This window comes from Wolbachia endosymbiont (group A) of Lasioglossum morio, assembly GCF_947250585.1.
GTDB lineage: Bacteria > Pseudomonadota > Alphaproteobacteria > Rickettsiales > Anaplasmataceae > Wolbachia > Wolbachia pipientis.
The window spans coordinates 1,211,100-1,268,770 of the sequence record NZ_OX366327.1; the positions used below are offsets into that span (position 1 = coordinate 1,211,100).

At 35.6% G+C, this 57,671-nt stretch carries 55 protein-coding genes, 5 tRNA genes and 2 pseudogenes (1 of these 62 only partly in view); 33 read left to right on the forward strand and 29 right to left on the reverse strand.

Going from position 1 to position 57,671, the window contains the following annotated elements:
* The first annotated feature begins 93 nt into the window (after positions 1-93).
* Positions 94-1,039: pseudogene (locus OOK89_RS06685) on the forward strand (IS110 family transposase).
* A gap of 213 nt (positions 1,040-1,252) precedes the next feature.
* Here the strand turns inward: OOK89_RS06685 and OOK89_RS05935 are convergent.
* A complete protein-coding gene (locus tag OOK89_RS05935; RefSeq protein ID WP_010082345.1) occupies positions 1,253-2,527 on the reverse strand; it encodes an APC family permease in 1,275 nt (424 codons plus the stop codon).
* Positions 2,528-2,662: 135 nt separating this feature from the next.
* Here OOK89_RS05935 and OOK89_RS05940 point away from each other — a divergent pair, with 135 nt between their 5' ends.
* The 6 genes from OOK89_RS05940 (at position 2,663) to OOK89_RS05960 (ending at position 6,807) form a co-directional block, all read left to right on the forward strand.
* The gene (locus OOK89_RS05940; RefSeq protein ID WP_264718964.1) at positions 2,663-3,988 is read left to right on the forward strand and encodes a hypothetical protein; all 1,326 of its coding nucleotides are present in this window, start codon (positions 2,663-2,665) and stop codon (positions 3,986-3,988) included.
* Between the two features lie 273 nt (positions 3,989-4,261).
* On the forward strand, positions 4,262-4,462 hold the full coding sequence (locus OOK89_RS06545) for a hypothetical protein (RefSeq protein WP_410529708.1): 201 nt from the start codon (positions 4,262-4,264) through the stop codon (positions 4,460-4,462).
* Positions 4,463-4,554: 92 nt separating this feature from the next.
* Complete coding sequence (locus OOK89_RS05950) at positions 4,555-5,721, forward strand: aspartate kinase (RefSeq protein WP_264707409.1); 1,167 nt, start codon at positions 4,555-4,557, stop codon at positions 5,719-5,721.
* Between the two features lie 91 nt (positions 5,722-5,812).
* Entirely contained in the window at positions 5,813-6,016 is a 204-nt protein-coding gene (locus tag OOK89_RS05955) for an IS5 family transposase (RefSeq protein WP_007549940.1), read from the forward strand.
* A gap of 179 nt (positions 6,017-6,195) precedes the next feature.
* A complete protein-coding gene (locus OOK89_RS06495; protein WP_238513961.1) occupies positions 6,196-6,432 on the forward strand; it encodes a hypothetical protein in 237 nt (78 codons plus the stop codon).
* 162 nt (positions 6,433-6,594) lie between these two features.
* Positions 6,595-6,807 carry a hypothetical protein gene (locus OOK89_RS05960; protein WP_065094389.1) on the forward strand — a complete coding sequence of 71 codons (213 nt, stop codon included), beginning with the start codon at positions 6,595-6,597 and terminating at the stop codon, positions 6,805-6,807.
* 154 nt (positions 6,808-6,961) lie between these two features.
* On the opposite strand, the gene OOK89_RS05965 is transcribed toward OOK89_RS05960, so the two are convergent.
* Positions 6,962-8,878, reverse strand: coding sequence for an ATP-dependent helicase (locus tag OOK89_RS05965; protein ID WP_264705275.1), 1,917 nt, complete (start codon positions 8,876-8,878; stop codon positions 6,962-6,964).
* A 392-nt stretch (positions 8,879-9,270) separates the two neighbouring features.
* On the opposite strand from OOK89_RS05965, the gene OOK89_RS05970 reads away from it, so the two are divergent.
* Genes OOK89_RS05970 through ccmE form a run of 8 tightly spaced genes read left to right on the forward strand, consistent with a single transcriptional unit; the run spans position 9,271 to position 16,073 of the window.
* Positions 9,271-9,858: an NADH-quinone oxidoreductase subunit J gene (locus OOK89_RS05970; protein WP_006279581.1), complete on the forward strand. Its 588-nt coding sequence runs from the start codon at positions 9,271-9,273 to the stop codon at positions 9,856-9,858.
* Positions 9,849-10,157, forward strand: a complete 309-nt coding sequence (nuoK, locus tag OOK89_RS05975) for an NADH-quinone oxidoreductase subunit NuoK (protein ID WP_006012916.1) — start codon at positions 9,849-9,851, stop codon at positions 10,155-10,157. The genes OOK89_RS05970 and nuoK overlap by 10 nt, the downstream gene beginning before the upstream one ends.
* Before the next feature lie 4 nt (positions 10,158-10,161).
* Positions 10,162-12,009 carry an NADH-quinone oxidoreductase subunit L gene (gene nuoL, locus OOK89_RS05980; protein WP_264718965.1) on the forward strand — a complete coding sequence of 616 codons (1,848 nt, stop codon included), beginning with the start codon at positions 10,162-10,164 and terminating at the stop codon, positions 12,007-12,009.
* 3 nt (positions 12,010-12,012) lie between these two features.
* On the forward strand, positions 12,013-13,455 hold the full coding sequence (locus OOK89_RS05985; protein ID WP_264718966.1) for a complex I subunit 4 family protein: 1,443 nt from the start codon (positions 12,013-12,015) through the stop codon (positions 13,453-13,455).
* Positions 13,452-14,828 (forward strand): NADH-quinone oxidoreductase subunit N, encoded by a 1,377-nt coding sequence (locus OOK89_RS05990; RefSeq protein ID WP_264718968.1) that lies wholly within the window; start codon positions 13,452-13,454, stop codon positions 14,826-14,828. The genes OOK89_RS05985 and OOK89_RS05990 overlap by 4 nt, the downstream gene beginning before the upstream one ends.
* A 12-nt stretch (positions 14,829-14,840) precedes the next feature.
* Positions 14,841-15,563, forward strand: coding sequence for a biotin--[acetyl-CoA-carboxylase] ligase (locus OOK89_RS05995; protein WP_264718969.1), 723 nt, complete (start codon positions 14,841-14,843; stop codon positions 15,561-15,563).
* Entirely contained in the window at positions 15,560-15,697 is a 138-nt protein-coding gene (locus OOK89_RS06000; RefSeq protein ID WP_182158513.1) for a CcmD-like small membrane protein, read from the forward strand. The genes OOK89_RS05995 and OOK89_RS06000 overlap by 4 nt, the downstream gene beginning before the upstream one ends.
* Entirely contained in the window at positions 15,681-16,073 is a 393-nt protein-coding gene (gene ccmE, locus OOK89_RS06005) for a cytochrome c maturation protein CcmE (protein ID WP_151807799.1), read from the forward strand. Before OOK89_RS06000 ends, ccmE begins: the two co-directional genes overlap by 17 nt.
* 77 nt (positions 16,074-16,150) lie before the next feature.
* Here the strand turns inward: ccmE and OOK89_RS06010 are convergent, their stop codons facing one another.
* The 4 genes from OOK89_RS06010 to OOK89_RS06025 all read right to left on the reverse strand — a co-directional run bounded on the left by OOK89_RS06010 (position 16,151) and on the right by OOK89_RS06025 (position 18,933).
* Complete coding sequence (locus OOK89_RS06010; RefSeq protein WP_264718970.1) at positions 16,151-16,582, reverse strand: hypothetical protein; 432 nt, start codon at positions 16,580-16,582, stop codon at positions 16,151-16,153.
* A gap of 100 nt (positions 16,583-16,682) precedes the next feature.
* A complete protein-coding gene (locus OOK89_RS06015; RefSeq protein WP_264718971.1) occupies positions 16,683-17,126 on the reverse strand; it encodes a hypothetical protein in 444 nt (147 codons plus the stop codon).
* 46 nt (positions 17,127-17,172) lie between these two features.
* Positions 17,173-18,645: a magnesium transporter MgtE N-terminal domain-containing protein gene (locus OOK89_RS06020; protein WP_264718972.1), complete on the reverse strand. Its 1,473-nt coding sequence runs from the start codon at positions 18,643-18,645 to the stop codon at positions 17,173-17,175.
* Between the two features lie 212 nt (positions 18,646-18,857).
* A tRNA-Ala gene (locus OOK89_RS06025) sits at positions 18,858-18,933 on the reverse strand.
* Between the two features lie 320 nt (positions 18,934-19,253).
* Between OOK89_RS06025 and OOK89_RS06030 the strand changes: the two genes are divergently transcribed.
* A tRNA-Lys gene (locus OOK89_RS06030) sits at positions 19,254-19,326 on the forward strand.
* Between the two features lie 19 nt (positions 19,327-19,345).
* Positions 19,346-20,599 carry an NADH-quinone oxidoreductase subunit NuoF gene (gene nuoF, locus OOK89_RS06035; RefSeq protein WP_264718973.1) on the forward strand — a complete coding sequence of 418 codons (1,254 nt, stop codon included), beginning with the start codon at positions 19,346-19,348 and terminating at the stop codon, positions 20,597-20,599.
* A gap of 28 nt (positions 20,600-20,627) precedes the next feature.
* On the opposite strand, the gene infC is transcribed toward nuoF, so the two are convergent.
* The 5 genes from infC to nuoI are packed head-to-tail and all read right to left on the reverse strand — an operon-like array spanning position 20,628 to position 23,870.
* Positions 20,628-21,146 carry a translation initiation factor IF-3 gene (gene infC, locus OOK89_RS06040; RefSeq protein WP_015589305.1) on the reverse strand — a complete coding sequence of 173 codons (519 nt, stop codon included), beginning with the start codon at positions 21,144-21,146 and terminating at the stop codon, positions 20,628-20,630.
* Between the two features lie 12 nt (positions 21,147-21,158).
* The gene (thrS, locus tag OOK89_RS06045; protein ID WP_264718974.1) at positions 21,159-23,060 is read right to left on the reverse strand and encodes a threonine--tRNA ligase; all 1,902 of its coding nucleotides are present in this window, start codon (positions 23,058-23,060) and stop codon (positions 21,159-21,161) included.
* Positions 23,057-23,272: a hypothetical protein gene (locus tag OOK89_RS06050; protein ID WP_264718975.1), complete on the reverse strand. Its 216-nt coding sequence runs from the start codon at positions 23,270-23,272 to the stop codon at positions 23,057-23,059. Before OOK89_RS06050 ends, thrS begins: the two co-directional genes overlap by 4 nt.
* The gene (locus OOK89_RS06055; protein WP_264718976.1) at positions 23,266-23,388 is read right to left on the reverse strand and encodes a hypothetical protein; all 123 of its coding nucleotides are present in this window, start codon (positions 23,386-23,388) and stop codon (positions 23,266-23,268) included. Before OOK89_RS06055 ends, OOK89_RS06050 begins: the two co-directional genes overlap by 7 nt.
* Positions 23,388-23,870 carry an NADH-quinone oxidoreductase subunit NuoI gene (gene nuoI / locus OOK89_RS06060; RefSeq protein WP_038199316.1) on the reverse strand — a complete coding sequence of 161 codons (483 nt, stop codon included), beginning with the start codon at positions 23,868-23,870 and terminating at the stop codon, positions 23,388-23,390. The genes OOK89_RS06055 and nuoI overlap by 1 nt, the downstream gene beginning before the upstream one ends.
* 222 nt (positions 23,871-24,092) lie before the next feature.
* On the opposite strand from nuoI, the gene mnmE reads away from it, so the two are divergent.
* The 4 genes from mnmE to OOK89_RS06080 all read left to right on the forward strand — a co-directional run bounded on the left by mnmE (position 24,093) and on the right by OOK89_RS06080 (position 27,476).
* Entirely contained in the window at positions 24,093-25,421 is a 1,329-nt protein-coding gene (gene mnmE / locus OOK89_RS06065) for a tRNA uridine-5-carboxymethylaminomethyl(34) synthesis GTPase MnmE (protein ID WP_264718977.1), read from the forward strand.
* 47 nt (positions 25,422-25,468) lie between these two features.
* A tRNA-Ser gene (locus OOK89_RS06070) sits at positions 25,469-25,556 on the forward strand.
* Between the two features lie 168 nt (positions 25,557-25,724).
* Complete coding sequence (locus OOK89_RS06075) at positions 25,725-26,741, forward strand: NAD(P)/FAD-dependent oxidoreductase (protein ID WP_264718978.1); 1,017 nt, start codon at positions 25,725-25,727, stop codon at positions 26,739-26,741.
* Positions 26,742-27,353: 612 nt separating this feature from the next.
* A complete protein-coding gene (locus OOK89_RS06080) occupies positions 27,354-27,476 on the forward strand; it encodes a hypothetical protein (RefSeq protein WP_255317430.1) in 123 nt (40 codons plus the stop codon).
* A 20-nt stretch (positions 27,477-27,496) separates the two neighbouring features.
* Here the strand turns inward: OOK89_RS06080 and OOK89_RS06085 are convergent, their stop codons facing one another.
* The 3 genes from OOK89_RS06085 to rpmF are packed head-to-tail and all read right to left on the reverse strand — an operon-like array spanning position 27,497 to position 29,676.
* Positions 27,497-28,453, reverse strand: a complete 957-nt coding sequence (locus tag OOK89_RS06085) for a beta-ketoacyl-ACP synthase III (protein WP_010962965.1) — start codon at positions 28,451-28,453, stop codon at positions 27,497-27,499.
* Positions 28,446-29,483: a phosphate acyltransferase PlsX gene (plsX, locus tag OOK89_RS06090; protein ID WP_151807807.1), complete on the reverse strand. Its 1,038-nt coding sequence runs from the start codon at positions 29,481-29,483 to the stop codon at positions 28,446-28,448. Before plsX ends, OOK89_RS06085 begins: the two co-directional genes overlap by 8 nt.
* Before the next feature lie 10 nt (positions 29,484-29,493).
* Complete coding sequence (gene rpmF / locus OOK89_RS06095) at positions 29,494-29,676, reverse strand: 50S ribosomal protein L32 (RefSeq protein ID WP_010962967.1); 183 nt, start codon at positions 29,674-29,676, stop codon at positions 29,494-29,496.
* Positions 29,677-30,015: 339 nt separating this feature from the next.
* Here rpmF and OOK89_RS06100 point away from each other — a divergent pair, with 339 nt between their 5' ends.
* From OOK89_RS06100 to OOK89_RS06120, 5 genes are all read left to right on the forward strand, one after another.
* Complete coding sequence (locus tag OOK89_RS06100; protein ID WP_015589313.1) at positions 30,016-30,798, forward strand: MlaE family ABC transporter permease; 783 nt, start codon at positions 30,016-30,018, stop codon at positions 30,796-30,798.
* Positions 30,791-31,492, forward strand: a complete 702-nt coding sequence (locus tag OOK89_RS06105) for an ABC transporter ATP-binding protein (RefSeq protein ID WP_006279859.1) — start codon at positions 30,791-30,793, stop codon at positions 31,490-31,492. The genes OOK89_RS06100 and OOK89_RS06105 overlap by 8 nt, the downstream gene beginning before the upstream one ends.
* Positions 31,493-31,812: 320 nt before the next feature.
* Positions 31,813-32,310 carry a hypothetical protein gene (locus OOK89_RS06110; RefSeq protein WP_264718979.1) on the forward strand — a complete coding sequence of 166 codons (498 nt, stop codon included), beginning with the start codon at positions 31,813-31,815 and terminating at the stop codon, positions 32,308-32,310.
* Between the two features lie 72 nt (positions 32,311-32,382).
* Positions 32,383-33,546, forward strand: a complete 1,164-nt coding sequence (gene dxr, locus OOK89_RS06115; RefSeq protein WP_264718980.1) for a 1-deoxy-D-xylulose-5-phosphate reductoisomerase — start codon at positions 32,383-32,385, stop codon at positions 33,544-33,546.
* A gap of 283 nt (positions 33,547-33,829) precedes the next feature.
* On the forward strand, positions 33,830-34,741 hold the full coding sequence (locus OOK89_RS06120; RefSeq protein ID WP_155969034.1) for an Rpn family recombination-promoting nuclease/putative transposase: 912 nt from the start codon (positions 33,830-33,832) through the stop codon (positions 34,739-34,741).
* 34 nt (positions 34,742-34,775) lie between these two features.
* Here OOK89_RS06120 and OOK89_RS06125 read toward each other — a convergent pair whose 3' ends face one another.
* The 3 genes from OOK89_RS06125 to tldD form a co-directional block, all read right to left on the reverse strand.
* Positions 34,776-36,023 (reverse strand): IscS subfamily cysteine desulfurase, encoded by a 1,248-nt coding sequence (locus tag OOK89_RS06125; RefSeq protein WP_006280131.1) that lies wholly within the window; start codon positions 36,021-36,023, stop codon positions 34,776-34,778.
* A 90-nt stretch (positions 36,024-36,113) separates the two neighbouring features.
* Positions 36,114-36,254, reverse strand: a complete 141-nt coding sequence (locus tag OOK89_RS06130) for a hypothetical protein (protein ID WP_153296798.1) — start codon at positions 36,252-36,254, stop codon at positions 36,114-36,116.
* Positions 36,255-36,309: 55 nt separating this feature from the next.
* Entirely contained in the window at positions 36,310-37,728 is a 1,419-nt protein-coding gene (tldD, locus tag OOK89_RS06135) for a metalloprotease TldD (protein WP_012673328.1), read from the reverse strand.
* 62 nt (positions 37,729-37,790) lie between these two features.
* On the opposite strand from tldD, the gene OOK89_RS06140 reads away from it, so the two are divergent.
* The 4 genes from OOK89_RS06140 to OOK89_RS06155 all read left to right on the forward strand — a co-directional run bounded on the left by OOK89_RS06140 (position 37,791) and on the right by OOK89_RS06155 (position 40,174).
* A tRNA-Leu gene (locus OOK89_RS06140) sits at positions 37,791-37,875 on the forward strand.
* Positions 37,876-37,945: 70 nt separating this feature from the next.
* The gene (locus OOK89_RS06145; RefSeq protein WP_012673329.1) at positions 37,946-38,443 is read left to right on the forward strand and encodes a hypothetical protein; all 498 of its coding nucleotides are present in this window, start codon (positions 37,946-37,948) and stop codon (positions 38,441-38,443) included.
* 244 nt (positions 38,444-38,687) lie between these two features.
* The gene (locus OOK89_RS06150; RefSeq protein ID WP_264718981.1) at positions 38,688-39,395 is read left to right on the forward strand and encodes a uroporphyrinogen-III synthase; all 708 of its coding nucleotides are present in this window, start codon (positions 38,688-38,690) and stop codon (positions 39,393-39,395) included.
* Positions 39,395-40,174, forward strand: a complete 780-nt coding sequence (locus OOK89_RS06155) for an exodeoxyribonuclease III (protein ID WP_264718982.1) — start codon at positions 39,395-39,397, stop codon at positions 40,172-40,174. Before OOK89_RS06150 ends, OOK89_RS06155 begins: the two co-directional genes overlap by 1 nt.
* 26 nt (positions 40,175-40,200) lie before the next feature.
* Here OOK89_RS06155 and OOK89_RS06160 read toward each other — a convergent pair whose 3' ends face one another.
* The 12 genes and pseudogenes from OOK89_RS06160 to OOK89_RS06230 all read right to left on the reverse strand — a co-directional run bounded on the left by OOK89_RS06160 (position 40,201) and on the right by OOK89_RS06230 (position 53,395).
* Positions 40,201-41,364 carry a hypothetical protein gene (locus OOK89_RS06160; protein WP_264718984.1) on the reverse strand — a complete coding sequence of 388 codons (1,164 nt, stop codon included), beginning with the start codon at positions 41,362-41,364 and terminating at the stop codon, positions 40,201-40,203.
* Between the two features lie 49 nt (positions 41,365-41,413).
* The gene (polA, locus tag OOK89_RS06165) at positions 41,414-43,987 is read right to left on the reverse strand and encodes a DNA polymerase I (RefSeq protein WP_264718985.1); all 2,574 of its coding nucleotides are present in this window, start codon (positions 43,985-43,987) and stop codon (positions 41,414-41,416) included.
* Positions 43,988-44,361: 374 nt separating this feature from the next.
* A protein-coding gene (locus OOK89_RS06170) for an IS5 family transposase (protein ID WP_264718686.1) occupies positions 44,362-45,194 on the reverse strand; the annotation gives its coding sequence in 2 pieces (ribosomal slippage) (positions 44,362-44,828 and positions 44,828-45,194; 834 coding nt in all).
* A gap of 58 nt (positions 45,195-45,252) precedes the next feature.
* Positions 45,253-46,296: pseudogene (locus tag OOK89_RS06690) on the reverse strand (IS3 family transposase).
* Between the two features lie 232 nt (positions 46,297-46,528).
* Complete coding sequence (locus OOK89_RS06195; RefSeq protein ID WP_006280462.1) at positions 46,529-47,335, reverse strand: SDR family oxidoreductase; 807 nt, start codon at positions 47,333-47,335, stop codon at positions 46,529-46,531.
* A 5-nt stretch (positions 47,336-47,340) separates the two neighbouring features.
* Positions 47,341-47,985: an alpha/beta hydrolase gene (locus tag OOK89_RS06200; RefSeq protein WP_319803651.1), complete on the reverse strand. Its 645-nt coding sequence runs from the start codon at positions 47,983-47,985 to the stop codon at positions 47,341-47,343.
* Between the two features lie 155 nt (positions 47,986-48,140).
* The gene (locus OOK89_RS06205; RefSeq protein WP_121692655.1) at positions 48,141-48,353 is read right to left on the reverse strand and encodes a hypothetical protein; all 213 of its coding nucleotides are present in this window, start codon (positions 48,351-48,353) and stop codon (positions 48,141-48,143) included.
* A 41-nt stretch (positions 48,354-48,394) separates the two neighbouring features.
* The gene (locus OOK89_RS06210; RefSeq protein ID WP_044471285.1) at positions 48,395-48,760 is read right to left on the reverse strand and encodes a hypothetical protein; all 366 of its coding nucleotides are present in this window, start codon (positions 48,758-48,760) and stop codon (positions 48,395-48,397) included.
* Positions 48,761-48,881: 121 nt separating this feature from the next.
* A complete protein-coding gene (locus tag OOK89_RS06215; protein WP_264718990.1) occupies positions 48,882-50,549 on the reverse strand; it encodes an aminopeptidase P family protein in 1,668 nt (555 codons plus the stop codon).
* Positions 50,550-50,557: 8 nt separating this feature from the next.
* A complete protein-coding gene (gene mnmG, locus OOK89_RS06220) occupies positions 50,558-52,480 on the reverse strand; it encodes a tRNA uridine-5-carboxymethylaminomethyl(34) synthesis enzyme MnmG (RefSeq protein WP_264718991.1) in 1,923 nt (640 codons plus the stop codon).
* A gap of 121 nt (positions 52,481-52,601) precedes the next feature.
* Entirely contained in the window at positions 52,602-53,066 is a 465-nt protein-coding gene (locus OOK89_RS06225; RefSeq protein WP_253303535.1) for a hypothetical protein, read from the reverse strand.
* 253 nt (positions 53,067-53,319) lie between these two features.
* Positions 53,320-53,395 (reverse strand) — tRNA-His (locus tag OOK89_RS06230).
* Positions 53,396-53,545: 150 nt separating this feature from the next.
* On the opposite strand from OOK89_RS06230, the gene murJ reads away from it, so the two are divergent.
* The 3 genes in view from murJ to OOK89_RS06245 are tightly spaced (each overlapping or abutting the next) and all read left to right on the forward strand, a layout consistent with a single transcriptional unit that may run on beyond the window.
* A complete protein-coding gene (murJ, locus tag OOK89_RS06235) occupies positions 53,546-55,042 on the forward strand; it encodes a murein biosynthesis integral membrane protein MurJ (RefSeq protein ID WP_264718992.1) in 1,497 nt (498 codons plus the stop codon).
* On the forward strand, positions 55,035-55,274 hold the full coding sequence (locus tag OOK89_RS06240; protein WP_264718993.1) for a hypothetical protein: 240 nt from the start codon (positions 55,035-55,037) through the stop codon (positions 55,272-55,274). Before murJ ends, OOK89_RS06240 begins: the two co-directional genes overlap by 8 nt.
* On the forward strand, positions 55,271-57,671 hold the 5' portion of the coding sequence (locus OOK89_RS06245) for an AsmA-like C-terminal region-containing protein (protein WP_264718995.1). The gene runs 143 nt beyond the window's last position; 2,401 of the gene's 2,544 nt are visible here — the first part of the coding sequence; it begins with the start codon at positions 55,271-55,273; the stop codon falls past the right edge of the window. The genes OOK89_RS06240 and OOK89_RS06245 overlap by 4 nt, the downstream gene beginning before the upstream one ends.

The following is a 57,671-nucleotide window of genomic DNA, read 5'->3' on the forward strand; positions in this document are numbered from 1 at the left end:
AGTTAAAGACTGAACAGTATCTTTTGGAATTATATCCCGTATTACAAGGTTAGTCTAAACTCTCAGTTTATTTATAGTCTTGGAGGCAATTTTATGCAAGTAAATGCTATTTTGGGTGTGGATATTTCAAAAAAGAAATTTGATGTTTGTTTGTTAGTGGACAGTAAAAAACGACACAAAGTCTTTCAAAATAATCAAGATGGTTTTGCAAAACTTGTAGTTTGGTGCAATGGCCATGGAGCAAATCTTACTCATTTATGTCTTGAAGCAACTAGTTGGTATGGAGAAGATTTGGCTACTTTCATGCACGATTTAGGACATAATGTCAGTATAGTAAACCCAGAAAGCTTTTGGCAAAAGTGAGCTGCTCAGAAATAAGACAGATAAATCAGATGCAGCTATAGATTTTGTATCGCTAACAAACCTGCTCTTTGGAAGCCCATTGCACCTGAATTTAGGCATTTGAGGGCGTTGCATGCAATCTCTAAAAGATGATAAGGCGCAACAGACGAATCGCTTGGAAAACAAAAATATGCATTCCAATTGCAAAGAAGCTATATCTAAAGTAATTTTGGCAATAGAGGAGCAAATTATTGTTCTCGAAAAAGAAATTAATGAGCATATAAATAACTATCCACATCTAAAAAATATGGTGGAAAACCTTAAGACTATAAAAGGTATAGGATATCTTACTGCTGTTGCTGTTGTCGCAGAAATGCCATCAGTTGATAACTTTGACAATGCTAAACAATTTACAGCTTTTGCTGGTCTAAATCCAGGACATTATCAATCGGTATCGTCAGTAAGTAAGAGAAGTTGCATATGCAAAATAGGATCTGAGCGTATTCGAAAAGCTCTTTATATGCCAGCTATAGTAGTCAAAAACCATAATAATCATTTTCAAAAGTTTTGTCAGCGTCTAGCAAGTAAAGGCAAATGTCCAAAAGTCATAGTTCTTGCGTTAATGCGAAAATTAATGCATGTCTTTTTTGGTATTCTTAAAAATAATCAACCATTTAATTGTAATTTTGTTGGATAATTTGTTTGACAGCAGAGACAGTATCTGGGATCCAGATTGGGCACTAAGTTGGTAAACACGAAAGCGATCAATCCTTTACAACGTTTTTGATGGAACTGCGCGAAAGAACTGGATGCCAGTGTCACGCACTGGCATGACACCCATTTCTTCCTATAGTTGTCTTTTCTCGTCTACCTTATTTTGCCACTCTGCTGAACAGATACATAACATTTGCTATACAGAAACTCTGCGATACCAAAATAAATAAAGAGGTACGCCACTTGCAGTGAATAAGCTTGCGATCAGCAAGGTATTCACAGAAGTTTCAAATATTACCCAGCAGCAAAAGGTTGTTGCTATACTGCCAATTAAAAATTTGTAACAACTCTTTTCTTGCACAATAACTTTGAGAAAAGCAAGACTGCATGCAAGGTAAACAAATAAAAATGAAACTACAGAAAAGTCGATAATTGATGTGATCTGCTTAGCAAAATTGTTGCTTGAAGTGAGGATTAGTAAAGTTGCAGTTCCAACTGAGCTAGTTGTTATGCCCCAGAAAGGAGAACCGTGCTTGTTTCTTTGAGCAAAAAACTGTGGCATCAGTTTATCTTTTGCAAGGCCAAGGGCCACTTGTCCACTAGCTAGTACCCAAGCGTTTAAAGTACCAACACAAAAAATGAACGCAGTTATAGAAATAATCAAGTGCCAATTGCCAGAGGCCATAATTTTTATTGCGTCAACATATGGTGCTCTTGAACTTGCTAAATCATTGCCATTTATTAATCCCATAATTGCAAGATTGTTGATAAAATACACAACAGCAACAGAGATTGTTCCAAGTACCACAGCTCTTGGTATTGTTCTAGCTGGATTATCAACTGACCCTGCAGGTGCTGTTGCCAATTCAACTCCAATAAAACCCCATAGAGTAATAAGTGTAGAACGGGCAAGAATCTGCGATGTTGTAAGATTTGATATTTCTTCACTTATGATGAAGTTATTTCTATCAAAAAAAAACAATGCTGCTATAGGTATTACAAGCAATACAGAAATTTTTATCACCGTCAATAAAAACTCAACACGTCCAGCAGTAGCTACTCCTCTAAAATTTATTAGTGTAATAATTGTAAGTAATAACATCTCTAAAAACAGATGTACGTTTTGAATATCTTCATGGAAAAATGGTGTAAGATAACCAACACCCACAACTATTACGGCTGTTGTGCTAACCCATGAGATCACCCAATACGTCCAACCAACAAAAAAAGCTGCAGCAGGGCCAAAAGCATGCTTTACATAGACGTGAGGGCCACCCGTTTCCGGAAATTTTGCGCAGAGTGAGGCAAAAACTAAAGCAAGAGATATAGCACCAAGCCCTGATATTATCCAGCTTATAAGGCTATACATGCCATATGGAGCAAGGCTAATTGGAAGCATAAAAATTCCAGAGCCAATTTGGCTGCTAATCACTAAGGCAAAAATAGCCCAAAAACCTATTTTATTTGACACAATAATTCTTATCTAAATAGATTAACAATATACCCTAAACTCAGAAATTTCAATTGATCTTTTAACATAAAAACTTGCATTTTTTTCAATTTATTCCTAAAATAGATTATATTAACAGATTATTAAGAGGGGGTTATGAATCCGAGATTAAAAGCATTTTTGGTTGTTTGTAGTATTATTGCATTTTTGATTGCACTTTTGTTTCTCGTGTATTATTTAAATCTTCTTGTTAACTATATCCTTGACCCGATTCTAGTTCGTCCCTTTGAAAGATTATACAAAAACTTAATTGTTGATGGTCTTTATGCCTATTTATCTACAAGCACTTCTAGCCCTGCACTAGCATTTTTGGCTACAGGTTTTATTGTTATTGCTGCGTTTATTTGCCTGAATAAAATGCTTCTTCCCTTGCAAGAGAAGATCATAAACAACTATACCTCCTTTAAAAACAACAATATTGATAGCAATAGCATGTTGTTTGAGGTTTATAAAGATCCAACAATAAAATTAAAGGACAAAATCTTATTCTTCAGTATACACTTGATATATTACCTACAGCTTCCATTTTTGTATATTGCATCAAAGGTATCAGCTCTACGTGGGTTTCTTATATTTAATTTTGGTTTATTATTGTTAAATTATGCACTGCTAATTCCAGTAGCACTTCTTGAGTTAATAAAATATCCATCAGTAAAACTCTTTTCACCTTTGGGTTTGAATGTAAAGCAGCTAAGCTTTTTGTTTAATGTAAGTGATGTGGGCACTAGTAGTCAGAGCGTTCACACGAGTAGTTTTCAGCAAAGCGTTATTGAATGTGCCAAAAAATTAAAGGAAGAACATGGTACGCCGTTAAATGAGTTGGATGAAGAGTTTAAAAGTTATATAAGCGGTTTAACAAGTCAGCAAAAACGAATGATAGAACCTTATCTAAGATTGGATGGTTATGAAACTGGGGAGTGGGTAAATTGGGTAGATTCACAAACCGGATTGACATTGACACAGGCTATAAATTTAGTTTTAATTGCGGCAAGAGAGCAAAATGCAGACGTAGAACTATTGAAATCTATATTACTGGTTCGCTTTGAAGAAAGTAACCGCCAATGTGGTCCTGGAATGCTTCTCCGTATTATTTATGCATTAAGTGGCCTTGAAGCAGAAAACAACTTTGCAGCTCAACTGGAGCCTCAGCTAATGGGGAAGTTGGCTGGTAATGCTACTAAAAGATTTCTTGAGAAATATGTGGATAAGCACTACCATAAAATAAAAGTTTTGAAAGAAAATTTTGATAATTTGTATTCACCAAGTTCTGGGGTGGATTTGAGCAACGTGAGTGATGAAGTAAAGGACGGCATTTCTTATACAAGAGATGCTATAAAAGAATTCGTGTTTAAGGAATTATATGTAAAGTTTTATAACGACTATGGGGAGCATATTCAGAGAGGGCAGATAAAACAAAGTTAAGGGAGTTAATAACGGATGAAGTCGTAGACGCGGCAATATATTCTAAAATAGATGAAATAGAAATCCCTGCAGAACCACCTACTTATCTTGAAAGAGTAAAAGCATTTTTTGGAGGTCATGCAAGGTCTTCTGCTGCTTAGTGGTTTAGTTCGTGCTATATAGCTAAACTAACTTAGATTTACTGACAATTTTAAAACAACAAATTCGTCATTCCGCTACTAGTTAGCGGAATCTATACCGCGAATGAATCCATAGCTGTACGAACATTGTGATTTGAGAGCAATTTCCACAGCAAATGGTGTCATTCCAGTGCTTGGCACTGGAATCCAGCCTTTATTATGCAGCCACTTGGTTGAAATTAAGTCTTCTGGATCCCAGTGTCTAGGCACTGGGATGACACCATTTGCTGTGCAATTTACCTTCAAAAATGAATGTTCGTACAGCTATGGAATGAATCGTGGTATGACGCGTTAGCTATAGCTTTGTCCTCCCTTTTCTAAATGGCTTGCAAGCTGCTATCTCTACAAAAACTATATTTTTCTTCAGAAGAGAGTTATATTGTAACTATGGACAAAATAATCATAAAAAAATTTGGTGGGACTTCGCTAACTGATTTAAACCGAGTTGCAAATTTGATAAAAAACGATATTGAGAAAGGTTGTAATGTAATCGTTGTTGTATCTGCTGTTGCAGGATTTACTGACCAAATGGTTTTTCAGGCTAGGCAAATCTCAAATTTAAGTTATAGACAAGAGTTATCAGAGTATGACGTTATGCTTTCAGCAGGAGAACAAATCTCTTGCGGTCTATTAGCTATCACTCTCCAATCGATCGGAGTTAATGCTAAATCGTGGCTTGCCTGGCAGTTACCAATTGTAACTGATGATTTTTATTCTGAGTCTAAAATAAAAACAATAAAGATTGAACGTGTGAAAAGATCTTTTGCTGAGGGTTATACTGCTGCGATCATTGCTGGTTTTCAGGGTATAAATGATGATAGAATCACTACTTTTGGAAGAGGAGGCTCTGATATATCAGCAGTTGCCTTCGCGGTAGCCTTTGGTGTTAGAACTTGCGAAATTTTTACTGATATTGATGGAATATATACAGCAGACCCGAGAATTGTTCCAAAGGCACGCAAGCTCAAATTTATCTCTTACGATGAAATGTTGGAAATGTCGTCATCTGGTGCTAAAATACTGCATAATCGTTCAGTACAACTTGCAATGAAACATAACATTAAAGTGCAAGTGCTATCCACTTTTAAGGAAGTAGAAGGCACCACAGTGCTACACAAAAGGGATGTACTAGAGAGATACTTAATTACTGGAATAACTTATAGCACTAATGAAGCTCTTGTAACTTTCACTAACCTTGCAAATAACTTGCGTACTTTAAGAGATATAGCAGGAGCAAACGTTAAAATTGATATGATACATGGGTCAAGTTTTGTTATCTCCAAATTTGATATTGATTTAATGGAAAAGTTACTGAATAAGAATGAAAATTATGCTATAAACGATAATGTAGCTAAAATTTCAATAATTGGTATTGGTGTTATGTCTAACACTGAAGTGATGCACCGCACACTCAAGGTTTTAAGCGAAAAAAAGATAGAAATACTTGCTATCACAACATCTGAAATCAAAATCAGTATAATTGTTCAAAAAGAATGCGCTGCAGCTTTAGTCAAAGATTTACATACTGAGTATGAGCTTGATATGCAGCACTAGGATAGGCTTGACGTCCAGTTGTCTAAGAGTATGTCTTGAAAAGGAATGAGGAAAAAAATATGATAGTGTAAGTAAAAAATAGGAGGGAAAATTGTATCCAAGTGATATAAGTGATAAGGAATGGGAAATTTTGGAGCCACATGTTGCACAAGGAAAGATAGGGAGGCCAAGAAAGCACAATATCAGAACAATTATTAATGCAATAAGGTATATAATGAGAGGTGGTTGTCAATGGAGAATGCTGCCGAAAGATTTTCCTCCATGGAAGACGGTGTATGACTATTTTCTCAGGTGACGTAGTAATGGCAAATTGGAAAAAATACATAATATGCTAGTAAAAGAGGTAAGAAAAATGTTTGGTAAAAATGAAACACCTTCAGTAGGAATAATTGACAGTCAATCAGTAAAAACCACTCAAAAAGGGGATCCAGAGGATATGATGCTGAAAAAAAAATAAAGGGTAGAAAACATCATATTGTTGTAGATACAGTGGGCTTAATTATTGCGGCTGATGTTCATAGTGCAAGTGTTCAAGATCGTGATGGTGCTCTAAATCTTTTCACTCAAGCTAAATACAAGGCTCCAACTTTACGTAAGTTTTTTGCTGATCAAGGATACATAGCAAAACCGCTGTTTATTGGAGACAGGATACGATTACCAAGAAAGCTGTTGATGTTACAGGATTTTTCGACAATCTGGACCACAATTTAGCACTGCAGGCTATCAAGAAGCACACAGACTGCAAATGGGTCATACTGTATGTTGAAAGGTGGATGAAATCCCCTATTCAGCAAGCAGATGGCAGTAAGGTAGTTAGGGAAAAAAGGAGTTCCGCAAGGAGGTTCAATAAGCCCAATCATTTCAAACATATTTATACACCATGCATTTGATATATGGATGAAACAAAATCACCCAACAGTACCATTTGAAAGATATGTGGATGATGCGATAGTGCACTGCAGAACTAAAAGACAGGCAGAATTTATGCGAGCAGCAATCGAAGAAAGATTGGCACAATGTAAGCTAAAATTGCAACCTGATACCAATGCCATTCCAAAACTCCATCATTATACTGCCTTAGTATAACCTTCTCACTTCTATTGTCTATTTGTTTGTTATGTAATAGAAATTGGTATGAGATTGAAGAATTAAGTGTGAACGGTTACAGAATTTTTGCCAGGAGAAACATATAGTTGAAGTAATTCAGATTTGTAAGATATGTTTATCTGCAATTATAGCTTCAACAGTAGGCAATGTTGCTTTTAATTACCTCAACATTTTCTCTTGGCAATTCTTTAATGAACCGAGAAGTGCGCATCGGTTGCCACTGGTTGTTAATTTCCCTCCTATCTGCACATGAAATGATTAACCTTTCCTTTGCCCTGGTTATGCCAACATATGCAAGTCTTCTTTCTTCTTCTAAAGCTTTACCACTTTTGTCATCAAAAGATCTTTGATGAGGAAATAATCCCTCTTCCCAACCAGGTAGAAACACGCACGGGAATTCAAGTCCTTTGGCTGCATGAAGAGTCATAACATATACGGTGTCATCGTTATTCATATTATCCACTTCCATCACCAGACTTATATGCTCCAAGAAAGTTGTGGCATTATCGAAATTTTTTAAAGATGAGATGAGCTCTTTAACATTTTCTATTCGTGCTAAGCCTGTTACCTCCTCATTTTCAAGCATTTCAATATATCCTGATTGGTTTGCTACGATTTTAACGAATTCATGCAGTGGTTTTACGCTTACTATTTCTTCCCAAGCTTTAATTTTATTTAAAAAATCGTTGAGTGAGAGTTTAATTCTTTCGGTTACCTGATTACTATTAACTAATATTTTTGCTGCCTCAAAAAAAGAAATTTTGTTATCCTGAGCAGTCGTGTATATTTTCTTTAGAGTTGTAGCTCCTATGCTTCTTTTTGGCCGATTTACTATCCTTTCGAAAGCTAAGTCATCGTTATTGTTTGTAACAAGTCTTAAATATGCAATTATATCCCTGACTTCCTGACGTTCGTAGAATTTTACGCCACTTATAATCTTGTAGGGAATTGAATATTTTATAAAATACTCTTCGAGAACTCTAGTTTGAAAAGTGGCCCTTACCAGCACTGCAATGTCACTAAATCTGTATTTATTGAGTTTCAATATCTGTTCGCTTATGAACCTTGCTTCAGCTTTCCCATCCCATAATTTTATTAGATTTACCTTTTCCCCTTCAATGTTTGTTGTCCACAATTTTTTTTCTAAGCGAGTCTTATTGTGATTGATAACATATGACGCAGTTGCAAGTATGTGGGATGTTGACCTGTAGTTACACTCTAGTTTAACGGTTTTTGCATTTTTAAAATCATCAGAAAACTTCAAAATATTTTCAACTTCTGCACCACGCCAACTATATATCGACTGGTCATCATCTCCTACACAGCAAATATTTGAGTGCTCTTTTGCAAGGTATTTTAGCCAAAGATATTGTATCGCATTTGTATCTTGATATTCATCTACCATGACATATTTAAACTTGTTTTGGTAGTAGGACAGAACTTCGGTCTTTTGATTAAAGAGCTGTATGTTATATAGCAATAAGTCACCAAAATCGACAGAATTAAGGAATTTCAACCTTTCCTGATACTGGTGATAGACCTTGAGTGCAGTTACATATACTGGCCTAAATGATTGAATATCTTCCACTTCAGATGGCAATAAGCACTTCTCTTTCCATTGCTGAATAATATTCATAATGGTCTTACATTTTTCTGATAGGTAATCAGGATTTATTTCATTGATAATATTTTTTATTACCTGTAATTGGTCATCCACACCAATGATTGTAAAATTGGGGTTTAAGCCCACAATTTCTGCGTGCATGCGCAAAATTTTTGCTGCAATTGCATGGAAAGTGCCAAGCCATGGTATGTTTGTGCCCGTTAGCTCAAGTACCCTTGATACCATCTCATTTGCTGCTTTATTTGTAAATGTAACTGCTAATATCTCATCAGAATAAGCGTGACCGTTTCTAATTATGTGTGCTATTCTTGAAGTAATCGTTCTTGTTTTTCCCGTCCCGGCTCCTGCCAGTATCAAAACTGGTCCATCTATGTTAGTTACAGCTGATTGTTGTTCTGGATTTAGCAGTGAGAGATAATCGTTCATCGTAGCCCTATAGATTATAACTTCGTAAAGTTAAACCTATGATTGAAATATTGTAAAGGTTTTATTGAATAGAACAGTTAAAGAATGCTTCACTCAAGTACTACATATTTAAACGTAGGTTTTACATCTATTTTGTTTTAGTAGTTTCAGGTGTATGTCGAGTAACAACAACTTGATTTGAGGTATTGGCACCAGAACTTCTGCTTGTTGGGTGGATAAGTGGAGTTTGGAATGGCTTATATGTACGCCTTCATTTCTATTTCTTCAGCTTTATAATAATTTAAAATGGAGCTGGAGCTTTGTAGTACAATGTTTTCAAACGTTTAATATAATATTGACTTTACCACGATAGTCACTTTAAATTAGTAACTATTGTTGCAGTTAAAGTATCGATGCCTTTTTTCTTTTATTTTTTTGCAATTCTCAGCATTTTATCTGCTGTATGCGTAATTAGTGTAAGAAATCCTGTGCATGCAGTATTATTTTTAATTTTCACCTTCGTTAACTCTGCAGTTCTTTTCATTCTCCTTGGAGCTGAGTTCATTGCTATGATGGTGATGATAGTATACATCGGTGCGGTTGCGGTGTTGTTCCTCTTTGTAGTTATGATGCTCGATATTGACTACATAAGGTTGCGCCAGGGTTTTGCAAAGCATTGCACTCTTGGTGCTATGTTGTGTGTTGTGTTTTTTCTAGTCATCAGCTTTGTAATCCGCAGCTCAGCACCGAATATAAGCAATGTTATAAACTATAATACCAATAATGTGAAAGCTATTGGTAATTTGCTGTATACCGACTACATGTACGCTTTTCATCTTTCTGGTATTCTGCTGCTTGTTGCAATTGTCGGTGCAATTGCTCTTACTTTGCAGGACAAGAAAAAAGGAGTTAAAAAACAGAATGTATTAAAGCAATTGACACAATCTTCATCTGTAAAATTGATTAAGGCTAAATTTGGAAAAGGAGTAGAATGGAAATAGGATTAAATCACTTTTTGATAGTTGCTGCTGTTTTGTTCACTATTGGAGTGTGCGGTATTTTCATCAACCGTAAGAGCATAATCAATATATTGTTATCAATAGAAATATTATTGCTGGCAATTAATATCAACTTAGTTGCTTTTTCTGCCTTTATGAATGATATAGTTGGGCAAATTTTTGTGATGTTTGTGTTGACTGTTGCGGCAGCAGAGTCAGGAGTTGGGCTTGCAATATTGGTTGTATATTATAGAAGCCGTGGCAATATAGATGTTGAACAAGCAAATTTAATGAAAGAATGAAAGTATGATGGATATACTGAAATTAATAGTATTTTTGCCACTTTTTGGTTCGCTATTTGCAGCACTTTTTAGAAAAAGTCAGTTAGTTACAACGGCAGGGATTGGAATATCTGCAGTTTTATCTTGGTATGTTTTTCTCACCTTCTCTGAAAATTATCACTTGAGTTTATTTCCTTTGTTTTCATTGAGCATCTTAAAAGTAAATTGGGCAATTAGTGTGGATGCTCTCTCATCCTTAATGCTTATTGTTATTACCACCGTTTCACTGGTAGTACATCTCTACTCTATCGGTTATATGGAGCATGATAAGGGGAAGTCGAGGTTTTTTTCTTACCTATCGCTATTTACGTTTTGCATGATTGTGCTGGTTGTAAGCGATAATTTCGTGCAGCTTTTTTTTGGCTGGGAAGGAGTTGGCCTGTGTTCTTATTTACTCATAGGATTTTGGTTCCAAAAATATTCTGCAAATAATGCAGCAATTAAAGCATTTGTTGTGAATAGGGTAGGAGACTTTGCACTATTGATTGGGATCTTTCTTATTTATTATACATTTCACTCTTTGAAATTTACTGAAGTTTTTGACACAGCTGATCTTCTTGGCACGCAGAACATTAGAGCATTCTGCTGTGAATTCAAAGTAACTCATATAATATGCATATTACTTTTTATTGGCTGTATGGGTAAATCTGCACAGCTTGGTTTACATGTTTGGTTGCCAGATGCAATGGAAGGGCCAACTCCTGTTTCTGCACTTATTCACGCAGCAACGATGGTAACAGCAGGTATATTTTTAGTAGCAAAGTGTTCTCCATTGTTTGAGTTATCAAATGTGGCACGAGAATTAATAGTTATCGTTGGAGCACTCACTGCTTTTTTTGCAGCCACCGTTGCAATTACTCAGAACGATATAAAGAAAATAATTGCTTATTCAACCTGCAGTCAACTTGGTTATATGTTCATGGCATGTGGGCTTTCTGCTTACAATGTTGCTATTTTTCATTTAATGACCCACGCTTTTTTTAAAGCTCTACTATTTCTTGGTGCTGGCAATGTAATTCATGCAATGCATCATGAGCAAAACATTCAGAAAATGGGAAATTGCTGGAAGAAAATCCCTTGCACTTACACTCTCATGTGGATTGGGTCTCTTGCGCTTTCTGGAATATTTCCATTTGCAGGTTTTTACTCAAAGGATTTGATAATTGAACATGCTTATAGCACGGATAGCTTTGCTTTTGTAATAAGCTTAGTTGTTGCATTCTTCACAGCGTTTTACTCTTGGAGGTTATTGCTTCTTGTGTTCCACAGCCAAAAACAAAGTAAAATTAATATACATGAGGCACCAAAGATTATGCTTATACCATTACTGATACTTGCTTTTGGTTCGGTATTTTCTGGAGTGTGGGGAGCAAATATTTTGAACATAACTAGTAATGCGTTTTGGAAATCAAGTTTAGTAGTTATTGATGAGCATGGAGTTCATAATTTCTTTATAAAACTACTGCCAACCTTAGCAAGCCTAAGTGGAATAGCACTTGCGTACCTAATTTACCAATATCAAGTAATTAGGCAAATTAAGAGTAAATTTTTACTTAAGTTTTTGCAGAATAAATGGTACTTTGATGAGGTGTATGAGTTTGTTATCATTGCACCGATAAGGTTTATATCTAGGCTTCTATGGAAGTTTGATGTTAAGGCTATTGATTCATTTGGGCCAAATGGTATTGTAAGGTTGGTTAATGAATGTTCAAAAAGTTCTATAAAGTTACAAACTGGTTATATATTTGATTATGCATTTATTATGTTTGTTACTTTAATAATCGGTGCTTTATATATTATTGGAATTAAATAGAAGGTGTTGTTACTTAGTATATTCTTGCTTCCACTGATAGGAGCGTTGATTTTATCCTTAATCAGGATTAATCATCAATCTATACACTTAAGATTCCTTGCTCTATTTTTTGCTGTACTTCCATTTTTGCTTAGCATTGTAGCTTGTATAGAATTTGATTATAACGATGCGGACTTTCAGTTTGTCAGCTACCCAATTAGAAATGTTGGAATAGGGATAGATGGTATATCGTTGCTTTTCCTTCTGCTTACAACTTTCTTGTTTGTAATTTGTATACTCTACAACTGCAAAATGAGTTATACAACCCTTAGGCCATATATGGCATTATTTCTACTGCTTGAGAGTTTTGTAGTCGGTTTTTTCGTTTCACTGAATGCTATAAGCTTTTATGTGTTTTTTGAAGCTGTTTTAATACCAATGTTCTTTATTATTGGCATTTGGGGAGGAAAACACAGGGTATATGCAACGTTTAAGTTGTTTCTTTATACATTAACTGGCTCATTATTATTTTTACTTGGATTGGTGTACATCTATAGCACTTTTGGGACGTTTAATATACAAAAATTAGCTACATTAGTGCCAAACCTTGATCTTGAAGTGCAGTCATTGCTGTGGATTGCATTTTTTATTTCTTTTGCAATAAAAGTACCGATGTTTCCATTTCACACTTGGCTTCCTGATGCGCATGTGCAATCACCAACTTCTGGATCTGTGATTTTAGCTGGCTTGCTTATTAAAATGGGGGGATATGGATTTTTAAGGTTTTCTATTCCAATGCTTCCTCAGGCAAGTTTGTATTTTTCAAATTTCATTGTTGTGCTGAGCATTATTGCGGTGATATATGCTTCTCTAGTTGCGTTTGCTCAAGATGATATAAAGAAGTTAATAGCTTATTCTTCAATAGCACATATGGGGATCGTTACTGCTGGCCTCTTTTCATTTTGTGAGGAAGGAGTACTGGGTAGCATATTTCAAATGATTAGTCATGGCCTTATTTCTGCTGCTTTATTTTTGTGTGTTGGAATGCTATATACTCGAACTGGAACTTTGGAGATTGCAAAATATTTTGGCATAGTAAACACAATGCCAAAATTTGGTTTTATGTTCATTTTATTTTCAATGGCTTCAATAGGGCTACCTGGAACATCTGGATTCATAGGTGAGTTTTTGGCTATGGTTGGAATGTTTAAGAGCATAGGGTTTTTTACAGGATTTATCGCACTTGGCACTATTTTAAGCGCAGTTTATATGCTGAATTTATGTAAGCAAATAATATGGGGGGTTAGCTATTCTAAATTATTAAATAACCGCTTGGATAGCATAGAATTTTCTGTCTTAATTCTGCTTGCAGTGTTTGTTATTTTGCTTGGATTCTACCCAACCCTTGCACTGAATTATTTGAAGCCATGTATGGCAAATTTGTTAGTCAAATATAATGCGCTATGAATTATATACAGATATTGCCGGAAACGTTCTCTATTATCTCCTCGTTAGTGTTGCTGCTGCTTGGGATTATATTTAACCGCCGCACTATCAATTTACTAGCACTTGGCTGCACAGTGGTAACTTTGATTATTTTAATTATTTCGGCAGAAAACAATGAAATTTTTCTCTTTAATTCGTTGTTAAAACTCAATTTATACATCAGGTCAGCCCAAGGGTTAATTCTCAGCACAGGAATTTTAATACTTTTGATGCTGAATTTATCAAAATATGACTATAAATATGAATTTTCAATACTGATTCTTTTTGCGCTATTTGGCATGATAACTTTAGTTTCAGCAAATAGTCTGATTTCTTTTTACTTAGCTTTTGAGTTGATGAGTATATCTTTATATGTTCTTGCGAGCTTTAATAAAGATTCAGCTTATTCATGCGAAGCAGGAGTGAAATATTTTACACTCAGTGCGTTATCTTCCTGCATTATGCTATATGGAATGTCGCTGCTTTATGGATATACAGGACAAGTCAATTTCTCTGAGCTCAGTTCATTCTTGCAAAACCACCAGATAACTTATGGAATAGTTTTTGGGTTAGTCTTTGTCCTAATTGGTTTGTGTTTCAAGCTTGCTATTGCTCCTTTTCATATGTGGGCTCCAGATGTTTATCAAGGTGCACCTACCATAGTAACTGCGTTTTTTTCTACAGCTCCAAAAGCTGCACTTGTAACATTTTTAATTCGATTGATGAATGAAGAGTTAGTAAATGTAAAAAGTTATGTTCAGCCTATTTTCTTATACGTTTCAGCATTGTCTGTGCTTATCTCAGCTTTTGGAGCCTTGCGTCAGCAAAACTTAAAAAGGCTGCTTGCTTACAGTTCAATTGGTCACATTGGTTTTATATTTGCTTCACTTTCTATTTTTACACAAGCAGGAACAGATAGTGCCTTAATGTATCTGGTGATATATATCATCACAAGCATAGGGCTATTCTCATATCTCGTACAAATTGACGATGACGATTGTGATATTGCAAATTTATCTGGTATAGGGAAGAAACGCCCAATTGTAGCATTTCATCTTTCTGTGCTGTTACTCTCGATGTCGGGAATACCTCCACTTGCAGGTTTTATCGCTAAATTTTTTATATTCAAAAGTTTAATAAATTCTGGCTTTATCAGCCTGTCCTTGATCCTTGTAATGGCAAGTGTTGTATCGTGTTACTATTATCTAAATATCATAAAAGCTATGTATTTTGATAAAGCTAGTGGTAATAAGGTTGCTTATTCTAAGGGTCTATTCATTATCACTTCAGTGGCTTCACTGATCAACCTCGTTCTTTTCTTGTATGTAGAAGTCTTTACTCACTTATTGAACTAAAGGGCTGACAATGTGATCCCTGAGGGTTTTCATATTCATCATTACAAAGAAGTTTCAAGCACTAATAAAGAAGCGTTGGATTTAATTGATAAAGGAATATCAAATGAAACTATTATTATTGCCGACAAACAAACAGAGGGTAGAGGGCGTACTGGAAAAAGTTGGGTTTCTCCAGAGGGTAATTTTTATGCGAGTTTGATAATTAACCAAGAAACGGATGTTAGCAAATTAACAGAATTGACTTTTGTTACTGCTCTTGCTGTTGGAAATACTATACTGTCATTTATAAATGGTCTAAATCTCCAGTATAAGTGGCCAAATGATGTCCTTATTGATGGCAAGAAAATAAGTGGAATATTGCTTGAAAAAAGATCCAATTCGAATTGGCTCATTATAGGAATTGGAATTAATGTCAATCATGCACCACTTCCAGGAACAACGTGCATTAGCAATTACGGTGAATCTGTGTCTAACATGGATCTGTTAAAGGAATTAATAATAAATTTTAATAAGCTAAGAAAGCAATGGCTATTTGATGGGTTTTATGCTATAAGAGAAATGTGGTTAAAAAAAGCATTCAAAATGAATGAGCAAATCAGTGTAAAGTTAGCTGACAAATTGTATGAAGGAATTTTTGCTGATATAGATAAAAGTGGTAAATTGGTGTTGCAGCAAAAGGATGGAAGCTTAATTTATTTTGATGCAGGTGAGTTATTTATTGATAATGCATTATGAATACATATGTAATTTTTGCTTACCTTATTAGTTTTACGTTGATTACCGGAGAACTGATTTTTACCATTTCTTGCTATACTAAAAGTAAAAAAATTCTAGAAAGCCTGAAAGATAATAATGAAGAAGAAACATAAGCGATTACTTATAACTTCAGGAATTTTCTGCTTTTTAAGCTGCATAGCCTTTTTTATTTTAACAACGCTCAAAGAAAATATCTCATTTTTCTATACAGTAAGTGAGGCAATAGTTTTACCAAATAGTCAAAAGCCAATCCGTGTTGGTGGAATGGTTGTTGAAGATAGTGTGATACGGAGCGAAAGTGAAGTAGTTTTTCAAATGACAGATTTTAACAAAAGCGTTGTGGTAAAATACCAGGGAATACTTCCACCGATGTTTTCAGAAAAAAGTGGTGTTGTTGTGCAAGGTAAAATGTCTGATAATAATACCTTTCTTGCAGATACGGTGTTTGCAAAACATGATGAGAACTATATGCCGAAAGTTTTAAAATAGATTCCTTAATCTGGCTATATTGAAATAGTATGTAGAGAGAGTAACAGCCTGCTAGCAAGCTGTTACTTTCTTAACTACTACAATATATCAGAGTGAGTTGGTGCTTCCCATTCATCTATGTTGTCATCACTAACCGTTCCTGTTTTTAATTTTTCAACTTCTTCTCTTAGATTATTAAAGTTTTTTTCCAAAATTTCATAATTCTGATTAGTACCCATAACTACCTTGTCCAAATCATATAAATCCTTACTCAATTTATTCTGAACATAGTTTGCATTAAGCCTCAATTGGTAATCCAAGTCAGAAACAAATGTGTCGTTTAAATCTGCGATTAGTTTGTCTAGAATTGTGTGGACATAACCAACCGACGCATTCTTTTCTTTATTGCTCTCAAAAGATTTAGGCTTAATTTTGACTTCTATGTCATCTATCATTCTATATTCGTCTTCGACTATTCTTTTTAGTGATTCATCGTCTTCTACGCTTTCTTTTACACTGTAATTACTCATATTAACTCCTATAAAAAATTAGAATTTAAAACTAACTAGTTACCTTGAAATGGTATGTGAAAGAAAGCAACAGCCTGATATCAGGCTATTACCTTTTTTATTAAAGCAATCCGTTCTCTTCACCAGTAATATGGAGTAATGGAGGAGCTTCTCCAATATCTGGAATCGAATTCCTAAGATCTGCAAGTTCACTGTCTATACTACTTGTCTTGCTGCCTATACTATCTATGGTTGATGATAATTGTGTTATTATACCACTTTGAATTGCACTATCCATATTTTTGTCATACTTATTAATGCTGTTTATCAAGCCATCATAAAAATTTTTAAGGTGCTTTATGGTCAATGTAATTTGTGGCATCTTATCAATCTCTTCTTGTGTCATATCTTTAGTTATATCAAATTCTTCCTTTGTTTTACCACTGACAATCTTCTTTATTACTGGCTTTTCAAAGCTTGGTTTATCAAACTTCGGCTTCTGAAGTTGCAATGCATTATTTGATTCAACTTCTTCACTAGAATATAATTTTATATTTTTATTCATAACAGTTACCTCCTATAAAAAAACTACTTATCTTTATAAATCACTACTATACAAATAACAGTGAATCATTATTAATGTCTACTATTGTGAAGTCTGGAGCCTGTCCAATGTCTGGCATATCGTCCTTGATTTGCTTGAGCATCTCAATCATTTCCTTGTTCTGTTTACTCTGCTCGTCAAGTTCCCCTTTTAATGCATCAATAATAGCTTTAGACTGATCCTTACTGCCGAGATCACCAATCACAGCTGTCACTTTCTCATAAGGCAGTTTGTGAATGATGTCTTTAAGCTCTTCTGCACCTACGTTATCCAAAAGTTCTTTAAACTGCTCATTAGACATATTGCGAGCAAAAGCTTGAAGTTTGTCTGGGTTGTCAACTAAAGACTTAATGATAATCTGAATCTTATTAGAATCAGTTAAATCCTGAGCAATTGCTTCGAGTTTCTCAGGATCAAGCTTATTAACTAAGTCTTTCAGTTGTTCTTCTTGCAGACTATTTACTAAAGCTTTCAACTGATCACCTTCTAATTCTTTGGAGAGTATTGTCAAGTGGTGCTCAGCCAAGTCTTTTGCAAGCACTGTAAATTGCTCGTCATTTAAAGTTTTAATAAGTGCTTTGAACTGATCCACTTTTAAGTGAGGTAAAATTTCTTTTACTTGCTCTGAATTTAATTTTCTCACTAGAGCTTCAAGCTGAGTATCATTTAAAATAGGAACAATTATTTGTAACTTTTCTGGATTTAGTTCCTGAGCGAGGGTTTTTAGCTGGTGATTGGTTAGATGATCCACTAAAGCTTGGAGTTGTTCATCTGTTAAGTTCTCTGCTAAGGCCTGCAACTGGCTTGAGCTCAGTTCAGGAATTATTTTTTGCAGTTGCTCGTTACTAAGAGTATTGGCAAGAGTTTTTAGTTGGCCGTCTGTTAGGCCCTGAATAAAAACTTTAGTAAACGCGTTTGATAGCAACAGTAGCACATCTCTTATATGTCTCTCACCGTAGTATAACATAATGTCTTGTAATACCTCATTGTCAGGTGAATCGATTATATTTCCTGCCTCGTCTGAAAAATAATATTTATTGTTGCCAGTATCTGAATCTTCCCATGTTACATATTTGTATTCCAATTTTTTTGATTTAATAGAACTGCTACACATAGTTTTGAAAGGCTGCACAAGCTCTCTTGTATATGATAACTTAGCCAACTCATTACCGTAATATACAAATGTATGGTTACTTTTTACATAATCTAAGTTAGAATCACTTTTATAATCTTTGGCTACCAGATTTCCTTCATTTTCTTCCTCCAGACATATGTAACTGTCTAGGCAAGAACTGCTGCAAAGTTTTATAGGCAATAAGCCTAGTACTACATCGTTTTTATCATCCAGCGATACAAGCTCAACTTTTTTAATAGGCATTGTAGGATCATTACCTTCAGGCCACTTTATCCTTGTAGTCGGGGTTTTTCTAAACACCTCTTTTCCAGGTATCATCTTAAAAACATGCTTTTTTCCACTCATAGGCGTTACCAATAAATTAATTGTTAGTATTCTAACATTTATTGATTAATTTATTGTTAAATTGGTATATATTACAATTGTAATAACCAACATTACTTGTGTAGAGAAAAGTTACGAAAAGAAATAGAGATTTTCAGGGAAGTAGTATAAAATCCTCATAGATTAAAATAAGCTGCTTTGACAGGTTTTGTGGCGGCTAGAGCTGTATAGACTGGTGGAGGCAAGCGGGATCGAACCGCTGACCTTCTGCGTGCAAAACAGATGCTCTACCAGCTGAGCTATACCCCCAGGTAATTCTTGCTTAAAGCATAAATCACTCAGGCTGAAATGCAAGAAATATTTATCTATTAGGCTATTGCTAAATAGTGTACAAATTCTGCAGGGTGTACACACTTCTCTATTTTTTTGTCTCCTTAGCGTTATACGTCACACCATCCAAATAAATCTGTGAACTGAAAATTAACAAGAAGTTTTCCTTTAAAAATTTTTTAACTAAATTATCACTAACGCAGTATATTATATAATTCATTTAACCACACATGAAAATTTTAGTTTGATTAAAACGGATAAAAACTGTATTGATGTTTAGTATAGCTGAAAAATGAAATGATCCCGTAGCTCAGCCGGTAGAGCAACTGACTTTTAATCAGTGGGTCACGCGTTCGAATCGCGTCGGGATCACTCACAAATTTTGAAAAACATGCTAAAAGAACAAGACAAAATATTCACCAACCTAAATGGTAAAGAAACTCCACTACTTGAGGGTGCAAAAAAACGTGGTAGCTGGCAAAAAACAAAGGAATTACTGGATTTAGGATCAGAAAAAATCATTGATGAAGTAAAGAAATCTGGTTTGAGAGGTCGAGGAGGTGCAGGATTTTCTACCGGCCTTAAGTGGAGCTTTATGCCCAAAAATCTCCCAAAAGCATATTTAGTAGTCAATGCAGATGAGTCAGAACCTGGTACATGTAAAGATAGAGATATATTGCGATACGAGCCACATAAGTTACTTGAAGGAATTCTCCTGGCCAGCAGAGCGATCAGCGCATCAGTTGCGTATATTTATATCAGGGGTGAATTTTATAATGAATATTTAGTTCTAAAAAAAGCACTTGAGGAAGCCTATAAAGAAGGTTTAATTGGAAAAAATGCCTGCAAATCAGGCTATGATCTTGATGTGTTTATCCATAGGGGCGCAGGAGCTTACATATGTGGGGAAGAAACAGCTCAACTTGAATCAATTGAAGGAAAAAAGGGCTTTCCTCGCATGAAACCTCCATTTCCTGCAGGTGTTGGACTTTTTGGCTGCCCAACTACAATAAACAACGTTGAAACTATAGCCATGGTTCCAGATATTCTGAATCGCGGAGGAGAATGGTTTGCATCTCTTGGTAAACCAAATAATACTGGTACCAAGGTCTTTTGTATTTCAGGGCACGTAAACAACCCGTGTAATGTTGAAGAAGAGCTCGGAATTCCATTACGTGAATTGATTGAAAAATACGCAGGTGGAGTGCGAGGGGGTTGGGATAATTTACTTGCTGTAATACCTGGTGGGTCTTCAGTGCCATTAATTCCAAAATCTATATGCGATACTATTGAAATGGATTTTGATTCATTAAGAACTGTACAATCAGGGCTTGGTACTGCTGCTGTAATAGTGATGGATAAATCAACTGATATAATAGCTGCAATAGAGAGGTTATCACACTTTTATATGCATGAGTCCTGTGGACAATGCACACCATGCCGTGAAGGTACTGGATGGATGTGGAGGATTATGAAGAGGATGGTGGCAGGAGATATTAAGCCTGATGAAATAGATAAGCTGCTTGACCTTACAACTCAAATAGAAGGACATACAATTTGCGCGCTTGGCGATGCTGCAGCTTGGCCGATTCAAGGATTAATAAGACATTTTCGCCATGTTATCAAAGAGAGAGCGATAATTTAACTCTACTTATACTTCTTAAGCCGTCTTGCTACTTAGCAACCAGAGCTAAAAAATATTGATTCCCTTCCCTTTTAGGTGCCAATTCTACCTTTGCAATATCTTCAGTGTCTCTAATTAGCCGTTCTAATTTTTCCAGTCCGACTTCAGTGTTTATAAGCTCTCTGCCTTTAAATCTCATTGTAACTTTGATTTTATGCCCGTGAGCAAGTAAGTCTCTTGCTTGACGCAATTTTGTTCCGTAATCGTGATCACCAATATTGGGACCCAGTTTAATTTCTTTTATAGTTAATGTTTTTTGTTTCTTTTTTGCTTCACTTGCTTTCTTTTTTATATCATACTTTTGTTTGCTATAATCCAGAATTTTACATACTGGAGGGGTTGAATCAGGTGCAATTTCTACCAAGTCTAAACCAACACCTTGTGCAAGTTCCAAAGCTCGTTCTATTAGCACGATTCCGACCATTTCACCACTGTGATCAACTAAGCGTACCTCCTTAGCTGTGATGAATCCATTAATTCTGTTTTTATTATTCTTTTTAACTTGCAAACTTTAACTCCCTTAATTCAAATTAATACTTTTTAACAGCGATTCTTTAGCCTTTTCCAAAGAAAAAGACTCCTGTCTTTCCGATCCTAAATTTCTTACTGACACAGTTTTACTTGTAACTTCATTTTTGCCTACAATCCACAATATAGGAACCTTGTTTGAACTATGCAAACGTATCTTATAACTAATTTTTTCATTGGTCAAATCAGTCTTGACTCTCACACCTTGTTCTTTTAAAATATTGCTAATTTCTGTGGCGTAACCGTCAGCTTCATTTGTAATGGTCAGAATAGCAAGTTGCGTTGGAGCAAGCCAAACTGGAAATTTTCCTGCATAATTTTCTATCAAAATTCCGATAAAACGCTCAAAAGTCCCAAGAATTGCCCTATGTAACATGACAGGGTGATGCTTGTGCCCATCTGCCCCTATATAAAAAGCTCCCAGACGTTCTGGTAAAATGAAATCAACTTGTAATGTTCCACATTGCCAATTTCTGCCTATTGCGTCTTTCAAAACGAACTCTAACTTTGGACCATAAAATGCACCTTCACCAGGGTTAAGTTTATAACTCAAGCCCGCTTCTTTAACGGCTTCAAGCAGCGCTTTTTCAGCTCTATCCCACACTTCATCATTACCTGCTCTAATATCTGGACGGTCTGAAAATTTCACAGAAATTTCATTAAATCCAAGCTCTGAATATACTTCTTTTAAAAGGTCACAAAACTTTATAGTCTCAGAATTCACTTGTTCTTCCATACAAAAAATGTGTGCATCGTCTTGCGTAAAACCACGTACTCGCATCAGTCCGTGCAATGAGCCTGAGCTTTCATTTCTATGGCATGTGCCAAACTCTGCCATACGTATTGGTAAATCACGGTAGCTCCTGGTGTGAGAATTAAAAATCTGCACATGACAAGGACAATTCATGGGTTTTATTGCTAACTTTTTATTCTCAGATTCGTCAACAATAAACATATTTTCACGAAACTTATCCCAATGTCCAGATCTTTCCCACAGCTCTTTACTTACTAAAATAGGAGTTTTTACCTCAAAATAGCCATTATTTATTAGCTTCTTTCTGATGTAAGACTCAAGAACATTATATAGAATATATCCTTGTTCATGCCAAAAAACCTGCCCAACAGCTTCCTCTTGAATGTGAAATAAATCCATATCCTTAGCAATTTTGCGGTGATCACGTTTTTCTGCTTCTTTGAGGCACTCAAGGTAAGCGTTTAATTCATCCTTATTTCTCCATGCTGTACCATATATTCGCTGCAACATTGGGCCCTTTGCATCACCTCGCCAGTATGCACCCGCTACTTTCATAAGTTTAAACGCTTTAACTCTGCCGGTTGATGGTGAGTGCGGACCACGACATAGGTCAATAAAATCACCTTGCCTATAAACAGTTAGGTTTTCACCCTCTGGTATGGATGAGATAATATCAACCTTATATTTTTCGCCTATATCACTAAAGAAATCAATTGCCTGCTTGCGAGTCCAAACTTCTCGAACAAATCTGTGGTTACTTTTTACAATCTCTTTCATTTTCTTTTCTATTGCGGTAAGATCGTCCGTAGTGAAGGTACGACCTGTAGCAAAATCATAGTAAAAACCGTCCTGAATTGTTGGGCCGATAGTAATCTGAGTATTAGGAAATAGCTCTTTCACTGCCTGTGCCATTATGTGAGCAGCATCATGCCTTATTATATCTAAACCCGCTTCGTCACTCAGTTGTATCACCTCTATCTCTGCATCAGCTTCAATTTCACGTGAGAGATCATGCAACTCACCATTTACCTTAAAGGCAATTGCTTCTTTCAAAACATCCGGTTGTAATATATCAAAGCCAGTAACTTTACCACTGTATTCTTTTACTTTTTGTTCGGCTGAAAAAGTAATCCTAATCATTTATCGACCCTTTTGTCTAACCCTCTCTTTGTCATCCCAGTGCGTGACACTGGGATCCATCTTATTTTTATAATGGAAATTAGTTTAACGTATGCTCCTAAAATCTGTTGTCCATTGCACAATTTGCAAATATTTTTATGCCTGGACCCCAGTGTCAAGCACTGGGATGACACCTTTGTGTTTGAGGCAAAACAGGTTATAACATTTAACATACTGCCCTCGCAAACAAATGTTCGTACAGTTGTGTATCAGCTACTGGGATGACACCACCCCTAGTGGGCACTGCCCTTAAATCATAATGGATAACAGGGTTATAAGCTCTGAACATTAATAATAAGGCCTATTCTTTTTTAACCTGAGTGCAATTGCATCTTCCCAAACTTCACCATTACGCAATAACTTTTCTTTATTGTACATTAGCTCCTCTCTTGTTTCAGTAGCAAATTCAAAGTTAGGACCTTCAACAATTGCATCAACTGGACATGCCTCTTGGCAAAGTCCGCAGTATATGCATTTTGTCATATCAATATCATAGCGCGTGGTGCGGCGACTACCGTCTTCTCTTTCCTCTGCTTCAATAACTATTGCTTGAGCAGGGCAGATAACTTCACATAATTTACAAGCTATGCATCGTTCTTCACCGTTTGGATACCTACGCAACGCATGCTCACCACGAAACCTTGGACTTAAAGGGCCCTTCTCCATAGGATACCTCAAAGTAACCTTTGGCTTAAACATATATTTTAATGTAATAACAAACCCTTTAATTAACTCTACAAAAGACCAGTACCAAGCTAATTTCTTGAGCATAAAATATTTAAAACTTGTGTCAGTCATTATAAATCATATTATCAGTTTTCAAAATAAATATTTTCACCTGGGTGACTTTTACAGCTTTTCTATATAATACATTCACTAGTATGATAGTACTGCATTAATATAAACTAGCAAGATAGATAAAAATTTTGAATATTTTCAAATTAGGTATTTTGGTTTCTTAAGTGTAATATTGCTAAGTAGTTTATATAAATAATGACAAACACAAATGAAACTATTTTCGCTTTGTCGACCGTATTTGGTAAGTCAGGAGTTGCAGTAATCAGAATTTCAGGCAATTACGCGCTTAAAGCTTTAAATCATTTTCATATTAAGAAAGAAATTAAACCAAGATTTGCTACTTTAGTTGATCTATATGATGATTCCAGTCAATTGATAGATAATGGAATAATCATCTATTTCCCTGCTCCAAACAGTTTCACTGGCGAGGATGTTATAGAGTTACAAGTGCATGGAAGCAAGGCAGTTATAAAAATCATCTTGGAGGAATTATCAAAAGTTTTCGTTATGGCCAAGCCTGGAGAATTCTCACTTAGGGCTTTTCTAAATGGTAAATTTGACTTAACGCAAATAGAAGGGATTGCAGACTTAATTGATGCTGAGACGAAAATGCAAGCTAAACAAGCGATTAAGCAGATATCAGGAGAATTGGAGAGACTATACAGCAATTGGAGGCAAAGATTGATAACGATACAATCCAAAATCGAAGCATATATAGACTTTCCAGAGGACATTTGGGCAGAAAAAAGTGAGTTGGAAAAAATTAATAATGAAGTGCAATCTCTCGTGCGATTGATACAAGAGCATTTAAATGATAATAGACGGGGCGAAAGGTTGCGTGAGGGTTTACATATTGTAATAACTGGTGAACCAAATGTCGGTAAATCAACTCTGTTTAATTTCTTAGCCAAGCGTGATATTGCTATTGTTTCTGAATATGCAGGCACAACAAGAGATATACTTGAAGCTCATATTGACATTGGCGGATACCCAATCATTCTCTCTGATACTGCTGGAATTCGTGAGAGTTCAGATCCAATAGAATCAGAAGGTATAAGTCGAGCGAAAAAGAGGTCTTTTGAAGCTGATTTAAGAATAGAACTATTTCCTTTTGAACAGCGTCATAATATCAATTGCAACGTTGTAAATAGCGATACTATTTATGTATTGAGCAAAGCTGACGATGTTATCAATAATCACGATATAAAAATTAATGGCATAGATCTTTTACCCGTTTCTATTCTAAAGGGAATAGGTACAAACAAATTGATCTCTCTCATAAAAGAGAAGGCAGAGGAAAAATTTGGGCATGATAGAGACACTCCTGTGATTACTCGGCAAAGACATAGGAATCACATGCAGAAAGCACTGGAACATTTACAACGTTTTAATATCGATAATCCAATTGAGTTGATATCTGAAGATTTGAGGCTTGCTGCATTTGAACTTGGTGCGGTGATTGGAATTATTGATGTTGAGGAAATATTGAGTAGTGTGTTTAGCAACTTTTGCGTGGGCAAGTAAAGCTTTTATAGATTGCTTAAAATCAAATGTTGTGATAGAAAAGAAATGGACGGATGGCCGAGCGGTTTAAGGCACCAGTCTTGAAAACTGACGTACGTGATGAGCGTACCATGGGTTCGAATCCCATTCCGTCCGCACAGCATCTCGCTATGCTAGCTGATTTTTAGAGCTTATTTGGACTATGTGGTTCATAACGCTGGAAATCTTGTCTAATCTAGCCACATCTTTTAAAAATACATCCCTTTGTAAATTGACCTTGTTAGCAAAGAAAGCTAATATCTATAAATAGATCACCATCTGAATATGGAAACCGATATCGTAATAATAGGTGCAGGGCCTGTTGGAATATTCACTGCTTTTCAAGCGGGAATGCTTGATATGAGATGTCATATAATAGATGTTTTGGATCAAGCAGGAGGACAATGCACAGCTCTTTACCCAGAAAAGCCAATATACGATATACCTGGTTATCCTGTAATTACTGCCCAAAAATTAATTGAGCAGCTAATGGAGCAAGCTTCGCCATTTAAGCCTATTTACCATTTAAGTCAAAAAGTAGAAAAGATTTCAAATAACGAAGGTGAAAACTTTACTATCATAACGAGCATAGGTACAGAGGTAAAATGTAAGGCTGTTATTGTTGCTGCAGGTAATGGAATGTTTGAACCTAACCGTCCACCCTTAAGTGGTATATTAGAATATGAAAATAAATCTGTATTTTACAGTGTAAATAAAATTTCTGATTTTCAGGACAAAACTATAGTCATTGCAGGGGGGGGTGATTCTGCCGCTGATTGGACTGTAGAACTTTCTAAAGTTGCAAAGAAAATTTATGTGATACATAGAAGAAAGGAATTTCGCTGCACTCCTGAAACTAGAAATAAATTAGAATCACTTGAAATTGATGGAAAAATAGAACTGGTAGTGCCATATCAATTACACGAACTAGCAGGAGGTAATGGGCAGTTGAGCGCAGTGATAGTAAAAAACATTGCCTCTAAGGAAGAAAAAGAAATATCCGCTGATTTTTTGCTGCCATTTTTTGGATTGTCAATGAATCTTGGTCCAATAAACAATTGGGGTATACAGTTAGAACATAGCCGCATAGTTGTCGACCCAGCTACACTTAAAACCAGTAGAGATAGGATATATGCAATCGGAGATATAGCTATTTATTCAGGCAAACTAAAATTAATACTAAATGGTTTTGCTGAGAGCGCCATGGCTTGTTATGACATATACAAAGTAATCCACAACTCTCCGGTTAATTTTCAATATTCAACCTCAAAGGGAATTCACGGAAAAGAAAAACTTCCTTGACAAACCTCGCCAGCTCCCTTATCATGAAACTGAAGCTATTGTATTTGCTTTCGCCAATCTGCAGATTAAAAGGTAAGGATTACTTAATGTATCGGCGTCTTATGTTCAATTTTTTGCAGTATATAGATACTGTATGTCTTTACAAAACTTCATCTACATCTAGATTTTTATCTAAATAAGCTGAACGCGCTTATAAAGCGTTACAAGACATCAAAAAATGCCAATACTCGACAGAGATAGTAAAAGACTAGCTAACTCGGGGATTCTTTGTCTTTTTTTCTGCTTAGTAAATTTCTTAAACGTTTGCAGCGTAAGTTAGTTGCAATTAAAAGCAGCTTAATCTCGCTTGTCAAGCGTTTAAAACATAAAAAACGCCAATATTTTAAAGCGGATAATAACCCCAGGGCTTCTTTTGCCTTTTTTTTCATTTGGTAAATTTCTTAAATATTTATGGCTAAACGACAACCGTCATCCCGCTGCTTGTTAGCGGGATCTAGAGATACCGCGAATGAATCGCGGTATGACGTAGATTGCTGTCATTCCAGTGCTCCTTTTTTTGTCATCCGAGTAGCTGACACTGGGATCCAGGAAACTTAACTTTACACCAGGTGAATGTACAATAAGAACTGGATTCCAGACTGGAATGACACCGAAGGGGCTACTGGGATGACAAAAGGGGGCACTGGGATGACAGGAGAAAGAGGCACTGGAATGACAAAGAGGGTACTTGGATGACAGGAGGTAATGCAGGAAGTCTAATAGTGCAGCAACACGGAACCCCAGGTCAGGCCTGCACCTATTGAAATCAGCAGTACCAGATTTCCTGATTTTATTTTTGATTCTTGTATTGCATAGTCTAAGGCCAGTGGAATTGATGCCGCTGAGGTGTTTGCATGCTTATCAACGGTATTAATCACTTTCTCTATAGGAAAATCTAATTTCTTTACTACTGCTTCAATAATACGAATGTTTGCTTGATGGGGAATTAACCAGTCAATATCAGTGATTTTCAAATTATTGCATTTCAGAGTTTCCTCTACTGAGGCTGTTAACTTATCCACTGCATGTTTAAACACTTCTCTTCCATTCATGCATATTTTTCCAGAATCACCAGTTGAGGATATCCCTCCGTTCGTACATAGTATGTCCACATTGCCGTCAGAGTATAAGTTTGTTGATATGATGCCGCTTCTACCCATTTCTGATTTCATCACCACTGCACCAGCACCATCACCAAAGAGTACACAAGTTGACCTATCTTCCCAATCAACAATCCTAGACATTATTTCAGCACCTATAACCAATGCATATTTAATTCTATTGTTAGATTTTATGAGCGAATCAGCAACTGTAACTGCATATATAAAACCAGAGCATGCTGCTTGTACATCAAAAGCAAATGCGTTTTTACATTTTAACTTACTTTGTACAATCGTTGCACAGCTAGGAAAAGTTTTATCAGGAGTTGTTGTAGCAACTATAATCAAGTCAATTTCATCTACTGAAATTTTAGCTTTTTCTATAGCACTTTTTGCTGCATTTACAGCTAGATCTGACGTTAGTTCTCCTTCATCTGCTATATGCCTTTGAACTATTCCTGTTCTCTGCCTTATCCATTCATCGCTCGTCTCAACTATCGATGCAATTTCGTTGTTACTCAACATTTTTCTTGGTAGGTAAGATCCAGTGCTTAATATGAAACTTTTATTCAATATGACTTACCCCGTTAATTATCTTTTGATTTAAATTTTCACTAATTGCATTTACTGCAAATTTTATGGCATGGGCAAAAGAAATAGCATCAGAATTTCCATGACTTTTAATGATGATACCATTCAGCCCTAAAAACATAGCTCCACTTCTAATTTTGGGATTAAAACGCGTTAAAGCTTTATTTAGTTTGGATTTTAACAATATACCAACAAGCATTTTCGCTATCCACGAATTGAATACTTCCTGCTTTATTAGATTGATAAAGGTACTAGCGGTTGCCTCAGCCGTTTTGAGCATTACATTGCCAACAAAACCATCAGCAACAATCACATCTATATTACCCTCTAAAAATTCACTTGCCTCTATATACCCTTTGAAATTAATGCCTGGAGCGTTTTTAAGCAACTCAAAAGCGCCGCGCACTGAGTCATTACCTTTAACTTCTTCTGTGCCGATATTTAGCAAAGCAACTTCAGGATTGTCAATTTTTAATGCTATTTTTGCAAATATACTACCCATTAACGCAAATTGAAATAATGAGTCGGCATTACAATCAACATTTGCACCAAGGTCAAGCAAAGCGAAGCTTTTTGTCTTAGTTGGACAGATAGAGGCAATAGCAGGACGATAAATGTTTGGTAATGTTCCTAAAATAAATCTGGAAATTGCCATCAATGCTCCGGTGTTGCCTGAAGACACCACTCCGAAAGCTTTACCTTTTTTTACTGCCTCAATGGCAGCTTTCATACTTGAGTCTTTACGATGCCTCAGTGCAAAAGATGGCTTATCATTTGCAAGAACATTGTCAGAACAATGAGTAAACTCAGAATTGTTACTTACTTTTTTGTATTTTGAAAGCAAAGGAGATACTTCTTCCTTATCTCCATAAATATGAAAAAAAACTTTAATGCCTGGGTCAACAAGGTTGTCTAAAAAAAAACCAGCACCATGAATTACGGAAAGAGGCGCAAAATCGCCCCCCATAGCGTCAAGTGCAATAACTATATTATTATTGACCGTAGGTAACATATCATAATAGTCACTCTGCCTGTTGCTTGATGAAAACCCGTTTTCCTTTGTAACTGCCATCAACTGCTACGTTATGAGGCAACATGAATTCCCCAGTTGTTGAACATACCACAACATTCTTAGGCTCAATAGCATGATGAGAACGATGCATATTACGCCTTGACTTTGACTTTTTTCTTTTTGGAACTGCCAAAACTTCCTCCATTCTACTACAAAATTCAATTCATTAGTAACATGTTTTTTACAGGAAGTAAACAGGGATAGTAAAATAAGTAAGGTTTGCTTATGTAATTGAGTTCTATAGCTAAAGTGGCTCTACAATTTGAAAAACCGTCATTCCGCTACTCGTTAGCGGAATCTATACCGCGAATGAATTGCGGTATGACGTAGGGAAACCTTTCTTGGGTTAAGCTTTAAATTAAAACATCAAGTATATTGAACTTAAAACATATCTCAGCTATACTTTGCGATAAAGTTAATAAAAATTTTAATAAAATCAGTAAGACTAACCTCTAGCTAAAATGAATACAAAGTGAGCTTTTTTGATATAAATAGTGTTAGAATAATTGGTAGGTACTTTATCAATTTTTTGTTAAGGCTTGGTAGTGCATTCATATTTTTTATTCAATCTCTATACCACTGCCTTGTGCCACCATATTATTTTAGCAACATAGCAAGACAAATTATAGAGATAGGCTTTTTCTCTCTGCCAATTGTTGGGCTCACTGGAGTTTTTATAGGAGCGGCAATAGTTTTACAAAGTAGCTTGAGTGACCCATTAATTAACCAAGAACAGATAATACCCAAACTTGTTACGATCACTATTATTAAAGAGTTAGGACCAGTTTTGATCAGCTTAATAATGGTAGGAAAGGTTGGATCATCAGTTGCAGCAGAAATTGGTACAATGCGCATCACCGAGCAAATAGATGCACTTACAACCTTGAACATCAACCCTTTTAAATATTTAATTGCACCAAGGATTTTAGCGTCAATCATAGTATTTCCCATACTTACAGTATGTGCAGATTTAATAGGAATATTTGGAGGATGTATCACTGCAGTCTTCGAATTTAACCACAATTTAAATATATACATTAAACACACAGCTCAGTTCTTTAATACGTATGATTTTATAACTGGGCTAATAAAAGCAACTGTATTTGGCGCCATAATTTCTGTCTCAAGCTGCTATTACGGTTACCATTGCAAAGAAGGTGCACGAGGAGTAGGTGTTGCTACAACATCAACTGTTGTTTTATCGTCCATACTGATCATTTTAGCAAACTACATGATTACTTTGATACATGCGTAACCCCATAATATCAATATTGAACTTAAGCTTATCTTTTGATGATAGGACAGTACTAAAAGATCTAAATTTTGATATATTAAAAGGGGAATCATTAGTCATACTTGGTGGCTCAGGAAGCGGCAAATCTGTATTAACAAAAACAATTATCGGTTTGCTTGCTCCAGACTCAGGGTCTGTTAAAATAAATAGTAAAAGCAAAAATAAATTTGGGGTTTTATTTCAAAATTCCGCTTTATTTGACTACGTTACAGTGTGGGAAAATATATCTTTTAATTATAAAAAGCGCTTTAATATCAGCAAAAAAGAGGCAAAACAGCTAGCAATCGAGAAGTTAAATGATGTTGGACTGGAGGAAAGCATAGCAGATATGTTTCCAATAGAGCTATCAGGTGGAATGAAAAAAAGAGTGGCACTTGCAAGGGCGATTGCACACAATCCAGAAATCATTATTTTGGATGAACCAACTTCAGGATTGGACCCAATTATGTCAGATATAGTAAACGAGATAATAATAAAATTATCTAGAGATCTTAACCCTACAATTATCACGATTACACATGATATTCATAGCGCATTTAAAATAGCTGATAAAATAGCAGTATTATATGAAGGGGAGATCATTTCCCATGGAACTGTTCAGGAAATACAAAATACTAATAACGAATATATAAAAAAATTCATTCATTATATATAGCTAAAGATATATACACTATTGCTAACAGTCATATTTTTAAGTTTTAACTTTGTAAAAGGTAGTGGACATTGGAATTCAGATTTTTTTCAAACTGGATCCTATAGCTAACACGTCATACCGCGATTCATTCGCGGTATCTCGGCATAGATTCCGCTAACTAGTAGCGGAATGACGAATTTGTCGTTTTTCAAATTGTCGTAAGTCAGTTTAGCTATATATAGGATGACAGAAATTGTTTGTATTAGCTATATTCAAAAGCTCTATTGATATTTTGCAATATTTGTGATAAAATAATAGCTTAAGGTTGAGAGTAAAAATTTATGAGTGAAGCTCAAGGTCCAAATATTGCAGAATGGCAAGCGCAGCAGCAACACCAAGAGGCTGCTGGTGAGAAAAGTGGTTTTGGTCTTGGTCATAGTGACTCTGTTTCAACAGTTGTCGATGGAATGAAATGGTTGTTCAACTTTCATGAAGGAGCAATTGCTGCTTATAGTAACGTGTTTGAAGGTTTGGTGAGTGGCAGTAGTTTAGTAACATTGTTTGGAAAGTCAGGTAATATGTTTGGCATAAAATTTCTTGAAGGCCTTGCAGAATATTTTTCAGGTGGAGGTGGGGAAGATATGCCATCAGAAGGAATGGATATGGCTCATGGTGATGAGGGACATCACTCAGATGATTACCCTCATGCCAATAACGAAATAGCTCATAATGCTGATGGTTTGCAAGACATGCATGATGCAGGTAATCACCATGGTCAATCTTTTTCACCTGGTCCTTCACCATCTGTTGGCGATGACCACGGACATGAACTTGGTTAAACACTTAAAAACTATTGAATAGTTGGAAGAAGGCCTAATAAGAAAAGTTGCTGTTGTTATGAGTTTGTCTTAGTGAAAAAGGTTTCAGTTTTAGGGTCAACAGGAAGTGTTGGAAAAAAGACTGTAGATTTGCTCTCAAAGAGAAAAGAAGAATACCAAGTGGAAGCACTAAGTGCCCATTCGAACTTTGCTCTACTGGCACACCAAGCAAAACTGCTGAATGCAAAATACGTTGCTATCTCCGATGAAAGGTTTTACAAAGATTTGAAAGAAAGTTTACTTGGTACAGATGTAAAAATAGCAATTGGTGCTACAAATATTGCTGCTATACCTGTTGATCTCTCAGTTGTTGCAATAGTTGGCATTGCAGGCCTTGAGCCAGTTATGGAGGTTATAGAAAGCGGTACCAAAGTCATTGCATTGGCAAACAAAGAAAGCATTGTTTGCGGTGGAAAGTTATTACTCAAAAAAGCTAAAGAAAAAAATGTACAAATAATCCCTATTGACTCTGAGCACAATGCAATTTTTCAAATTTTGCAAAATAACGACAAATGCGTAGAAAAGATCATACTTACTGCTTCTGGTGGACCATTCTTAAATTATAGCCTTGAGCAATTAAGAAATATCATGGTAGATCAGGCGCTTAGTCACCCCACTTGGAATATGGGAAAGAAAATCTCGGTTGATAGCGCAACAATGATGAATAAGGCACTAGAGATAATAGAAGCACATAACTTGTTTAACATCAGCCCGGATAAAATTGAAGCAGTAGTGCATCCTGAGTCAATAGTACATGGAATTGTAACTTATAAGGATGGGTTCAACTTTGCTGTGCTTGCAGAAACTGACATGGCAATTCCTATTTCATATGCTCTATCTTGGCCGGAAAGATCAGCTTTAAATTATAAACTAGACCTAACAAAGCAAGGAAAATTGACCTTTCAAGAGCCAGACCATAAGCATTTCCCTGTGCTAAAGCTTAGCATGGAAGTGTTAAACTCTTCTACTCCACAAACAAACAGTATTGTGCTCAATGCTGCAAATGAAATAGCTGTTAATGAATTTTTGAAGTCACGAATCGGCTTTTTGGAAATAGTAGAGGTAGTGGAATCAACAATGGAAAGTTTTGGTAGTTATACCGATATTAATTCACTATCTGATATAATAAATATTGATTGTGAAAGTCGTATTATTGCTCACAAAATTGTTGAAAGTAAAGTTGTTGCGTATAGCTAGAGTAATGTAACCAGACTGCATTCTGTGATTTTTTTTTAGCAAAGCACGATACACAATCGTCATTCCGCTACTAGTTAGCGGAATCTATGCCGAGATACCGCGGCGGTATGACGGTTCGCGGTGGTATGACGGTTAAGTAATTCGTCATCCCGCTGCTTGTTAGCGGGATCTAGAGATACCGCGGCGGTATGACGGTTCGCGGCGGCATAGCTATCTTCAAAAATATGGTTGAATAATTGTTAATAATAGTGTATAATTATTAATATTTTTAAGCACTTTGGCTATGGCTTTATCTAAGTTTCTCGACCCTAAGCTGGATTTAACCTTCAAAAAAATATTTGGCACTGAAAAAAATAAGAATATTCTCATACATTTTTTGAATGATATTTTAGGATTTACCGAGATAAATACTATACAAGAAGTGGAATTCCTCAGTACTATAATGGATCCTGAAATTGCATCTGATAAGCAAAGTATAGTTGATGTTCTTTGCAGGGATTCTAGTGGAGCTAGGTATGTGATTGAAATGCAGCTCACTCGCGATAAAGGCTTCGAAAAACGAGCTCAACTATATGCTGCTAAGGCTTACTCAAGGCAAGCTGATAAATCTGGTAAGTACATTGATTTAAAGAAGGTTTTCTTTATTGCTATCTCTAATTGTAATTTATTTCCTGATAAGCTTGATTATATATCCAGCCACACTATAAGAGATGAGAAAACCAATGAGCATGACTTAAAAGATTTTCAATTTGTATTTATTGAACTACCTAAATTTCCTAAGAATAAGGAAGAACAGCTAGAAAGCATAGTGGATCGTTGGTTATTTTTCTTCAAATATGCAGATGAAACTACGGAAGAAGACTTAAGGAAAATAGCAGAAAAAGCACCAATAATAAAGTTAGCCTACGATGAATTAGACAGGTTTAGCTGGAATGAAAAAGATTTAGTAGCTTATGAAGAAAGAATAATGGATCTACGGAAAGAAGAAGCCATTCTTGAATACAGACTTGACCTTGCTACTGAAAAAGGCATCCAAATTGGCGAAGAAAGAGGCATCAAAATCGGTAAAGAGGAAGGGAAAATTGAAGTCGCAAAAGCAATGCTGGCTAATAATGTTGATGTCAACACTATTGTCAAGTTTACTGGCCTTTCTATTAGTGAGATTGAAGAATTAAGTGTGAACGGTACAGAGTAATTTCAAAGTGCATTTGCAGTTGGAACGGATACATTTAATGAGAGTCCCATTTCACGGTGTTCAAATCTACTCCTTCTTGTACCATCTCCCAAAGTGGGCTCATTTCTCTCAGTCGGCCAACATTTTTAGCAACAAGATCTGCTGCATACAAAACTTCTTCTTTAGTTGTAAATCGGCCTAGGCCAAATCTAATTGATGAATGCTCAAGGTCATGGCCATTATTTAGCGACCGTACTACATAGGAAGGCTCAAGAGACGCAGACGTGCACGCAGAACCAGAACTTACTGCTAAATCCTTGATTGCCATGATGAGAGACTCACCCTCAATATAGGGAAAGCTCAAGTTTAGGTTGCCAGGAATTCTATTTTCATAATCACCATTTAAAACGATATCAGGAAACGCTTCTTTTATCTTGTTATACAAAATATCCCTTAATTCTTCCACTCTAGTTGTTTCTTTTTTCATTTCTTCTCTAGCAATACGTGCCGCTTCACCAAAACCAACTGCAAGAGGTGTTGGAACTGTTCCAGAACGCATGCCTCTTTCCTGTCCACCACCACTAATTAGTGGTATCAGCCTAACACGAGGATTCTTTCTACGTACATATAATGCGCCTATTCCCATAGGTCCATAAATTTTGTGGCTAGAGAGACTCATAAGATCAATGCACATCTCATTAACATCAATTGGAACTTTTCCAAAGCTTTGAGCTGCATCTGTGTGGAAAAATATATTATGCTTTCTACATATTACACCAATTTCTTTGACAGGCTGAATTACTCCGATTTCATTATTTACCATCATCACTGAAACCAGGATTGTTTGATCAGTAATTGCTTCCTCAAGCTTTGATAAATCTATAATTCCGTTTTGCTTAACAGGCAAATATGTAACTTTAAAGCCTTCATTTTCCAGATGCCGACAAGAATCCAGAACACACTTATGCTCCGTGCAGACAGTTATTATATGATTTCCTTTATTTTTATAAAAGTGAGCAACACCCTTGATTGCCGTATTATTTGACTCAGTTGCACCTGAGGTAAAGATAATTTCTTTGCTATCTGCGTTCACCAGATCAGCGATGTGTTTCCTTGCTTTTTCCACTGCTTCTTCAGCAGTCCAACCAAATGAATGGCTGCGAGAGTGTGCATTGCTGAACTCACCAAAGTAAGGTATCATCACCTCTAAAACACGGGGATCTACTTTAGTAGTAGATTGATAATCAAGAAATATTGGTAATTTTATTTTAGCATCGTGTATTTTTTTACTTTCAACATTCATAAAGCTACCACGGAGACAAAATTTACAATTATTTTATAGCATTAAAACTTAATTTTTTCAAGATATAATCTTGCATCAAGTACAAAAGTGTCATCCAAGTAGCTGACACATAACTGTACGAACATTTATTTGCGAAAGCAATGTGTTAAATGTTATAGCCAGTTTTGCCTCAAACACAAAGGCAGTGCCCAGACACTGGGATGACACCCTATTGGTGGCAATTGCTTCCAAATCATAATGTTTGTACAGCTGTGCGCCGTGCGCTGGAATCCGTTTTAGCCCTTATCTATATCTCAGTTCCACCAACAGTTATTGCGTCGACTTTGAGTGTCGGCTGACCAACTCCAACGGGCACATTTTGTCCATCTTTCGAGCATGTGCCAACACCAGGATCTAACTTTAAGTCATTACCAACCATAGATACTTTTTTCAACACTGTTGGACCGTCACCAATTAGTGTTGCTCCTTTTACTGGCTGTGTAATTTTGCCATTTTCTATTAGGTAAGCTTCCGAAGATGAAAAAACAAATTTTCCTGACGTTATATCAACCTGCCCACCACCGAAATTTACTGCATATAGACCTTTCTTTACGCTAGATATTATTTCCTTCGGTGTATACTTTCCGGGCAACATATAGGTGTTTGTCATGCGCGGCATAATAACTTCTTTATAACTGTCTCTTCTACCATTACCAGTTGGGCTTACACCCATGAGTTTAGCGTTCATATGATCCTGCATGTATCCTTTTAGGATCCCATCCTCTATCAATATATTATAACTGGGTGGAGTGCCTTCATCGTCTACGCTGATAGAGCCGCGCAAATTGGGCAGAGTTCCGTCATCAACTACTGTGATGTCACTAGCTGCTACTTGTTTACCCACAGAATTTGAAAATGCTGAGACTTTTTTGCGATTGAAGTCGCCCTCAAGTCCATGACCCACGGCTTCGTGTAACAATATTCCTGGCCAGCCTGGACCTAAAACGACTGTCATTTCTCCGGCTGGAGTTGGAATTGCTTCAAGATTTACCAGTGCTTGTTCTAACGCTTGGTTTGCAACTTCTTTCCACTTTTTCTCAGAAATAAACTTACTATAAGAGTCCCTTCCACCATGCCCTGCAGAACCTCTTTCGGTACGGCCATCTTTTTCTACAATGACTAGCACATTAAAACGTACCAGAGGCCTGATATCGCTTAATCTGTGATCACCCTTTATTATTTGTACAACTTGCCATTCTCCACTTAGAGTTATTTTTACTTGCTTCACGCAGTTATTTTTGGACCTTACATACTCATTAACCTCATTGAGTAGCTTAATCTTTGAATTCAGATCCATTTCATTTATAGGGTTAATCCTCGAATATAGGCTTTTTGTCTCTTCGTTTAAATTTATTGAATTTGTCTTGTTTAAAGACACTGAGCTTTTTACCATAGAAGCAGCATTACTAATTTCTTTTTCGCTGATCTCAGAAGAACAAACGAAAGATGTACTATCTTCACAAAAAGACCTTAAACCAAATCCCCTTCTAGTATTCAAGTCCATGTGTTTTAATATGTTATCCTCAAAAACCAGGGACTCCGACTGGCAAAATTCTAGAAACAGCTCACCACCATCGCTATTGCTCAAAGCGTTATTGACTATTTTATATACGTTATTAATATTAACATTGTTTTGAGCAAAAAATATTTGATCTAGATTTGGCATTACCTTTGAACTAAAAATTGTTTAAGTATATTATTTAACTTTAACATAGTAAACTATAAAAAGCCCGGGTGGCGGAATTGGTAGACGCGCTAGCTTCAGGTGCTAGTAACTTTTTAAGTTGTGGAAGTTCAAGTCTTCTCTCGGGCACTCTTAGCTTCCATATTGCTTATTGAATTAATTAATGTTATAATATAACATATTAGGTAATATTTATGCTATGTATGGTGAAAAAGATAAGTTAGCCTACAGAAAGAAGGTACGAACTTACTCGAAACGCTTAGTTACTACACTATCTACTATCTCTTTCATTGGATACATAGCGGCATTGGTCTTGAATATTCCTGTCTTAAGTCTGTATTTTAGTATTGCCGGCACTATATTCAGTGCACTTTCGTTTGCTTTAAATATATGGTCACTAAATGATCATTCCCGACAACAGAATCTTAATAAGAAATCTGGCATAAAAAACACTCCAGGACAAAAAAAGTTAACAAAGATCTATCTTGATATAGCATCCAGTGCTTCATTTCTAATAGGAGGTATTGCATCTATGTCGCTTTTTGAGTCTTCTGTTATTTATTTTGTTTCTACGCCTTTTTTTATTCTAGGCTGTGTTATTATGGCAGCTAATATCGTTCAAACTATGATTAGTGAACCACAGACAAAAAACGCCCTTGAGAATCTCTCTTCAAATACTGCAAGAGTACAAGCTTAAGTATTAACTTATACAGGAATATTAGCTATATAATTCCACTGAAGGAAGCCATTCAAAAGAGTTCGATGTAATTAGCGTCAAAAAAGTGTAAGCAGAAATTGTGGGCTTATTGGGGTAGGAGCGCTTAGTACTCCTACTTCCACATCAATTACTTGAATAATTGCTCAAGCTATCAAAATAAAAGTTTTTATTCAGTAATTTGTGTATAAAGGGTACTATTTTACTGGTAGTAAAATAAATCAGAATGAAGTCTATTTTATTAACGAGGCCTTTATTGGATTCGTTCAATACAAGAAATATATTGAGAAAGTATGGATACAAAGTTTATATAGAACCAGTATTCACAATAAAGTACTTAAATCCTGATATATCTGCGTACGAATTTGACGTTGTGATATCTACAAGTAAAAACAGTGTAAAGGCTTTTAGTCAAATATGCAAAGAGGATGACTTTCCGATTATTACAGTTGGTAATTCAACCATGCAGGCTGCAAAAAATTTGGGATTTTCTGATATAATCTCAGCAGACAGCAACGTTGATGGTCTGATATCATTCATAAAAGCTCATTATTCAAACGCAATAAAGTTCTTGTATATAAGGGGACAAGAAGTATCATGTGACCTAAAAAAGAGATTATCTGAAGAAGATTTTAACGTAAGAGAAGTTGTACTCTATAAAACAATCATTAAAAGGAGTCTAACTAATAGGTGTAAAAATTTACTGTTGGATGGTAAAATTGGTAGTGTTGCTTTTTTTTCCTCACAGACAGCAAGGGTATTTTGTTCATTAGTTCTAAAAAGTGGGCTATCTCATGTGATGAATAATACAGTTGCATATACCATGAGTAAAAACATTGCTGATAGTTTAAAGTTAATCAAGTGGAAAAAAATTATAACATCGAGGTTGCCTACTGGGGAGAGTTTAATTGATATAATTAATAAGGATTGCTGATGCTAAAGATTGCAACTTGGAATGTAAACTCCATACGTAAAAGAGTTAACCAACTTTGTAGTTTTATAGTTGATAGTCAGATAGATATAGTTTTGCTGCAAGAGATAAAATGTACGGAAGAGCAATTTCCTTATGCGGAGATAGAAAAGTTAGGATATGAATATGCTATCTATGGACAAGTTGCAAGAAATGGCGTTTGTGTTTTATCTAAATATCCGATACTGGAGAAGTTTAAAATTGACATTGTGGAAAGTCATCAAGAAGCACGTTATATAGAGTGCGTGATAAAGTATACCAATAGTAAGATAAGGGTGGGAAGTGTATACGTTCCAAACGGTCAAAGCCCGGACTCTCAAGCATTTGAATATAAACTCAAGTTTTTTGATAATCTATATGAAAGGATGAGCACTCTGTTAAAGAATGAAGAGTTAACTATTATAGCTGGCGATTATAATGTTGCACCGGATGAAATTGATGTCTTTGATTCAAACTTATTGAATGGCCAAGTGTGCTTTCATATAAGAGAACGTGAGAAGTTAAGAGCGATCTTGAATCTTGGGTTTAAAGATGCGTTTAGAATATCTCACCCAAATTTGCAACAATTCACTTGGTGGCATTATCAAGGCAATTCACTCAGAAATAATCAAGGAATGCGAATAGATTATATGCTGTTATCACCACAAGCTGTAGATAAATTGGAAACATGCTACATAGATGATAGATTGCGTAAGCTAGAAAATCCGTCTGACCATACTCCTGTTGTATGTGCTATAGAATAATAGCAGATCTCTTACACAATTCACTTTTAGCAAACCTGAGTAGTCTTACCTTTGCTGCTCTGTGGTTCTTCCCTTCGTTTGTTTTCCTTTCCTGTCCAAGATTGATCGCGCTGCTCACTCTTTTCGTTTTCCCTGTTGTTTCTCTGGGAAATTTGCTCAGGAACAGGTTGTTGTTCACTCTTTTCTTTTCCTTGGGAAATTTGTTCAGAAACAGAAATGGGTTGCTCACTCCCTTTAGCCTTCTCGACTGGGGTTCCTAAAATTTTATTAATGCCATCGCTAATTTCATTACCCCATTCTTTTCTTTCCTTTTCATCCCGTGAATGAGGGTTATACAAAGTACCTTTTTTGTCATTTGAAAAAAGAACTCCCGCTCCTCCTTTTATGGCGAATATTGCACCAATAGCAGCAACAACTACTCCGAGTGTAGTAGGACCAAAAATTAACATTGGAATAGTGGAAAGAAGGACAGGAAAAAAGATCTTGCTTAAGAACGTTGTTACCATCTCTTCATCACTGAGTGGTGGTTCATCCTCTTCTTTCTTGTCTTTACCTAAGAATGGTATTTTTTCTTTCATCCCATCCATAAAGGAGCCAGAAATATTTTTCGGGTCTATTTTGATCCCTCCAATTAGCAGCAGCAGCATTTCCAATACAAACTTTATGGATGAATCTTTAGCTTCTGTACCGCGTATATCAGCTACACAGTCATCTACTACTTCTTTTATTTTACCATTCTTGAGATTCTCCTCATTAGCTAATTTTTTCTCTCTAATTTTCTCAAATACGGAAAGTAAAAACTGAGAAAAATTCTCTTCACTGAGTGATTTTATATCTTCTGGATTGACATTGTTGAATATCTTTCCACTATTCTCAAATACAAAAGTAAAAATTTTCTTTTCATTTTCATCCTGTAATCGAGGTAACCGTTCCTTTAATGACTTCAGATCACTCTGTAATTTTTGTTTTTCTTTCAATTTCTGTTTCTTCTTTTCTATTTCCTGTTCCTTCTTTTCTATTTCCTGTTTCGTTTGCTCTTCTAGTTTTTCTGGATTTTTAAAAATATCTAGGAAAGTACGATAGATTAACTGATGTTTCTCTTTTTCAAATTTAAAAACTTTCTCATCTTTGTTAGTTACCTGAGTAGGTAACTTTGGAGGTTTTGAACTTTTTACTTGTGGGCCTATCATGGCTGACCTATTTGCATTTGCTATGTTCTATTCTAACATATTTTTCGTATTAGTTCAAATGATTTATACTCCTAGAATTCACGATGTTTAAGTCATAATTAAGGGAATTTAGACCCCAGTTGTCGCCAACTTTTATTTCTACTTCAAGTGGTACAGAAATTTCTATTGCATTTTCCATTATATCTTTCATAAGTTTTGCTGTTTCTTGTACCTTTTCGTCCTCTACTTCAACCAGTAGTTCATCGTGAACCTGGAGGATTATTTTACCTACTTTCAATTGGTCAAAAAGCTGAATTGTTGCACGTTTTATTATATCAGCAGCGGTTCCTTGCAGTGGTGCATTTATTGCTGCCCTTTCTGCAAATTGTCTTACATAAGGAATTGTATTGTTTATGTCTCTTACAAAGCATCTCCTGCCAAACAAAGTTTCTACATAACCATGCAATCTTGCGATAGACACTGCTTTTTCCATATAGACCTTTATTTCTGGGTAACAGGAAAAATAGTAATTAATGTATTCAGCAGCCTCCGCAATGGTAATTCCAAGCCGCTTTGCAAGACCAAATGGGCTAATGCCATATATAATTCCAAAATTAATGGATTTTGCTTTGCGTCTTAATTGCTCATCTATTTCTTGCACTCCAAAAACTTGCCTAGCGGTGATATCGTGAATATCTTGTTCGTTTGCAAAAGCTTCTTTAAATGCTGCAACGTTTGCAACGTGTGCCAGGAGTCTCAATTCTATTTGTGAATAGTCAGCAGAAATTATCTTATGCCCTTTTGGCGCAATAAATGCTTGTCTGATAAGATTTCCCTCTTCGCTTCTGATAGGAATGTTCTGTAAATTAGGATTGCTGGAGCTCAGCCTTCCAGTTGCAGTTGCAGTCGTTGAAAAGCTTGTGTGTATTCTACCATCAAGTGGATCAACTTGCTTTATTAATGCATCAGTGTAGGTGCCTTTTAATTTACTTAAATGTCGCCAATTTAAGATTTTACTTGCGATTTCTACCCCTTCTTCTTCGAGTGCCTCTAGAACTTCATAATTGGTGCTATACGATCCAGATTTTGACTTTTTCTTTTTATTAAGCCCCATTTTATTAAATAAAACATCACTTAATTGCTTTGGCGAAGCAATATTAAATTTTTCCTCTGCTAAGTTATATATCTCATCTTCAAGCACGGCAATTACCTGCTGAAATTTATCGGACAATTCCTGTAATTTTTGTATGTTCAGTAATATCCCATTTTTCTCCATATCAAATATTACTTTCATAAGTGGCTTATCGAAGCGCTCGTAAATTGTGAACAATTTTTCCTGAAATAACCTTTGCTTTAGCTTTTCATGAATTGCTATTAAAGTTTTTGCCGAGAAAATTTCTGCATTTTCACTTAAATTATGCGCAACTATGTTTGGAATGCTGTGGTCATGTTTTCCTGTATCCAAGCTATACGACATTATCATCAAATCATCAACTGAATCTAACATCTTCTCTATTGCAGGGAAGATTTTCCTGATCTCTTTAATGTTATGTATTATTTTAAGCACCCCATTTGAGAGTAAAGTTGAGTTAATTGTAATGAGTGCATCTTGTATGCTGTCTTGCTCTATATAAAAAATATTACTTTCGCTATAAGATAGACTTAATACATTGTTTTCAAGGTGGTAATGAATTGCAATTTTGCCTTCATATCTACAATGCTCTAAAAATTTCTCTAACTCTTCACTACTATATTCTGTTTTCTTTTCTGTGCTAGACCCATTATAGGAAAAAAGCTTTTCCATTTTACCTATTAAAGAATTGAATTCATACTTCTTTAAAAAGGATAACAGTTTTTCCATATTTGGAGGGCGAACTTCATATTTTGCAATATCATGTTGAAGGTCTACTTTTTCACATAGTGATAAAAGTTCTCTTGAAATTAGTGCTTTTTCCTTATGTTCGGTAAGAATATTACGAATCCTCGTTTGCTCGATGTTATCAATGTTCTCTATAATATTATTCAATGAATCAAATTCATCCAGTAATTTAGCTGCAGTCTTCGGACCTATTCCTGGAACACCTGGAATGTTATCGGATGCATCACCAGTCAGAGAAAATAAATCAAGAAGCTTGTTTGAATTTACACCAAATTTTTCTACTATTTGTTTTTCATCTATGTATATATTTTTAATAGGATCAAATATTAGAATGTTGTAATTCAAAAGCTGGAACAAATCTTTATCTGATGAAACGACTACCACTTTAAAGTCTTGGTAGTTGGCGTATTTTGCAGCTAGCGTTGCGATTATATCATCTGCTTCATAACCTTCAATCTCTTCATAGCTGAGGTTAAAAGCTTCTACCGCTTCCCTCAGTATGGTGAACTGTGGAGTTAGATCCTCAGGAGGCGTTACTCTGTTCGCTTTGTACTCAGGATATAAATCGTGCCTAAAATTCTTTTTTCCTGCATCAAGTGCTATAATTAAGTAGTCTGAATGGGCAATGTACTTAAGAACCATATTCAGAAAGCCATATACACCACCTATTGGCATTCCTGTTGTGGTAATTAAGTGAGGTAGTACATAGTAAGCTCTGAAAAGAAAACCATAGCCATCGATGATTGTGAAAGTTTTTTCTTTCATTGTAGATATTTATGCGTGCTTTTGATGGTCCACTATTTAGCTGAGAAAATCAAGTTTTTGTTTTTCTGCTTTTGAGCGTTGTAAGAGATTTTACCGAAAATAGCATTCATGATGGGGATGTACACATATGTAATATCAAAACCTAGTAGAAGAAATTTGACCTTACCCAGAAAAAGTGGAGAGAAAGTGTGGAATGTTTTTTACAAAAAGAATGATGCATCAAATTGTTCTGGAATGCAATAGTTATAGCTCTTTTTACAATAATCCGAACAGACCGTAATATGCTACTGGCCTGCTATAGCCATAAACACATATCTTATCGCATTCGGACTATTATAAGAAAGGCTATAAGAGGTTGTCCACAAACCAGTAAATCAAGCATATTCCCTACTTAACATAACTTTACTCATAGCCAGATATATGAAACTTTCAGTAGATGTTGTAAGTAAATCGTACTCCTTTGATAGCCTTCTATTTCTATTGATCCAAGCAAAAGTCCTCTCTACCACCCACCTTCTCGGCTGTACTGAAAATCCAGGATCCCGTTGTGGCAATAGTTCTAGTGGTGTATCTTTATGCACCCAAAACCTACATGGAGGCCTTTTGACAATTTCAATATCTATCCCATATTCTCTCTTTACGTAATCCTTTAAATCTTTTCCTTGGTATCCCATATCAGCCCACATTTTCTTAATATTGCTGTATTTTTCCTTCATATTGTCCAATGCCATCTTCACCCCATCTCTGTCATTTTCGCTTGCAGCTCCTACATAGCAACCAAGCACAAATCCTTGAGTATCTGTGATTATATGTCTTTTTCTCCCCTTTACCTTTTTCGCACCATCATAACCTTTGACCCCCCTTTTTCCGTGGTTTTTACCGATTGACTGTCCACTATGCATGCGCTCGGCTCCTCATTTCTTCCCATTTTTGACCTACTATATTTAGTGATATCATAGTTCATTTTCTCAAAAATTCCCTGCTTTTTCCATCTTCTAAACTGTTCATGCACAGCCTTCCACGGCGGAAAATCGTGTGGTAAATAGCGCCATTGACATCCTGTGCGCAGTATATAAAGAATTGCATTTACTATCTCACACTTACTGTATTTTGGTGGCCTTCCTCCTTTCTTGTACGATACTCTGAAGTGTTTTTCTATTCTTGCCCACTCCCTTTTACTTAAATCTGTTGGATATTTTTTCCTCATCTCTTACCTCAATATTCTTTCTTTATATACTACGTATTCCTTGGTTTGTGGACAACCTCTAATAGTGACGTTGTTTGTTATAAAAAATTTCTATGTATTCAAATATTGCAGTTCTAGTTTGTTGAGCAGAGTGTTGTGAAGTATCAATAAGTATTTCTCTTTTCAATGAGCTAAAGAAGCTTTCTGCAACAAAATTGTCGTAACAACAGCCTTTATTACTCATCTATATTCTTTACAGCTAAGAGATATTGATACCCTTGCGCAGTATATTGTGAACCTTGGTCACTGTGCAGCAGTAGATTTTTAACAGGTTTACGCCTATTAATGGCCATTAATAAAGAGTTCATAACCAATTGTTTATTTATTGCACTACTCATTAACTACCATACGTGAGAATTATTGCTGCCAAATATAGCCATCCCTCCTTGGTTTTGATGTAAGTAATCCCATACTTTATTTGGTTGATCAACAATAAAGTTTTGATCTAGTATATTGGGAGCTACAGCTCTATTATCTGTTTGTTGTTTTTTAATTTTAAACTTTCTTCTCAGTATAGCCCTGATGTCATTTTTCTGCATAATACTTTGCACCGTTTTCAAATTGCAACTTTTACCCAAAGCCTTCAATTCAGCATGAATTTTAGGAGCTCCATATCTACATTTAGAAGCTTGATATATTTTTTGAATATCTGCTAATAACTCTTTATTTGCTGATTCTCTACTGCTTATTTTTCTTGTGGTCCACTTATAGTAGCCACTAGCAGAAAATCCTACATAATTCCTGTACTTTATAGCAGTTACTATATAAAAAAATATTTTACTCTTTTTGACTGGCCAGGGCTTTTTTTTAAATGTCTCTTTCCCTTGTTACTCTTGCTTTGTAAATCAAACCTCTCTTTGTCGTAAGGAGCCATGTTACCTCTACCTGGAAATGCATCTGCTGCCGACTTTTTTTCGTTGTGTTTCTTTATCCATTTTCCTAATAAACCACCCTTTATTCCTAAATCTCTTGCTATTTTTGTAATTGTTTGACCTGCCTTTCTTTGTTCATTTGCCAGTTTAACAGCTTCCAATTTGAATTCTGCCGTATATTCTCTTACCATTTCTAATCCTCCAAAATTTTATTTTACCCGAAAAAACTCTTTTCTTTCTCTCCACTTTTTCTGGGTAAGGTCACTATTTCTTAAGTAATTTACACTTCAGAGTTTATCTGCTTTAAAGTTTACTCTATTCTGTTTCAGCATTTGTCATAAATCCTTAATTATTTCTGACTTTTTAGTTCAGTTTTTAACCATTCTTTCCTTAACTTAATGGCAGTGACAATAAGCCTATCTATCATTCTGATGTGATTTCAGTTTTGTTTACGTGCAAACTCTCTAATCCCACCTTGTAGTTAGGATAAATTAGAGAGACATTAAGATCTTTTTTAATTTTAACATTACTTACTCTCTTTGATCCTAAATAAAAACTCTGTGCATAATCTGGTAACTCAATTGGTTCTGGAGGGCTAACATTGAGAAGTTTGGTCGCATATATTACCACTTCAGATTGTGTAGTGGGTAAATCGTCTGCACAATTGTATATTTCACCAGGTTTTATGTTTTGCATGGAAGAAAATAAAATATTCGATATATCTTCAACGTGAATACGAGAAAAAAAATGCCCTTCTTTTTTCACATTTCTTGCTTTGCCAAGCTGCAAGTCAATTAACACGTTCCTACCAGGACCGTATATTCCAGCTAAACGAAAAATATGTACAGGCAGTTTGCTATTTAGCCACTTCTTTTCAGATTTAAGGCGCTTTTCTCCTCTGATTTCTATAGGTCTTGTTTCAGATTCCTCATCCACCCAATTACCAGAGTGATCACCATAGACGCTAGTTGCAGACAAATAACCAAGCCATTTTACATTTTGCAGACAATCACCGTATCTCTCCACAACATCATCGCCATCTGGAGGAATAGAAATTAAAACGTGCGTTGCGCTTTTAAGCAGATCTTGACTAACTTTCTCATAATTAAAGAGGATTACATCTTGTATATTTTTACTTCTTGATGTGCCACTGACTTTCCAACCTAAGTTCAGTAATTTTTTCGATAAAAATTTAGCTACATATCCATAACCAAAGCAAAACAAGTGCATGAAAATTAATTTTTAAAATTCTTCTTGATAAATTCTACTCCTAATTTTATTCCCTCTTCATTAATAATATGCCCTAATGCATGAATTGGGTGTCCTTCAACATTTACTCCATTTTCTTTCAGAGCTTTAACCGCTAAGTCGAGGGACGAAAAAGGTACCACGTCGTCAGCATCACCATGGATAACACATATGTTAGGTTTTGACTTGATCTCTGGTGCAGTTTTTGAAGGTGAAAGAAATCTACCAGAGTATGCAACAACTGATGCACAGGATTGAGAGCGGGTGAGAGCTGTATGTATTGCAAGCATTGCTCCTTGAGAAAATCCAACTAAAGAAAGTTGCGTATCTTTTAAATTAAGCTCCTTTAATTTTGTATCAATGAAATGATTTACAATTGATGTAGCATTTTTTACTCCATTATATAGCGCTTCCTCACTACGATCTTCCAAACTGAACCACTGATAACCATCACCTATTTCTCTCTCAAACGGAGCATTGGGTACTGCAAAATATGAACCCAGTAAAAACTTGCTCATAACTTTGGCAAGGTGAATAAAATTATCGCCACTTGAGCCCCAACCATGTAAAAAAATAATCAAATTTTTCTTATTTCCGCCTGCACAAATTTCTGGACCTCTAAGTTCAATCATTTTTTTTCCTTTTGCGTTTATATTTTTATCTAACACTAATTTTCAAATTTGTAAAACCAATGTGCAATTACGTTCCCGATACTATAGCTAAAGTGACTTAGGTTCATCGACGATTTGAAAAACCGTCATTCCGCTACTTGTTAGCGGAATCTATACTAAGATACCGCGAATGAATCGCGGTATGACGTAGGATTGCTGTCATTCCAGTGCTTGACACTGGAATCCAGGAAACTTAACTTTACACCAGGTAATAAGAACTGGATCCCAGTGTCAAGCACTGGGATGACACCTCTGGGCACTGCCGTCATAAAGGAACCAGTGTCAGCTACTTTCATGACATCAATAATTGACCTCGACTTACCGTCCAACTAGAAAGTTGTATATAGAATGACAGAAATCCAGATGTTATTTATTTACTTTCGATCTTTTCTATCAATTTTTTAACTAAGCCTCTTAGCTTTTTACTGGATTCATCAAGCTCTTGAATCTGCGAGCTGCGCTCTTTCATTAGTTCCTTATAGTTACCTCTTATGTAGTCAATCATTTCCTTCATCTGAGCAATCATCTTGTTAACATCCATACTGCCCAAATCAGGTATCATGCCAGGCATAGCCCCTTCTAACATACCGCCAGCCATAAGCTGCTGAGACATTTGCATAAATGGTTTTAAAGCCTGATTAAGCAATTCAGGATCCTTGGCTAATTTTTCTATTTGCTCTTTGCAAGTATCCATATACTGCTTCATAAATTCATCTTCTTGCCCTTTGTCTATCATAATTATAACCTACCTAAAAATACGTGTCCTTTATTATATATTATTTTAAAATTAAAAACAATACAAAATACCTGTCACAATTGCATTAATACTTTTTAAATAATAAAAAATGCTCCTTTGCTTATAAAGGGTCACATACTTTCTTTAACCACTCCTTATCTTTGACGCTATTTTCTAAGTTTTTATAGACAAATTGATGGTAGCCATTTATCCATTCAATTTCATCCTTAGTAAGCATTTGCACACTTATTAGCCTTCTATCATATGGAATAGAGGTTAGTTGTTTAAATCCCAAGAAACCATTTTTATGTTTATCAACATACATCAGATTTTCAATCCTTATTCCATACTCTCCCGGAATGTAATAGCCAGGTTCGTTGGATAGTATCATGCCTGGCGTGAGTTTCACTTTATTTCCCTTTGATATTGCTTGTGGTCCTTCGTGTACTGATAGGTAACTTTCTACTCCATGCCCTGTACCATGCATATAGTCCATTCCAAATTTCCATAAATGCGTACGTGCTAATATATCCAATTCTCCACCAGTAGTGCCAGGAGGAAAGATGACACTTGCTATAGCAATGTGAGCTTTGAGTACTATTGTATAGTGGGTTATTTGTTCATCAGTTGGATTGCCAATTGCTACAGTTCTTGTCACATCAGTTGTGCCGTCAAGGTACTGGCCACCAGAGTCAATCAAATACAGTCCATCTTTCTGAATTACTTTATTCGTCTTACTGCTTGCACGATAGTGAATTATTGCTCCATTCTCATTAAATGCTGAAATTGTTGGAAAACTTAGTTGCTTAAACAAATTCTGCTCTTTTCTGTATTCTAAGAGTTTCTCTTCAGCTTCAAGCTCTGTACCAACATTATTTTCAAGCCAATGTAGAAAGTTTGTAACTGCCACTCCATCTTTAATGTGCGCATTTATAGCTCCAGCTATTTCAGTTTGATTTTTTACTGCTTTATGAATTAAACAAGGATCCTCTCTTTCAGCTACCTGTTTATCTTTTATTACAGCCATGATACTCATTGGAGTTGTGCTTGGATCCATGACTATTGAATTTAGCTTGTGCAGCGAATTTTCTAGCTCACTAATATCAAAAATATTTATATGATTGCCTAAATTTGCTTCTATAGTTGAATGTTCTTTATCTTGAATAAACAAATCAACATTACCGCTTTTATACAATATAGCACGGCCCAATATACATGGAGTATATTTAGCATTTTCATTTCTTAAATTTAACAACCATGAAATTGAATTTGGATCAGTTAAAAGCACTGCTTCAGCTTCTTTATCTACGCTTCTAGCTATTTTTTCACATTTGTCCTTACTACTTTCACCAGCATATTTAATAGAATGTAAAACCACTGCTTGTTTTCGATAGTCACTTTTTTTTCCAGCTAAACAGGGTATTAATTTACAGATATTCTCATACTTTCTTATATCTTCTATGGTAAAATATTGCAAATAATAACCTAGTGAGGCAGTCGATGTTAAGTTTGCTTTTATCCATTCGCGTGGATCCTCTTCTTGTATATTATATACTTGAAAATTGCCCTGATCGAGCTGATTGCGAGCTTGTGTGATGTAGCGTCCATCTGTAAAAAATGGGCACTTGTTGTCTTTTGTAACGATAAGTAGCCCATTTGTTCCTGTAAAGCCACACAGCTTTGTTAGCTCCTCTGAATACTCATTTAAATATTCATCTTTAGTATGCAACATAAATGTATCAACGTTTATCTCGTGCATAAAAGAACGAAATTCTTCGATTTTTGACATAGAACACCTCATACAAAATTAGCAGCCACTTTCGTTTTCCTGTTTCTCAAATACACTAATATGCTCACTATCGCTGCAGGAGTGATGCCTTGTATTTGCTTTGCAATGCCAATCGTCGCTGGTTTTATCGTCTGCAACTTTTCTATTACTTCACTTGACAGGCCTTTAACTTGTGAATAGTTGAAGTTGATTGGAATTTGAGTATTGATTTCCTCTCGTAAAAACTTCATATCTGCTTCTTGTCTTATTAGATAAGGTTTGTATTTTGCTTCAATTTCAACCGCTTCGCATATTTCATTCTTAGTTATGCTACCCACTGCGGTGTCATCCCAGCGCGTGACGCTGCTTAACTCCGGCCATATTTCTTGTAATTTATTCCAGTCGATATTTGGATAGCTAAGTAGATCTAGTGCCGTTTTTCTTATCCCATCATAAGATATTTTGATACCATAAGACCTAAGCTGCTCAGGAGTAATCGTCAAACTCTCTAGTTTTTCTTCAAGTTGCTTAATAGATTTAAGTTTATTCTGTAAAACAGAGTATCTCTCATGCGACACAAGGGAAATATCATAACCTTTTTGTGTTAATCTCCTATCTGCATTATCTGACCTGATAGCTAGCCTATATTCTGCACGCGAGGTAAATAATCTATAAGGTTCGATCACCCCTTTGGTGACTAGATCATCTATCATTACGCCGATATATGAGTCTGTGCGATGAAGAACAAAGCTTTCTTTTTTTCCAGATGAAGAGAGCGCTGCATTGATCCCAGCGATAACTCCCTGTCCTGCCGCTTCTTCATATCCAGTGGTGCCATTAATTTGGCCAGCAAAATATAGGCCTTTAATTTTCTTAGTTTCAAGAGTATGGCTTAGTTCTCGTGGATCAATATAGTCATACTCAACTGCATATCCAGGTCTTAGTATTTCTGCATTTTCAAGTCCCTTGATACTCTTTATCATTTCACACTGCACTTCAATAGGCAATGAATTTGAAATTCCGTTCGGGTATATAGTATCATCATTCAAGCCCTCTGGTTCTAAAAATATTTGATGACTACTTTTTTCTGCGAATTTTTTAACCTTAGTTTCAATGGATGGGCAGTATCTTGGTGCTATAATATCATCCAAATACGAAGAAGCTGACCTGTGCAGATTCTCTCTAATTATTTTATGCGTGTTTTCATTAGTATGGGTAATAAAGCATGATACCTGAGGTTGGTTAATTTTTTCTGTGAGATAAGAAAACGGCACAGGTGGATTATCACCCACTTGTTCTTGCAATATTGACCAGTTTATAGTGCCACGATCAAGCCTTGGCGGAGTTCCGGTGCGCAATCTACCTAATTTAAAATTATATTTCTTCAACGTATTTGCAAGTTCTACTGCAGGCTTATCTCCCATTCTCCCTGAAGGAGTTACCTGCTCTCCTATATGAATTACACCTTGCAGGAAAGTTCCCGTAGTTAAAACAACTTTACCTGTTAGTATATGTTCCCCTGAGCTTGTTATTACAGCTTTAATGCACAATTCTCCATTGTTATTACTCTCTATAAGGAAATCGTCAACCGACTCTTCTTTTACCGTCAAATTGTTATAATTTAGAATAATTTCCTGTATTGCTTGCTTGTACAATTTTCGGTCTGCCTGTGCACGTGGTCCCCACACCGCCGCACCTCTGCTGCTATTTAAAATGACTGAGTGTATACTTGCTTGATCGATTGCTCTTCCCATTATTCCATCAAGAGCGTCAACTTCCCTGACTACAACGCCCTTTGCAACTCCTCCGATTGCTGGATTGCAGGACATTTCCCCTATAGTTGAAATTTTATGAGTTATAAGCAGCGTGTTTGCACCAAGGCGAGCTGCAGCAGCAGCAGCTTCGCACCCTGCATGACCACCACCTACTACTACTACGTCATATTTATGCATGCCTTCTTGAGTAATTCTTACCCTACTAATATTCCGACTATTAGCGGTTAATGTCAAATTTTGTTATTCCAATGCTGCACACTGGAATAACAGAAAGCTTACTTGATTAGTTTAAACTGGCTCATTCATGCACCTTGTTTGAAGAAAAGCGCTCAACTATAGGTGATATAATATAATTATCCACTTTATCAGTTACAAAGCACCCTGCAATTGGTGCTATGGCTCCTATTACAGCACCTGTTAAAGCCAGTGATTGCATCCCAAGCATTGCACCAGGAAAAATAGCAGTTGCAGCTGCAGCAAGGCCAACTCCGATTGCAGCGCTTACAGCTGTTAATGTAATGGCGCTAATTATCTTAAATCCATCGTTTACCCCCCTTTTGTAAGCCGCCATTAAAGCTTCTGACAGGTTTTTTATATAATAAGGAGCTATACACCACCCTGGAAGTATAGAACCAATAACTCCACCTACAACTAAGGGTGATAAAGCTGTAAAACTCAATCCCAAACCTGCAAACCCTCCTAGCACAGCACCTAACCCTGCTATAACCATTAAACCTTTTACACGTTCAACCGTTTTAGACATATAACCCTCCTAATTAATAACAACAATTTTTTTGTGAGCTTTAAGCCCTCTCTATTGCCATTGTAATTAGGTTGATTGAATAAGCAAAGTAATGTTTTTATGTTGGAAACAAGAGCGGAAGAAGGGCCTTGACCTTAACTATTTCAATCATCAGTGGCTAATGTATAGCTAACCCCACGTCATACCGTCACGGTATCTCTAGATCCCGCTAACAAGCAGCGGGAAGACGGTTTTTCAAATTATCGGGTTTTAGTGGGGCGAGCGACCAGGATCGAACTGGCGACATTCAGTACCACAAACTGACGCTCTACCAACTGAGCTACGCCCGCCAAGATATAAAATATCTAACATACAAGCGCAAATAGTCAATTGATTATTTAACTCTCCTTTTGCAGAGGGTTTTAAGTTTAGCCAATAAATATTTTCATTGATACTTTTACCATTATAGTTAATCGTATTGACACTAATGAAGTAGTGGTATGTTTAAAAGTATTTTCACATTTAGTTTTTTTACGGCTATTTCAAGGATCTCAGGGTTAATAAGAGATGTATTGATTGCTACGGTTATTGGTGCGAACTCTCTTGCAGACATATTTTTTTCTTCGTTTCGCTTTGCCAATCTATTTCGAGCATTTTTTGCAGAAGGAGCGTTCACTACCTCATTCATACCGTTATATTCGACAGAATCATATGATAATAAAAAGGCATTTAATTTTGCAAGTAGTGTAATATCCATTACGTTTATCATCTTAGTAATTTTTTGCCTTATCATGCAAACTTTCTCCCCTTATATGATTCAAATTTTTGCTCCTGGATTTGACCAAAGTAAGTTTACCCTTACTGTTACTTTATCAAGAATTATGATGCCCTACATAATCTTTGTTTCAATTGCATCACTTATTGGTGGAATGCTGCAAGTAAAGCAGCATTTTGCTTCAACAGCTATTGCACCAATCGTTTTGAATCTCTGTTTAATCATCAGTTTGTTTGTGCCTTACGTAAAAACTCCAGCGCACAACCTTTCTATAGCTGTCCTTATAGGAGGAATTTTCCAGCTACTTTTGATACTATTTAGTGCATACAAGTTAAAGGCAGCTTTTTCTTTTAGCCTTGAATTAAGCAATGAAGTAAGGTTATTTTTTAAGCGTGTGATACCTGCAATTATCAACAATTGTGTAACTCAAATAAGCTTATGGATTGATACAATCATGGCGAGTTTTATACCAAATGCGGTGTCCTATATATATTATGCCGATAGACTAAATCAACTACCGCAGGGAATAATCGGTACTGCAATTGGTACAGTGCTTCTTCCTTTAATTTCAAAACAGGTGGATAATACTGAAAATATAGTCAAAATACAGAACAAGGCTCTCAACATAGGATTAATGTTAATTATGCCAACAACTGCTGCCTTTATCATTATTCCCGACATAATTTTACTTACGCTTTTTTCTTACGGCCGGTTTGATCATTATGCAGTGCAGCAAACTGTTCCCACTTTAATAGCATTTTCTCTTTCTTTACCTGCATTTATTATAAATAAAGTATTGCTACCTACATTTTTTGCTAAAGGCAATCTGAAAATACCAACCATATTTTCGCTAATGTGTCTTGGAATTAATGTAGTGCTAAACCTTTTGTTAATGAACGAGTATCAGCACACGGGGATCGCTATTGCTACTTCTGTTTCCACTTGGATAAATTCTATTCTATTAATTAGTTATTTAACAATAAATAAAATGTATAAGGTTAGCCAAGCGTTATTGTTAAATATCATGAAAATTTTTGTAGCAACGGCAGTCATGTCAATAGCCCTTTATATTTTTAATTCTTTGTTGGCAGGATTATTTTTTGATAAAATGTTGGCTCGTATTGTTTATTTAGCGACTTTAATAGCTTTGAGTGTTATTGTTTATTTTGGTACTCTTTACTTAACTTTTAGAGGAAGTTTGAATAATTTGAAATATGTATAAACCAGATCTTTTGCTAAAGGAACAGCAAACGGTGTCATCCCAGTGCTTGACACTGGGATCCAGATATAAAAATATTTGCAAATTATGCAATAGACAACAGATTCTAGGAGCATACGCTGAAATAATGCTCATGATGAAAATAAGATGGATCCCAGTGTCACGCACTGGGATGACAGGAATAGGCACTGGGATGACAAGACGAAGAGATGCCGGAATGAGAGGTCTACTATGAAACTTTCTTTATACGCCATATTATCAATTTCTTTAGTATTAGTCCTTCTTCATGTTGCTGCAACTTTTAAGGATTGGAGTGGCTACAGGCAATATATCATAAAAGAGTTGGAGAAGACGTATGATGCTAAAGTGCATATTGGAGGGAAAGTTGAAGTTTCACTCATTACTCCAAAACTCACTATTTATAATGTATATGTACAATACAACGAAAATAAAGAGCAAAAGTTATCAGATTTAATTAGTGTAAGAAAAATTGAAATAAGACCATCGTTCCTATCGTTGTTTTTATTTTCGTTGCAACCAAAGTCAATCACATTGTTTGGCATGAAAAGCAATAAAGAAAATTTAATTAATATTATAAATACAAAAGCCAGTGGTAACACAGTCGATATAGTAATAAAAGACAGCCAAGTAAGTTTTAAGAGTGATTTCGCTGATATTGTTAACATAAAGAAGGTTGCTGTAAAAAAAAATAGGCAATTCTCTGGCAAAGTAAAGGTAGGTGATAATAATTACGATTTTTCAGGAAAGGTTGATATCACAAAAAGGGACGTACACATTAGTGTTGAATCAAATTTTGTAAATTTGTTATTTACAGGTAATAGAAATCAAGAAGAACTCCAGGGTAATTTAACACTAACGATCAATAATAGTTCCGGTTTTGCGAGTGATTTAGCAAAAATCATTAATCTTAGCTTTCTCTCTCATGTTATTCCTAGCAAAAATATCAAGATATCATCCAATATAAGTCTTAATGAAAGTGAGTTTACGGCAACTGACTTAAAAATTGATTCCAAAAGCATGCAAGCCAGTGGTACAATACAAAATGATAGAAAAGGCAATCACACTAATCTCAATATTAGCTTCAGTAAAGTTGATCTAGATTCCATACAAAATGATTCACAAAGAACAACGAATATGAAAGACCTTCTGGAATGTTTTAGAGAAGTTGTGCCAAAGAACTTGAGCTTAAATTTTAATATAGAAGCTTCTAACATTCAATATCAAAACAAAATATTGGACAATTTCCGTGCTGTACTAAAATCCACTAATGGCAAAGTAAAAGTTAATACGCTTCTTAAATTTCCTGGAATCAATAATATATCTTACTTATCAGGAGAGATCTCAAACAATAATGTCCTATCTGAATTCAACGGTGATTTATTAGTCGAAGGAAATGATTTTGAGTCATTCATTTCATGTTTTTTCCCTTCTATAAAGATGAAAGAAAACCAGAAAAATCAATTTACACTAAGTTCTAAACTGCACCTTGCACCAAGAATATTATCTATCTCAGACATTAGACTGCTAAATAATAAGGAATCCTTGCAAGGATCAATTAGAGTAAGCCACACAAAAAAACGCAGTGTGGTCGATGGTGAATTTAGCATGCATAATCTTGATGCAGATAAATATGATCATTCATTATTTAGCAGTTTACCTAAAATGCAATGGCTGAAAAATTTTCAGTATGATACAAATATAAAGGCCCGTGTTAATAACCTTACATTGAATGATACGAAAATTAAAAATTTGGATTTTTTGCTAAAAATGGAAAAAGGTAAGCTAGTTGCAGATAAAATAAAACTATCTGGAGAAGATTTCGATATTACCGGTAATGCAAAAATATTAGCAGATCAAAAATACGCCAAACCTTTATTAGATGTTAACCTTACGGGCAGTAAATTTAATGGAAAAATTATTACATTACCGAATTTAGTAGAGACGAAAAGAAATTCAAGAAATGAGATAGATCAAATTCAATGGTCAACAAAGCAGATTGATTTTTTGGATGACAAAGAAGGCTTTGATGCAAATGTGCAAATCAATACTGCAGAATTTAAAACCGAGCAGAATGTTTTAAAAGATTTTAATTTGGATGCGGTAATGAGAAACAACACTATCACTATCAGGCAGGCAAGTTACGTATTAGAACACGGGCAAGTGTTTTTTCAGGGTTATTTAAGATCAGACTCAATAAATACAAGGTTTTCTATTGTAAAATTGGACACTAAAAAGATTGGTAAGGTTATAGGAATTGACAATGTAAATGGTCAGGTAAGCTTAAATGGTGAAATCAAAACTCAAGGAAAAAGTTTTCATGATTGGGCTAGTAACTTATCAGGAGATGTAAACTTACAAGCGCAAGGAATAGAAGTTACTAATGTAGATTTCAATTCATTTATCACTAATTTGTTAAGCAGTAAGAATAAATCTGAAATTTCCACACTTGCTTATATTGATATATATAATGGTAAAACATTTTTTGAAAATATTAGCGGAAAAGCAAGTATTAAGAGTGGTATATGTTCAACTAGTTTACAGTTCGGGATTGATCAAGCATCAGGGTCAATCTCTTCTAATTTAACCTTATCTAACTTCGCTTTAGCTTCTA

Bases quoted from the DNA above. Each gene is read 5' to 3' on its own strand.
- OOK89_RS05940 (WP_264718964.1), top strand. From the start codon at position 2,663: ATGAATCCGAGATTAAAAGCATTTTTGGTTGTTTGTAGTATTATTGCA.
- OOK89_RS05950 (WP_264707409.1), top strand. From the start codon at position 4,555: ATGGACAAAATAATCATAAAAAAATTTGGTGGGACTTCGCTAACTGAT.
- OOK89_RS05965 (WP_264705275.1), bottom strand. From the start codon at position 8,878: ATGAACGATTATCTCTCACTGCTAAATCCAGAACAACAATCAGCTGTA.
- OOK89_RS05970 (WP_006279581.1), top strand. From the start codon at position 9,271: ATGCCTTTTTTCTTTTATTTTTTTGCAATTCTCAGCATTTTATCTGCT.
- nuoK (WP_006012916.1), top strand. From the start codon at position 9,849: ATGGAAATAGGATTAAATCACTTTTTGATAGTTGCTGCTGTTTTGTTC.
- nuoL (WP_264718965.1), top strand. From the start codon at position 10,162: ATGATGGATATACTGAAATTAATAGTATTTTTGCCACTTTTTGGTTCG.
- OOK89_RS05990 (WP_264718968.1), top strand. From the start codon at position 13,452: ATGAATTATATACAGATATTGCCGGAAACGTTCTCTATTATCTCCTCG.
- OOK89_RS06000 (WP_182158513.1), top strand. From the start codon at position 15,560: ATGAATACATATGTAATTTTTGCTTACCTTATTAGTTTTACGTTGATT.
- ccmE (WP_151807799.1), top strand. From the start codon at position 15,681: ATGAAGAAGAAACATAAGCGATTACTTATAACTTCAGGAATTTTCTGC.
- OOK89_RS06010 (WP_264718970.1), bottom strand. From the start codon at position 16,582: ATGAGTAATTACAGTGTAAAAGAAAGCGTAGAAGACGATGAATCACTA.
- OOK89_RS06015 (WP_264718971.1), bottom strand. From the start codon at position 17,126: ATGAATAAAAATATAAAATTATATTCTAGTGAAGAAGTTGAATCAAAT.
- OOK89_RS06020 (WP_264718972.1), bottom strand. From the start codon at position 18,645: ATGAGTGGAAAAAAGCATGTTTTTAAGATGATACCTGGAAAAGAGGTG.
- nuoF (WP_264718973.1), top strand. From the start codon at position 19,346: ATGCTAAAAGAACAAGACAAAATATTCACCAACCTAAATGGTAAAGAA.
- thrS (WP_264718974.1), bottom strand. From the start codon at position 23,060: ATGATTAGGATTACTTTTTCAGCCGAACAAAAAGTAAAAGAATACAGT.
- OOK89_RS06050 (WP_264718975.1), bottom strand. From the start codon at position 23,272: ATGTTAAATGTTATAACCTGTTTTGCCTCAAACACAAAGGTGTCATCC.
- OOK89_RS06055 (WP_264718976.1), bottom strand. From the start codon at position 23,388: ATGTTCAGAGCTTATAACCCTGTTATCCATTATGATTTAAGGGCAGTG.
- nuoI (WP_038199316.1), bottom strand. From the start codon at position 23,870: ATGCTCAAGAAATTAGCTTGGTACTGGTCTTTTGTAGAGTTAATTAAA.
- mnmE (WP_264718977.1), top strand. From the start codon at position 24,093: ATGACAAACACAAATGAAACTATTTTCGCTTTGTCGACCGTATTTGGT.
- OOK89_RS06075 (WP_264718978.1), top strand. From the start codon at position 25,725: ATGGAAACCGATATCGTAATAATAGGTGCAGGGCCTGTTGGAATATTC.
- OOK89_RS06080 (WP_255317430.1), top strand. From the start codon at position 27,354: ATGTACAATAAGAACTGGATTCCAGACTGGAATGACACCGAAGGGGCT.
- plsX (WP_151807807.1), bottom strand. From the start codon at position 29,483: ATGTTACCTACGGTCAATAATAATATAGTTATTGCACTTGACGCTATG.
- OOK89_RS06105 (WP_006279859.1), top strand. From the start codon at position 30,791: ATGCGTAACCCCATAATATCAATATTGAACTTAAGCTTATCTTTTGAT.
- OOK89_RS06110 (WP_264718979.1), top strand. From the start codon at position 31,813: ATGAGTGAAGCTCAAGGTCCAAATATTGCAGAATGGCAAGCGCAGCAG.
- OOK89_RS06120 (WP_155969034.1), top strand. From the start codon at position 33,830: ATGGCTTTATCTAAGTTTCTCGACCCTAAGCTGGATTTAACCTTCAAA.
- OOK89_RS06125 (WP_006280131.1), bottom strand. From the start codon at position 36,023: ATGAATGTTGAAAGTAAAAAAATACACGATGCTAAAATAAAATTACCA.
- tldD (WP_012673328.1), bottom strand. From the start codon at position 37,728: ATGCCAAATCTAGATCAAATATTTTTTGCTCAAAACAATGTTAATATT.
- OOK89_RS06145 (WP_012673329.1), top strand. From the start codon at position 37,946: ATGTATGGTGAAAAAGATAAGTTAGCCTACAGAAAGAAGGTACGAACT.
- OOK89_RS06150 (WP_264718981.1), top strand. From the start codon at position 38,688: ATGAAGTCTATTTTATTAACGAGGCCTTTATTGGATTCGTTCAATACA.
- OOK89_RS06155 (WP_264718982.1), top strand. From the start codon at position 39,395: ATGCTAAAGATTGCAACTTGGAATGTAAACTCCATACGTAAAAGAGTT.
- OOK89_RS06160 (WP_264718984.1), bottom strand. From the start codon at position 41,364: ATGATAGGCCCACAAGTAAAAAGTTCAAAACCTCCAAAGTTACCTACT.
- polA (WP_264718985.1), bottom strand. From the start codon at position 43,987: ATGAAAGAAAAAACTTTCACAATCATCGATGGCTATGGTTTTCTTTTC.
- OOK89_RS06195 (WP_006280462.1), bottom strand. From the start codon at position 47,335: ATGCACTTGTTTTGCTTTGGTTATGGATATGTAGCTAAATTTTTATCG.
- OOK89_RS06200 (WP_319803651.1), bottom strand. From the start codon at position 47,985: ATGATTGAACTTAGAGGTCCAGAAATTTGTGCAGGCGGAAATAAGAAA.
- OOK89_RS06210 (WP_044471285.1), bottom strand. From the start codon at position 48,760: ATGATAGACAAAGGGCAAGAAGATGAATTTATGAAGCAGTATATGGAT.
- OOK89_RS06215 (WP_264718990.1), bottom strand. From the start codon at position 50,549: ATGTCAAAAATCGAAGAATTTCGTTCTTTTATGCACGAGATAAACGTT.
- mnmG (WP_264718991.1), bottom strand. From the start codon at position 52,480: ATGCATAAATATGACGTAGTAGTAGTAGGTGGTGGTCATGCAGGGTGC.
- OOK89_RS06225 (WP_253303535.1), bottom strand. From the start codon at position 53,066: ATGTCTAAAACGGTTGAACGTGTAAAAGGTTTAATGGTTATAGCAGGG.
- murJ (WP_264718992.1), top strand. From the start codon at position 53,546: ATGTTTAAAAGTATTTTCACATTTAGTTTTTTTACGGCTATTTCAAGG.
- OOK89_RS06240 (WP_264718993.1), top strand. From the start codon at position 55,035: ATGTATAAACCAGATCTTTTGCTAAAGGAACAGCAAACGGTGTCATCC.